The following is a 48271-nucleotide window of genomic DNA, read 5'->3' as shown; positions in this document are numbered from 1 at the left end:
TTGGAGACACCAAGGGCATTGGCAGCGGCTGTATAACCCATGCCTTGCTCAAATAGTTCAACCAACTGCTCGCGCTGATGCTCACTTAGCGAACTTCGTGCTCTCAATGAAAACTACTCCCCACTAGTCGGTAACTGATTTCTCAGTCCAACTAATGGGGAGCAGTTCACTGCCGCAGAACTCGCGGGTTTTCTTTGTGGCGCTGGTCACGGCCATGGCTGAAGAAGATTGCTTGCGACATTCGGTAGTATCTGCACCTATGACTACCCCCACCTCAGCCACCCCGAGCTCTCCTCGGGGGTCGCGTCTCCTGGCGCCCTGGCGGAGGTTCCAGGAGCAATTGCCCCAACTGGGGCTGGCGGGGTCGCGTTCGGCACAGTTGCACTCCGAGTCGGACGGCGACAACGTGCCGGAGAGCTCCCTGCAGCTACAGCCCCTGAGCCGCGCGCTTTCTATGCGGCTCTACGCTGCCGTCTTCCTGGGAGCCCTCGGCACCATGCTGATCACGGTCGGCGGCCTGGGTGCCGGCGCGTTCCCCGTGATTCACAATCCCTATTGGGACTTCCCCGGCGTGAACACGTTGGCGCGGATGCTGCACTCCACGACCGTCCTGGTTTTCGTGGGCATCGGCTTTCTGGTCTACGGCTGGTTACTATTGTTCACCTTCGCTGTCTCCGCCCCTGGCAGGCCTAATCACCCAATCCCGGTGCGGACCTACTGGCGCACATTCTTCGTGTGGGTCACCCCGCTCATGGTCACCCCGCCGCTGTTCACCCAGGATATTTACTCCTACTTGGCGCAGGGGGCGATTGCCGCGAAGGGCTGGGACCCTTACGGCGCCGGACCTGTAGACCTGCTGGGCATTGACGACCCCCTGGCCCGCTCTGTGCCGCTGATGTGGGCGCACTCCCCCGCGCCTTACGGGCCGGTGGCGCTGGGTTATGGCGAAGTTATTTCCATGCTGACCAATAACTCCATCATTCTCGGCATTGTGCTGCACCGATTAGTGGCCATTCTGGGGTTGGCCTTAAGTGGATGGGCTCTCGTCCGGTTGGCGCGGCGTTGTGGCGTGTCGAGTGGAGCTGCGTTGTGGCTTGGCGTGTTGAACCCGCTGGCGATCCTGCACCTGGTCGGTGGCATCCACAACGAAGCTGCTTTGATCGGACTGCTGCTCGCAGGCCTGGAGCTTGTGTTGCGCGGCGTGGATAACGAAGAACGCCCCCTCACCAGCCGCTGGATACTCATCATCGGCGGTTTTGGCCTGATTACAATGGCCGGCCTAGTCAAAGTCACGGCCTTCATCGGCCTGGGCTTTGCCGGTGCCGCACTCGCCCGCTGGTTTGGCGGGCGCCTGGTGGATCTCTTCAACGCAGCGGCCGTCGCCGTAGTGGTCGCAGCAGTAACCTCTGTCGCATTCTCCATCTTCACCGGGGTCGGCTTCGGCTGGATCACCTCCCAGGGTGGCGCTGCGGAGATCATCTCCTGGATGTCGATCACCACCTCCCTCGGCCTGTCCTCTGGAGCGCTCGGTGCCCTGCTGGGGCTGGGCGATCACACCGATTCGGCGCTCATTGTCTTTCGGACCCTCGGCCTGCTCGTGGGCGCGTTCTGGGTCGTCCGCATGCTGTGGGCCTCTTTCCGCGGCCGTATCCACCCCGTAGGCGGGCTGGGCGTGGCCACCCTCATCCTGGTGCTCTTTTTCCCCGTCGTTCACCCCTGGTACCTCCTGTGGGCGATTCTCCCCCTCGCGGCCTGGGCGAACCGGCGCGCGTTCCACCTCACCGCCGTGATCTACTCGGTGGTGTTCAGCTTTTTCATCCTCCCCCGCGGACTCTCCCTGCCAAATTCCACCGTGATCTACATCTATGCGATGAGCCTCGTGTTCTTCCTGGTGGCGTTGGTGGTCCTACGGGCTCTTGCGGCCCGCAACGCGGATCTGGCGGAGGCCCTGTCGTTTCGCTCCACCAAACTCCGGCGAGCAGCAGCCGCTACTACGTAAAACACTGCTAGGGGGCTAGACTTTCACATCATGACCACAAGACCTGAAACCCAGGCAACCCAAGCAGCCCAAGCACGGGCTGGCTCTCCCGTGCTTCAGCTCCGCGACGTAGTCAAGACCTACGGTGAACGTCGCGCCGTCGACGGACTGAGCCTTGAGCTGTCCGCCGGCCAGGTGCTCGCACTGCTAGGCCCGAATGGCGCGGGCAAGACCACGACCGTCGAAATGTGCGAGGGCTTCATCCGCCCCACCGAGGGCACCATCCGCGTGTTCGGCAAGGATCCGGCCGTCGAATCGGATGAGGTCCGCAGTCGCATCGGGGTAATGCTGCAAGGTGGCGGCGCGTACCCCGGAATCCGCGTGGGCGAGATGTTGCGGTTGGTGGCGTCATACTCGAAAAACCCCTTGGATCCCGACTGGCTGCTCGAGACCGTCGGGCTGACCGGCCACGAAAAGACTCCCTACCGGCGCCTATCCGGCGGTCAGCAACAGCGCCTGAGCCTGGCCTGCGCGCTGGTGGGGCGCCCCGAACTGGTGTTCCTGGACGAGCCGACCGCCGGCCTGGACGCTCAATCGCGTCTGGCGGTGTGGGATCTGGTGGCCTCGCTGAAGCGCGACGGCGTGGCGGTGGTGTTGACCACCCACCTGATGGACGAGGCTGAGGCTCTGGCCGACCAGGTGGTCATCATTGATTCCGGTCGCGTGGTTGCTTCGGGCACACCGGAGGAGATGATGTCGAGCCGTGACCCGAACTCCACCGGTGCGTGGCTGTCGGTGCAGGTTGATTCCGACGCCGCACTCCCCGCTGTCTCCGCGGCCATTGCCAAGCGTGCGGAGGAGCCGGTGACGGTGGACGAGCTGCGCCCCCGCCACTTCAGAATCGAGGCCGAGGGGCTGAGCCCGCAGTTGGTCGCAGCGGTGGCCGAGGCTTTCGCCGATGAATCCGTGATGATCAGCCAACTCGAGGTCAACAGGCAGTCGCTGGAGGACGTCTTCCTCTCTATCACCGGAAAGGACATCCGCTCATGAGTACCACCAGTCGCTTCGAGCCGGGTCTCTTTGCCCCTGCACCCCAGCAGGCGAAGTCTGGTGACATCGTCAAGGCCCAGGCCAAGATCGAATCGTTGTTGTTCTTGCGCCACGGGGAGCAGCAATTGCTCTCTATGGTCATTCCGCTGGGGCTGCTTATTGGTCTGACGCTGATTCCCAGCGATGACGCATCCCACGCAGTGACACGCATATTTCCCATGGCTTTGGCGATCGCGCTGATGGGCGCGGGCTTCACTGGACAAGCCATCGCAGTGGCCTTCGACCGGCGCTATGGGGCTCTAAAGCGCATCGGCGCGGCGGGCGTGCCCACCTGGGCGCTGATCGCGGGCAAGGTCGTCGCGGTGTGCATCGTGGTCTTGCTGCAGGTGCTGGTGCTTTCCATCGCCTCGTTTGCGTTGGGGTGGCGCCCGGACATCGTGGGGCTGCCCGCTGCCCTGGTGACGGCGGTGCTGGGAGTGGCGGCCTTCACCAGCCTGGGCCTGCTGCTGGGCGGCACCCTGAGCTCAGAATTGGTGCTGGCGCTGGGCAACACGATCTGGTTCGTTCTACTGGGCGCGGCTGTGTTCGCCACCATGGCAACCCCGGCCGGTGAAAACGTCAATGCTTTCCTCATGGCCGTGCCCTCTGTGGCGCTGATGGAAGGCTTCCACACCGCCGTAGTTGCCGGTGGATTCAACTGGTTGGCACTGCTGAGCCTAGCCGTGTGGGCCGTGATCGGCTCGGTCCTCGCACTGAAGCTTTTCCGCTTCACCATGGAGAGCGACTAGCGGAGGATCGGGAAGCGGCAATTAGCCCCTCCACGTGGGCTTCCGATAGTCTTAAGGGCGTGCTTGAGACAATGAAACAACGCGCCGCGGAGGAGAACAATCCCTTCGTCAGAGCGCTGCTGAAGCTGTACGCCTTTGCACATGCAGCCGACCGCAGGTTTGGCTTCCCTCGGCCCGTTACCGCGCCGACGATTCGGCGCCAGCGGCTCTTCGCCATCATCCTGTTGGCCTGCCAGACGGGAATTACCTTCACCGGCTCTTTGGTGCGCGTTACGGGCTCCGGCTTGGGTTGCGACACGTGGCCGCAGTGCCACCCGGGCTCTCTGTTTCCTGTTGCTGGTTCCGCGCCGTGGATTCATCAGTTGATTGAGTTTGGCAATCGGACGTTGACGTTTGTAGTGATCGTTGCCGCCCTGGTGTGCTTCATTGCGGTGGTGCGCGCGGCGCGGCGCTCCGCGATTCTCCACCTGGCCTTCGTCCAGGGCATCGGCATTATCGTCCAGGCCGTGCTGGGTGGCATCACTGTGCACATGGATCTGATGTGGTGGACCGTTGCCCTGCACTTCCTTCCCAGCATGCTGCTAGTCTTCCTGGCAGCGAAACTGGTGGTGCGCATCGGCGAGCCCGATGATGGCGAGATGCAGCCACTGATGCCGCGCCCGCTGCGCATCCTCACTGATGGATCTGCGCTGAGTCTGGCGGTCGTCCTGATCACCGGCACCCTGGTGACAGGTGCTGGCCCTCACGCGGGCGACGAGGCGATTCTTCCGGAGCACCGCCTGCAGGTGCCGCTCATCGACATGGCGCACATCCACGCCGGTTTCATGTACCTCTACCTGGGCCTAACCGTCGGCCTGTTGGCGGGCGTGTTCGCATTGAACCTGGAGCACCGCATCAAGACGGCTTCCTACTGGGTGATCGCCGCGATCATTCTGCAGGCCATCGTCGGCATCATGCAGTACTGGCTGGGTGTTCCTCGCTGGTCGGTGCCGATCCACGTTATTGGCTCGGGGCTTACCACCGCAGCCACCGGCTTCCTCTGGGCCCTGAAGTCCCGCTACAGCGGTGGCAATGCCACCTTCACGGGCACGACGACCGGTGACAGTCAGCGTCAAGAGACCGTCGGAGCCTAGTACGGCTAAGATTCGGAGCCAAAGAGTATCGTCTAGTTGTCAGCGACGAAGGGTGCCGAATCATGACTCAGCCGACGCGCATGCCGCGCACCACCCTGGAGTTCATTTCGGGGGTGGACACTCCACTGGCGCCCGGGCGGGGCGAACACTACTACTCCACCCCCCAATCCGATGCGGGATAGCAGCGGGAGCTTTCAAGCCGTGAGCGCGGCGGGTCCTCCGCCGTACTCACAGGATGTGCCATTACGTGTTTTTATCCTCGTGGCAGCTGGACTTTTCGGTGTTGTCTTTGCAGTCATCGCCCTCATGATGCCATTCGGTAGTGCTCGCGGCGCGGATTCCACGGGCGACAGTCTCCATTTCATGAACGCCTTCTTCTTTATCGGTGGGATCGCCTTCGTCATGGCCGTGGGCTTTTTGATCAACAGCACACTTTCTCGGCGCAGGAGAATAGCTACTGCCTGGAAGAATGACTGGATCGATTACTACCCGGCGCTAGTCGGGCAGATTTATCACACTCGCAGGGTTTTGCGAAAGGGCAATAATTTAGGCAAGACTTTTTTGTACTACTACCGGGCGCCTCTCCAAGTGCTCTATCCGGATGGCTCGTTCCGGCAGATGCAGTCTTTTGAATTCGAGATGAAGGCCCGGCCCGACTGGTATCGCACGCGTTGCAATATGGCCTCATCGGCGCAAACCGCTGTCGCGAATGGCTGGAACAATAACGGATGGGCGATCGTCGGTATAAGTCGCTTTCCCGGGCAGACACACGCCGAACTCGACCCCGGACTCACGCACCAACAGTGCGAAGCCATATTCAACCTCGCCGAACGCAACTGGCTCAGGACGGCTTGGTGATCTTCTTTGTCGTGATGCTAGCCGAGCACTGCCTGAGCGAGCGTCTGCCAACCCAGTACCGCGTCCACGGAGAGAGCGACGAAGAGGATAGACAGGTAATTGTTCGATAGGAAGAACAGCTGCATCGGCTTCACCGGCGTACCGTTCTTCACGCCCTGGTGCAGCAGGTGAGCCTTGATAATGAACCAGCCGCCGGAAATCAGTGCGGCAGCCAAGTAGATCCAGCTAGCAGCCGGGACAAGAAGAAGCGAAGTGATCACGGTCGCCCAGGTGTAAGCCAGGATCTGGCGCGTAACCTGCAGCGGAGGCTTGACCACGGGCATCATGGGCACGCCCGCGGCCTCGTAGTCCTCGCGGTAGCGCATTCCCAGAGCCCAGGTATGCGGTGGCGTCCAAAAGAAAATAACCATGAACAAAATGAGCGCCTGAACCCACGAAGACCACCCGGCGTGGAAAGCACCGCCGCTGTTATCGGTGATAACGGCCCAGCCAACAATCACCGGCATGCAGCCCGCAGCGCCGCCCCAAATGACGTTCTGCCAGGTGCGACGCTTCAGCCACTTGGTGTAGACGAAAACATAGAACCAGTTCGTCAGCACGATAAAGCCGGCGGCCAGCCACGAGTGGCACAAGAAACCCAGCCACAGCACAGAGGCAATCAGCAGCACCCAGGCGAAGATACGAGCCTCGCTGACCGAGACGGTCTGGCGGGCAGTGGGACGGCGGCGGGTGCGGCGCATCAGCTGGTCGATATCGTGATCCACCACGTTATTGAACGTGTTAGCCGCGCCGGCGCCCATCCAGCCACCGATGAGCGTGAGGAGGATAAGGCCGAAGTTCACTTCGCCGCGCGCTGCCTGCAACATCGCAGGGATCGTGGCCACCAGCAACAATTCAATGACCCTGGGTTTGGTCAGTGCTAGATACGCCTTGGCCGTCTCAGCGAATGTCTTCACCGGCTGCCTCGCCTCCACCTTCTCGAAAGTTTTCCGAATCGCGTCTAACGCTACCCGAGCGCGGGGTGCAGGCCGAAACAGAGCCTGCACTCGCCCATCTACATATGGTCGTACGGGAGCTCCAAATAGTTCCCGCAGGATGCAAAAAATTTTTGCCCCGAAATTCCGACCTGCAACTGCGCCCACTGGCCACGGCGAGCGACTACGACCATTAGTATGTATGGGGTATTCGGCTTGATGAAGAAAGGCAACTGACAGTGACTCTCTCCCCAGAACAGCAGGCACTCACGGTGCGCAACTACCCGGCGGACTGGACGGAGACCGACACGCGCGCGGTCGACCTTGCCCGCGTGCTGGCCGCAGACGCCGTAGAGAACTGCGGCTCGGGCCACCCCGGCACGGCAATGAGCCTGGCGCCGCTGGCGTACACCCTCTACCAGCGAGTGCTGCGCCACGATCCGCAGGACGTGCACTGGGTAGGTAGGGATCGCTTCGTGCTTTCTGCAGGCCACTCCTCCCTGACCCAATACATTCAGCTGTACCTGGGCGGCTTCGGCCTGGAGCTGGAGGATCTGCAGGCACTGCGCACCTGGAACTCCAAGACCCCGGGCCACCCGGAGGTTCACCACACCGATGGCGTGGAGATCACCACCGGCCCGCTGGGCCAGGGCCTGGCATCCGCGGTGGGCATGGCAATGGCCTCCCGCCGCGAACGCGCCCTGTTCGATCCGCAGACACCGGCCGGCGAGTCCCCCTTCGACCACTTCATCTACGTCATCGCCTCTGACGGCGACGTGCAGGAGGGCGTGACCTCCGAAGCTTCCTCCCTGGCGGGAACCCAGCAGCTGGGCAACCTCATCGTCTTCTGGGACGACAACGGAATCTCCATCGAGGACCAGACCGAGATCGCCTTCACCGAGGATGTCTCCGCGCGCTACGCCGCATACGGCTGGCAGACCCTCGAGGTCACCGGTGAGGATGTCGAGGGCATCCTGGACGCTGTCGAGCGCGCCAAGGCCGAGACTTCCCGCCCCACCTTCATCCGCCTGCGCAGCGTTATCGCCTACCCCGCCCCGACGAAGATGGATACCGGCGCTTCCCACGGCGCTGCCCTCGGCGCGGAGGAGATCACGGGCATCAAGCAGGCCCTGGACTTCCCGGACGAGCCGTTCCCGGTCGAGGACAACGTAATCGCCCACACCCGCGGTCTGATCGATCGTGGCGCGGAGGCACACAAGCAGTGGCAGGTTCTTTTTGACGCCTGGGCGGAGAACAACCCGGAGAACAAGGCTCTGTTCGACCGTCTGTACTCCCGCGAACTTCCGGAGGACTTCGACGCCGAGGTTCCCAGCTGGGAGGCCGGCGAGTCCCTGGCTACCCGCAAGGCTTCGGAGGCCACCCTGCAGGCTCTAGGTAAGACCCTGCCGGAGCTGTGGGGTGGTTCCGCCGACCTGGCTGGCTCCACCAACACCATCATCAAGGGCTCCCCGAGCTTCGGCCCGGAGGCCATCAGCACCCGTAACTTCACCGCGGAGCCGGGCGGCCGCAACCTGCACTTCGGTATCCGCGAACACGGCATGGTCGCCATCCTGAACGGCATCGCCCTGCACGGCCCGACCCGCCCGTACGGCGCAACGTTCCTGCAGTTCTCCGACTACGCCCGCGGTGCGGTGCGCCTGGGTGCACTGATGAAGTCGGATGTTTACCACGTGTGGACGCACGACTCCATCGGCCTGGGTGAGGACGGCCCCACCCACCAGCCGGTCGAGCACCTGGCCTCCCTGCGCGCCATCCCCCACCTGGCGGTTATCCGCCCGGCGGACGCCAACGAGACCGCTGCCGGCTGGGTGGCTGCCCTGCAGGCCGAGGAGTCCCCGAAGGCTCTGGTCTTGACCCGCCAGAACGTCCCCGTGCTGGAGGGAACCCAGGACAAGGCCGCCGAGGGCGTGGCCCGCGGCGGCTACGTGCTGGTCGAGGAATCGACGGACACTCCGGAGGTCATCCTGCTGGCCACTGGCTCCGAGGTACAGCTGGCCGTGGAGGCCGCCAAGGAGCTGGAGAGCCAGGGCGTGGGCACCCGCGTGGTTTCCATGCCGGTCATGGAGTGGTTCCTCGAGCAGGATGCCCAGTACCAGGAGCAGGTCCTGCCGAGCGACGTAACGGCTCGCGTCTCCGTCGAGGCCAGTGTCTCCATGCCGTGGCACCGCTTCGTCGGCCTGAACGGGCGCACCGTTTCCCTGGAGCACTACGGCGCTTCGGCTGACTACCAGACTCTCTACCGCGAGTTCGGCATCACTTCCGAGGCAGTCGTCGCCGCTGCGCACGACTCCATCGCGGCGAACAAGTAAGCCCCACCTGAGCTAACCCCAACCCCACCCCAAGGACTGATTCCTTACATGAGCACCCCCGCCAACATCGACGCACTTGCACAAGCCGGCACCTCCGTGTGGCTGGACGACCTGTCCCGCGACCGCCTGCGCACCGGCAACCTCGCTGAGGTCATTGAGAACAAGGGCGTGGTCGGCGTGACCACGAACCCGGCCATCTTCGCCAACGCGATGTCCCAGGGTACGGCTTACGACGAGCAGCTCCGCGAGCTCGCCGCCGCTGGCACTCCGGCTGGCAGCGCGGTGTTCGAGATGGCGGCGGACGACGTGGCGGACGCCTGCGACGTCTTCCTGCCCATTTACGAGAAGACCGATGGTGTGGACGGCCGAGTCTCCCTCGAGGTGGATCCGCGCCTGGCCAACGAGCGCGAGGCCACCGTCACACAGGCCAAGGAGCTGGCTGCGAAGGTGGGGCGCGAGAACCTGATGATCAAGATCCCCGCCACGCAGGAATGCCTGCCCGCCATCACCGACGTGCTGGCCGAGGGAATCAACGTGAACGTGACCCTGATCTTCTCCGTCAGCCGCTACATCCAGGTGATGGAGGCATTCATTGCCGGTATTTCCCGTGCCGCTGAGGCCGGCAAGGACCTCACCAAGATCCACTCCGTGGCCAGCTTCTTCGTCTCCCGCGTGGACACCGAAATCGACAAGCGCCTGGATGGCATCGGCACCGACGAGGCCAAGCAGCTCAAGGGCAAGGCCGGCGTGGCCAACGCGCAGCTGGCCTACGCCGCCTTCGAGGAGCGCCTGCTCAACAACCGCGACTGGACCGCACTTGCCGATAAGGGAGCGCACGTTCAGCGACCACTGTGGGCGTCCACCTCAGTAAAGAACCCCGAGTACCCAGACACTCTGTACGTGACCGAGCTGGCCGGACCGTACACCGTGAACACGATGCCGGAGAACACCCTGGACGCAACGATCGACCACGGCGAGATCCACGGCGATTCCCTCAGCGGCACCGCGGAGGACGCGCGCGAATTGTTCGCCCGGTTGGATACGGTCGGCGTGAACCTGGCCGAGGTATGGACCGTGCTGGAGGACGAGGGCGTGGAAAAGTTCGTGGACTCCTGGAACGAGCTGCTGGACACCCTTTCCGCGCAGCTAGAAGCCAAGTAGCTCAATCAGCTCGAGCGGCACTCACCCACCCACCAACCAAGGAAAATAGGACTTTAGACAAGTGCAACTTCCCTTTTCCGCCGAGGAATGGCGCAACCCGCTGCGCGACGAATTGGATAAGCGCCTGCCGCGCATTGCCGGTCCCTGCGGCCTGGTGATCTTCGGCGTAACCGGCGACCTGGCGCGCAAGAAGCTGCTACCCGCCGTGTACGACCTAGCTAACCGTGGACTGCTGCCGCCCGGCTTCAGCCTGATCGGCTACGGTCGCCGCGACTGGTCGAAGGAGCAGTTCGAGGAGCAGGTCCTGGAGTGCGTCAAGGAGCACGCGCGCACCCCGTGGCGCCAGAACGTGTGGGATCGCCTCGCCGAGGGTATCTTCTTCGTCACCGGCGACTTCACCACTGATTCTGCTTTTGACGCCCTCGCGGAGAAAACCCGGGAGATCGACAACGAGCGCGGTACCGCGGGCAACTGGGCTTATTACCTGTCCGTCCCGCCGGACCACTTCCCCAGCGTGTGCCACCAACTCGAGCGTTCCGGGCTGGCCAAGCCGGATCCGGAGCTGGGAGAGCTGCACAACGGCTGGCGCCGCGTGGTCATCGAGAAGCCCTTCGGCCACGACGAGCAGTCGGCCCACGAGCTCAACGAAATCGTGAACAGCGTGTTCCCGGAATCCAGCGTGTTCCGCATTGACCACTACCTGGGCAAGGAGACGGTGCAGAACATCCTGGCACTGCGCTTCGCCAACCAGCTGTTCGACCCAATGTTCAATGCGCACTTCGTGGACCACGTGCAGATCACCATGGCCGAGGACATCGGCCTGGGCGGACGCGCTGGCTACTACGATGGCATCGGCGCCGCCCGCGACGTGATCCAGAACCACCTGCTGCAGTTGCTGGCTTTGGTCGCTATGGAAGAGCCGGTGACGTTCAACCCGGAGGAGCTGCAGGCAGAAAAGGTGAAGGTGCTGCGCGCAACAACCCCGGTGGGGCCTTTCGCGCAGACTACGGCGCGCGGGCAGTACACCTCCGGCTGGCAGGGTTCGATTCCGGTGAAGGGGCTGCGCCAAGAGGACGGCTTCGACCCGGAGTCCACCACGGAAACCTACGCCGCGGCTACCTTCGAGATCTCCTCCCGCCGCTGGGCCGGGGTGCCGTTCTACCTGCGCACCGGCAAGCGCCTGGGGCGCCGTGTGACGGAGATCGCTATTGTGTTCAAGGAGGCTCCACACCTGCCGTTCGGTCCGGGACAGACCACTGCCCAGGGTAATAACATGCTGGTCATCCGCGTGCAGCCCGAGGAGGGCGTGCTGGTGCGCTTCGGCTCTAAGGTTCCGGGCTCGGCCATGGAGGTCCGCGACGTGAACATGGACTTCAGCTACTCCGAGTCCTTTACCGAGGAATCCCCCGAGGCCTACGAGCGCCTGATCCTGGATGCCCTGTTGGACGAGGCGAGCCTGTTCCCCACCAACGAGGAAGTGGAGCTGTCCTGGAAGATCCTGGATCCGATCCTGGATCACTGGGCCCTCCACGGGCGCCCGGAAGACTACCCCGCCGGCACGTGGGGGCCGAAGGGCGCCGAAGAGATCCTGTCCCGGTCCGGGCGGCAGTGGCGTCGCCCCTAAAGCCGCCGTTCGTTCCTTCCCCACCTACCCCTCCGACCGCGCGAGGAGCGCTCACTAAACGCCCATGATCATCGACTTACCGAACACCAAGACTAAAGACATCGAGCGGCGCATCCGCGCGCTGCGTGAAGAACGCGGCGACGTCACGAGCGGGCGCGTGCTTACCCTCATCGTCGTGACCAGCGAGGACGATGACCTCGACCGCATTATCACCTCCACCCACGACGCCTCCCGCGAGCACCCCGCTCGCGTGATTGTGCTGGTTATGCATCGCAACGAAGAGTCCTTGCTGGACGCACAGCTGCGCATTGGCGGCGATGCCGGCGCCTCCGAGATCATCATCATGCACCTGCACGGCGAGCTGTCCGCCAACCGCGCCTCCGTGGTGACTCCCCTGCTGCTGCCCGACACCCCGATCGTGGCCTGGTGGCCCGGCACTGGCCCGCGCAACCCGGCCGCTGATCCCATCGGCGCGCTGGCGACCCGCCGCATCACCGACTCGCTGACGGACGAGGACGAGGACGCCCTCTACCGCCGCCGCATGACGTACACCCGCGGAGATTCGGATATGGTGTGGAGCCGCATCACCCTGTGGCGTGGGCTCCTGGCCTCGGCGTTGGATCAGCCGCCGCACCACCCTATCGTGTCCGCTGAGGTGTGGGGGCCAAAGCACGACCCGTCCGTGGACATCGCCGCCGGCTGGTTGGCCGAGCGCCTGGATGTGCCGTTGACCAGGCACGTTACGGTCGATGGGCGCTATGACGAGGACGCGGAGGGCAATCGCCTGATCTCTATCGAAAAGGCTGTACTGTACCGCCAGGTGGGAGCCATTGAGGTTGAGGTTATTGACGCCAACACGGTATCGCTGACCGTCGGCGACCAGAAGTCCATGGTCACCCTCGGCAGGCGTGCACTGGCTGATTGCCTGGCCGAGGAGCTGCGCCACCTGGACCCGGACTACGCCTTCGGGCATGCCCTCCGCGGCCTGGTGCGGGTGAACCGGCCCGACCGCGGTCCCCGCACGTCACAGTATCGTGGTGTGCAAACCCCCGAGCCGCGAGAGGACAAGCTGGACCGCTGGACCTCCCGCGATGCCCGCGAAACCTATAACGCCTTCGATGGTCAGGAGTCTCTACGATGAAGCCCACGCAGAATAACCGCCGCACCGCTGTTGTCAGCGACAAGACAGGGGTGGAGCTGCGTCCCCGCGACAACAAGCAGGACCTGGCAACCGCCGCAGCCCGCGAGTTCATCAACACCGTGGCGGAACTGCAGCGCACCGGGGACACCGTGACGGGCGACGGCATCGTCCGCGTGGTGCTAACCGGCGGCGGGGCGGGCATCGCCACTCTGGCGGAGATCGCCGCCCTGGATCACGCTGCGCAGCAGACGGCGGAGGACTTCCCCGTCACCGCGATCGACTGGTCCCAGGTATATGTTTTCTTCGGTGACGAGCGCTTCCTGGCTGCGGGCGACGCGGAGCGTAACGACAAGCAGGCCTTCGATGCCCTGCTGCGCCACGTGAACATCCCCTCTCTGAACGTGTTCCGTGTTCCGGCCTTGGCCGCCGGTGAGGAGGCCGACGGCCCGGCGCTGGATGCCGCCGCGGAGTTCTACGGCAAGACGGTGGATCAGGTGGCTCCCGAGGGCTTCGACATCCACCTGCTGGGAATGGGGCCGGAGGGGCACATCAACTCGCTGTTCCCGCATACGGACGCGCTACTGCACGCCGAGGGTTCGGTGGTTGCGGTGCGCGAGTGCCCGAAGCCCCCGGCAGAGCGCATCAGCCTGACCATGCAGGCGGTCAACCGCTCCCGGCAGGTGTGGCTGCTAGTCAGCGGTGAGGAAAAGAAAGAAGCTGCGGGCCAGGTGTTTAACGGCGGCAATGGCGCCGAATGGCCCGCAGCTTTGGCCTCCGGTACGAAGGCGACGCTGCTGTGGGTTGACGAGGCCGCCAACCCACTGCTTTAAGTTGTTTAAACGGTCGTCTGGCCTTCTAGGCCAGGCCGTAGTGCAGAACCAGGTTCAGGCCGATTAGGGCCAGCAGCCAGATCACTGCGGTGCCCACGGTCAGGCGATCCAGGTTCTTCTCCGCCACGGTGGAACCGGACAGGTTGGACTGCATGCCGCCACCGAACAGGCTGGACAGGCCGCCGCCCTTACCCTTGTGCAGCAACACGGAAAGGCCCATCAGCAAGCTGGTAATAACCAGGATGATCTGCAGCGTTAGGATCAATGCCCTACCCTCAACTCTTCTTTTGAAATCGACTTACTAAAACGTTCAATTAACACCACGAATTTACCCGCTATAAGCCCCGCGTGACAACCTGCCACGCGGGATGCGGCGTTCTAGTCCCCTTGCCAGCTCGAGTTATCTAACCCGAGTTGCGCAGCGCGGTGGCCAAACCGTTCATCGTCAGCTGGATGCCCGAACGCACGCTATCGGAATCGTCGCCGGCGCGGAAGCGGCGCAGCAGCTCCACCTGCAGCAGGTTCAGCGGAACCAGGTACGGGAAGCGGTTGCGCACGGAGCTGACCAGCTCCGGGTTGTCCGCCAGCAGGGTTTCCCGCTCGGTGATCTGCAGGAACATCTCCACGGTCAGCTTGTATTCCTCGACGATCACGTCGAAGATGCGCTCCGCCGCCTCCCTATCGCCCACTAGCTCGGAGTACAGCTGCGCGATGGAAAGGTCCGCCTTAGACATCACCTGGGCCATATTAGAAAGCACCGAGTCGAAGAAGGGCCAGCGCCTGTGGAGCTCCCGCAGGTAGTTGAGGCGCGAGGTGGCGTCACCAGAAACAGAGGAACCATCCTCGATCCAACGCTTCAGGGCACTGCCCACGCCGAACCAACCGGGCAGCATCACGCGCGACTGTGACCAGCTGAGCACCCACGGGATGGCGCGCAGATCCGAGACCGCGGTGGTTTGCTTGCGCGAGGAGGGGCGGGAGCCGATGTTCAGGCTGCCGATCTCCGCCAGCGGCGTGGAGGTGGTGAAATACTCGATGAAGCCCGGGTCCTCGTGCATCAGCGCAGAGTAAGCCTTCCTAGACTCCTCCGCGATCTGCCGCATGGTCTCGAAGGCCACGTCGGGGTCGTCGAGGTCGTCGACGGGCAGCAGGCTGGCCTCCAAGGTCGCGGCAACGAGAGCCTCCAGGTTGCGGGAGGCGTTGGCGGGGTCGCCGTACTTGGCGGAGATGATCTCGCCCTGCTCGGTGATGCGCACCGCACCCTGCACCGCGCCCTTCGGCTGCGCCAGGATCGCGTCGTAGGAAGGACCGCCGCCGCGGCCGACGGTGCCGCCACGCCCGTGGAACAGGCGCAGGAACAGCCCGGCCTCGCGGGAGGCTTCGACCAGCGCCAACTCCGCGTCGTAGAGCGCCCAGTTGGCGGCGAAGTAGCCCCCGTCCTTGTTGGAATCGGAGTAGCCCAGCATGATCTCCTGGATATCTCCGCGCCCGGCTACGTAGTTGCGGTACAGCGGCAACTGCCAGAGCTGGCGCATGATGTCCGCACCACCGGCAAGGTCGTCGATGGTCTCGAACAGCGGAATGATGTCCACGGATCCTTGCGGGTGCTCGCCGTTCGCCTGGATAAGCCCGACTTCCTTGAGCAGGATCATCGGCTCGATCACGTCGGAGACGGACGAGGCCATAGAGATGATGCAGTGCGGCACCACCTCCGCGCCGAACTTCTTGGCAGCCTTCGCGGCGGCGCGGAAGATGCCGAGCTCGCGGGCGGTCTCTTCCGACCATTCGGCCTCCGGGTCGGCAAGGGGGCGCGGGCTGGCCAGCTCTGTCAGCAGCAGCTCCACCTTCGCGTCCTCGTCCAACTCGGCATAGCTCTCCGCCACTCCCGCGCGGGCGAAGACTTCCGTCAGCACGTTCTCGAAGCTCTCGGAGTTCTGGCGCAGATCCAGCGAGTACAGGTTGAAGCCGAAGGTCTCTACGGCCTCCCGCAGGTCCGCCAGGGTGTGGTCGGCCAGCAGGTCGTCCATGGAGTGACGCAGAGCCTCGTCGACCGTGTCGATGTCCGCCAACAACTCCGCCGGATTTGCATAGGGCTCGTGGCCCTTGTGGATGCCTCCGGAGACCACCGGCTCTCCCAGGGTGTGCTTGGCCGTGGCAGCCACGCGCCCACGCATACCGTGGAGGGCGCGGCGGAAGGGCTCGTCTACGCGGGAAGGCACGTCGTTGCGCCCACGGTCGGCCAGCTGCTCCAGCGCTTCGGTCGTGTCAATGAACTTGGAGGACAAGCTGAGCTCGTGCTCCAGCGCGTAGATAGTCTTCTGGTAGTGGTCGAAGATAGTGCGCGCGGCGAAGGTCGTGGCTATGCCCACCGTTTCCGCCGTCACGTACGGGTTGCCGTCGTGGTCACCGCCGATCCACGAACCGGGGCGCACTACCGCGGTGCGGGGCACCACGTCTCCGTACTGCTCCTTCATGTGCTCGTTCACGCGGCGGTTGATGGCCGGTATCTCGCTGAGCAGGCTGATGCCGTAGTAGCGCAGCCCCACCTTGATCTCGTCCTCGATGCGCGGACGCACGCTGCGGATCAGGGACGTCTGCCACAGCAGCGTCATCCGGCGGCGGATCACCAACTCGATCTCGGCCAGCTGACGGGCCGAACGCACCGAATCGGGGTTAAGCTTCAGCTCCTTGAGCACACGTGCGCGGCGGCGCATCATCTTCATGATGTCGGTCTGCACGTCGAACACGGTCCGCCGGCGAGTTTCCGTCGGGTGCGCCGTCAAAACGGGTGCTACCAGAGCGTTCGCCATGGTCTCCGCGACCTTCTCCTCCGGCACCTCACGGTTGTGCAGCTCCTGCCAGGTGTAGGCCAGTGTGGAGCGCGGCGCGGTGTTGCCGCGATCCTCCTCGAGGTCACGCACCCGCTCGACGTACAGGTCTTCCGCCAGGTTCGCCATCAACGCGAAGTGGGAGAACGCGCGGATGACCGGCAGTGCCTTTTCAGTCGGCAGCTTGTTGAACTGCTCGGCGAGCTCCTCGATAGGCATTTCGCCGTAACGCAGGTCGAAAGCCGCGCTGCGGGTGTTTTCGATCAGGTTGAAGGTGTAGTCACCCTCCTGCTCGCGGATCACCTCGCCCAAGATGCGACCCAGGTAGCGGGTATCGTCCCGCACCGTCGGGCTGATCTCAGGGTGGGCGATCTCTTCGGGAGCGACGGGAATTGCGGTGCCGCGGATCGTGTCTTTGCTCATCTCTATCGCTTCTTAGGCGGTTGCCTTAGCTGCTGCGGCAGCCAGGCGGGCGAAGTCTTCGCCGTCTAGTGACGCCCCGCCGACCAGACCACCGTCGACGTCAGGCTGGCTGACCAGCTCTCCGACGGAATCGGTCTTCACGGAACCGCCATAGAGGATGCGGATGCCACCTGCAACCTCCTCGCCCGCCAGCTCTGCGACGAGCTCGCGAATGGCGCGGCAGACCTCCTGCGCGTCCTCGGCGGAGGCAACCTTGCCGGTGCCGATGGCCCACACCGGCTCGTAGGCGATGACCGTCTTGGCGAGATCCTCTGCGGACAGGCCGGCCAGGGAGGCCTTGGTCTGCTCCTTGACGAAATCTACGTGCTCGCCCTTTTCGCGGACGTCCAGCTGCTCGCCGACGCACACGATGGGCTGCAGCTCGTTGTCTAGCGCGGCGCGTGCCTTGGCGGCCACTACCTCGTCGGTCTCTCCGTGGTACTGGCGGCGCTCCGAGTGGCCAACGATGGCCCAGGTGCAGCCGAGCTTCTGCAGCATCGCGCCGGAGACCTCACCGGTGTAGGCGCCGGAGGCGTGCTGGGAAACATCCTGGCCGCCGTAGGTGATGGCCAGCTTGTCTCCGTCGACCAGGGTCTGCACGGAGCGGATGTCGGTAAACGGCGGGATGAAGGCCACGTCAACGGACTCGTAGTATTCCTTCGGCAGGGCGAAGACGAACTTCTGGACAACCTGCATGGCCTCCAGGTGGTTCAGGTTCATCTTCCAGTTGCCGGCGATAAGGGGCTTGCGTGCGGTCATGAAAGTCTATGCCTCTCTAGTTCTTTCTAGATGGTTGCTGCGCGAGCAGCTGGTTCGTTTTGCAAACGTGGGGGGCTTGCTTAGCTCTCCAGGACGGAAACGCCCGGCAGCTCCTTGCCCTCCAGGAACTCCAGGGAGGCGCCGCCGCCGGTGGAGATGTGGGAGAAGCCCTCCTCATCCAGCCCCAGGGTGCGCACAGCTGCGGCCGAGTCGCCGCCGCCGACGACCGAGAATGCACCGGCAGCGGTGGCGTCAATAATTGCCTGAGCAACACCGCGCGTACCCTCAGCGAAGGCAGGGAACTCGAAGACGCCCATGGGGCCGTTCCAGAAGACGGTCTTGGACTTCGAGAGAACCTCGGCGAAAGTCTTAACGGACTCCGGGCCGATGTCCAGGCCCATCCAGCCCTCGGGGATGGAGTTCAGGTCGACGGTGCGGTGGTCAGCATCCTTGTCGAAGCGTTCTGCGACCACAACGTCGGTGGGCAGCGCGATGACGTCGCCGAAACGCTCCAGCAGGTCCTTGCAGGTATCGATCATGTCTTCCTGCAGCAGGGAGCCGCCGACCTCGTAGCCCTTGGCTGCGAGGAAAGTGAAGCACATGCCGCCGCCGATGATGAGGTTGTCCACGCGCGGAGCAAGTGCCTCGATGACGCCCAGCTTGTCGGAGACCTTGGAGCCACCCAGCACGACGGCGTAGGGCTTCTCCGGAGCTTCCGATACCTTGCGCAGCACGTTGAGCTCGGCCTCCACCAGGCCACCAGCGTAGTGCGGGAGCTTCTTGGCCACGTCGTAGACAGAAGCCTGCTTGCGGTGAACCACGCCGAAGCCGTCGGAGACAAAGGCGCCGTTGTCACCGGTCAGTGCAGCCAGCTCGCCGGCGAACTCGGTGCGCTCGGTTTCGTCTTTGGAGGTCTCGCGGGCGTCGAAGCGGACGTTTTCCAGAAGCAGAATGTCACCGTCGTCCAGGCCGTTGGCGCGCTCGTGGGCATCCTCGCCCGTGACGTCGGTGGCCAGCGGTACCCACTGGTCCAGGCGCTCGGCCAGAGCCTCGGCGACAGGGGCCAGGGAGAACTCGTCCTTGAACTCGCCCTTCGGGCGGCCCAGGTGTGCGGAGACGACTACGCGGGCGCCGGCTTCCAGCAAAGCCTTCAGCGTCGGGACGGAGGCATCGATGCGACCCGGGTCGGTGATGTTGCCGTCGGACAGCGGGACGTTCAGGTCAGCACGGACCAGGACATGGCGACCCTGTACGCCCTCGTTGATCAGATCTTGAACGGTCTTGATGGCCATGGGAAGCTCCTTAAATTTTCTGCTGGGGTTAAATCTTTTGGGTTAAAGCGGGTTTGTATGAATAAGAGAAAACGGGTCGACTCGATCGGCGCGACGCGCTAACGTGCGGCGATCGGAGCCGAACCCGTCATTGTCCTAAATCGTCCTAAACGGACTTTCGGCCGGTAAGCGACTTAGAGGCGCTCGCCGACGTAGGTGGCCAGGTCGACCAGGCGGCAGGAGTAGCCCCACTCGTTGTCGTACCAGGAGACAACCTTGACCTGGTTGTCGATGACCTTGGTCAGGCCGGAGTCGAAGACGGAGGAGTGCGGGTCGCCGACGATGTCGGTGGAGACCAGCGGAGCGTCGTCGGAGTACTTAGCGATGCCCTTCAGCTCGTTCTCGGCAGCCTTCTTCAGCGCAGCGTTAACGGCCTCGACGGTGACCGGCTTCTCAGCCTCGAAGGTCAGGTCGGTCAGGGAGCCGGTGATAACCGGAACGCGGACTGCGTAGCCGTCCAGCTTGCCCTTCAGCTGCGGCAGAACCAGGGAAACGGCCTTAGCTGCACCGGTGGAGGTCGGAACCAGGTTCACGGCTGCGGCGCGGGCGCGGCGCAGGTCCTTGTGCGGAGCGTCGTGCAGGCGCTGGTCGCCGGTGTAAGCGTGGACGGTGGTCATCAGGCCCTTGACGATGCCGAACTCCTCGTCCAGAGTCTTGGCCAGCGGAGCCAGGCAGTTGGTGGTGCAGGATGCGTTGGAGATGATGTGGTGGTTCTCCGGGTCGTAATCGGTGTGGTTAACACCGACGACGAAGGTTGCGTCCTCGTTCTTCGCCGGAGCGGAGATGATGACCTTCTTGGCGCCGGCCTCGATGTGAGCCTTGGCAGCCTCAGCGTCGGTGAAGAAGCCAGTGGACTCGATAACGATGTCCGCGCCCAGCTCGCCCCACTTCAGGTTCTTCGGCTCGCGCTCAGCGGAAACGGCGATGCGCTTGCCGTCGACGGTGATGGACTCGTCGTCGTACTCGACCTCTGCGTCCAAGCGACCCATCACGGAGTCATTCTTCAGCAGTACGGACAGGGTCTTGTTGTCGGTCAGGTCGTTGATACCGACGACCTCGATGTCAGCGCCCTGGGAACGGATAGCGCGGAAGAAGTTACGGCCGATGCGGCCAAAGCCGTTAATGCCAACACGGATAGTCATAAGTTGATCTCCTAAACAGAGCGTCTACATTTACCTCGATCTAGACGCCAAGGCCCACGGCTTTATAAACCAAGCCCTCGACCCTCACGCCGACACCTCCGAGAGTACCTGCGCCCCACCAGCTTCGCAGCGATTACTAACCCCCCTTTGGGACGGGGGGGGGTACTAGTCGACGTCGTTAAACAGCTCCGAGGTCACCGCGGAGTGCGTATCCGGCAGCCCCAGCTCCTCAGCGCGCTTGTCCGCCATAGAAAGCAGTCGGCGGATGCGACCCGCCACCGCGTCCTTCGTCATCGGCGGCTCCGCCAGGCGGCCGAGCTCCTCCAAGGAGGCCTCCTTGTGCTCAACACGCAGTTGGCCGGCCTGGGCCAGGTGCTGAGGAACGTCATTATCCAGGATCTTCAGGGCGCGCTCCACGCGGGCTGCAGCGGCGACGGCGGCACGCGCGCTGCGGCGCAGGTTAGCATCGTCGAAGTTGGCCAACCGGTTGGCCTTGGCTCGGTTCTCCCGGGTGCGGCGCTGCTTCTCCCACACCTCACGGGTGTCCTGGGCGCCCATCAGCATTAGCAACCGCCCGATAGAATCGCCGTCGCGAATCACCACGCGGTTGACTCCCCGGGCCTCCTTAGTCTTGGCTGTCACGTCGATGCGGCGGGCAGCGCCCACCAGCGCCAAGGCAGCTTCGTTGGAGGGCGTCTGCACCTCCAGTGCCGAGGATCGGCCCGGGTCGGTGATGTAGCCGTGGGCCAGGAAGGCGCCGCGCCAGGCCGCCACGCATTGGTCCTTGGTACCGCCGATGATGAACCGCGGCAGGCCGCGAACGGGCCGCCCCACGCGGTCAATCAGTTCGGTACGGCGGGCCAGCTCCATGCCGCCTTCAGTCCAGCGCAACACGTGACGTGGGCGGCGGCGCAGGTTACCCGCGCCGATGATCTGGTGCTCCGGCTCGATCTTGAACAGCTGCTCGACCATGTCGGTCAGCCGCCGGGCGGTTTCCACCGAGTCGACTTCGGACTCCACTACGATCTTCTTGCCCACCAGGTGCAGGGCGGCCGTGTAGCGCAGCAGGCTGGCGACCTCGGCGGTCATTACGTCGTGGCGGGCCACCAAAACTCGGTTTAGCTCTGCCTTCACATCAGCCGTCAGTGCCACGGGCTTCCCTTCTTTTTGTTTCTTTTGGCTCTTGTATCCCGATTGGTCGTACGCATCTAGTGCTCAAAGCATCTGATTATAGCTGGGAAAGCTATTCCCGCTCTGGCAGGTCCTTCACTCCTCCGGATACTTCCTGCAACACAGCGGCAAGCTTCGCCGGGTTGTGTCGGTCGGTCCAGCGTCCCCGGTTGTCGTCCTCCCGCACGTCGCGGTAGATGACCTTGGCGCCTAATGCTGCTGCGGCTCTATCGATATGACGCCGAGTGCTGGCCACTGGCATCGTTGACAGATCGACGATGACAACGTCAATCTGCAGGCTCGGGCAGTGCTGACGCACCATATGGATGTGATGTTCGAGGGACATGCCCGCGGTCTCCCCCGGTTCCGGAACTAGGTTCAGTACCAGGGCCTTGACGGCTTTTGTCTGATTCAGGGCGTCCACGATCTCCGGCACCAGCAGGTGTGGGATGACACTCGAGAACCAGGAGCCCGGCCCCATGGATACCAGGTCGGCATTGCGGATCGCCTCCACGGCTTCCTTCGATGCCGGCGGGTTCTCTGGGTACAGTTTTACGCGGCGCACTTCGCCGAGGGTGGAGGCAACCGCCACCTGGCCGCGGACGGCCACGACCTCGCGGGGGTCCTCTTCCAGCCCCAGCACCTCGGCCTCGAGGTCCAGCGGCTCGTTGCTCATGGGGATCACGCGCCCCTCGATGCCTAGCAGGCGGCCGATCTCGTCGAGGGCTTCCATCTCGCTGCCCATCACCTGGGCCAGGCCGGTGATGAGGAAGTTGCCGAGCGCGTGGCCCTTCAGCGCCCCGGAGCCTCCGAAGCGATGCTGAAGGACTTCCTCCCACATGCGCCCACGCTCATTGTCACGGGTCAATGCCGCCAGAGCCATACGCAGGTCTCCCGGCGGAAGCGATCCCAACTCGCGGCGGATCCGGCCGGACGAGCCGCCGTCGTCGGCAACCGTCACGATGGCGGAAACGTAGTCGGCAATGGTGCGCGCCGAACGCAGCGTGTTGAACAGCCCGTGCCCGCCGCCGAGGCAGGCGATGTTCGCAATGGGCTTGCCGGGCTTCTCGGAAGTACTCATGGTTAGTCTCCGATCCCCTTCCCTAACGTTCCAGATCCCGGTGGGACAGGTTTACCAGCACCCCGTCGTCGGCCAGGCTGCGGGTTAGTTCCTCGACGATTGCCACGCTGCGGTGGTGCCCACCCGTGCAGCCGATGGCCACGGAGACGAAGAATTTGCCCTCCTTGCGATAGCCCGGCAGCACCGAATGGATGAGCCCGACGATGTGGTCGAGGAACGCTTGCGCGCCTGGCTGCGACAGCACGAAGTCAGAGACGGGGGCGTCAATACCTTTAAAGGGCCGCAGCTCCGGATCCCAGTAAGGGTTCGGCAAAAAGCGAGCATCCAGCAACATGTCGATGTCCTTCGGCGGACCGTGCTTGAAGCCGAAGCTCTGCACGTTGATGCGGACGCTCGAGTGGTCGGCTGCGGCGAAGAACTTCTCCAGCTCCCGGCGCAGGTCGTGGATGCTGCGATTGGTGGTATCTAGCACAATGTCGGCGCGCTCACGGATGCTGGTCAGCATCTCGCGCTCTCGGTCGATGCCGTCCTGCAACGTGCCCTTCTGCTGCAGCGGGTGGGTGCGGCGAACCGCGTCGAAACGAGCGATCAGCGCCTCGTCGGTGGCATCCAGGTACAGCACCGTCGGGCGCCGGCCCCCGGTGTGCAAGTCGTGCAGCACGCTGGTGAGGTTGCCGGCGAATTCGCGGGAGCGCACGTCGGTGACGATCGCCAGCTTCTCGATCGGCGAATCATCAGAGAAACTGAGCTCGACCATACGCACAATGAGCTCGGGCGGGAGGTTGTCGGCGACGTACCACCCGAGCTCCTCCAGGGCTGCGGCGGTGGCTCGACGCCCCGCCCCGGACATGCCCGTAATCAGGATCAAACTGGGCTCTTGCTGCGTTGATGCGCTCATGTCCCCGATCCTACTCAGCATTCAGCGCGTCGTGAATGAGTTGCGCCAACTTGGGGCCAAAGCCCGGCAGGGCGGCGATGTCCTCCACGCTGGCTTCCTTGACCCTCGCCACGGAGCCGAACTCCTTGACCAGCTGCTTGCGGCGCTTAGGCCCCAGACCCGGAATGTCGTCCAGCTTGCTGCGGCGCATGCGGGCGCTGCGCTGCTGGCGGTGGAACGTGATGGCGAAGCGGTGCGCCTCGTCGCGCAGATTCTGCACAAGGTACAGCGCGGGAGAATTGCGGGGCACGATGATCGGGTACTCCTCCCCCGGCACCCAGATCTCCTCCAGGCGCTTGGCGATACCCACCAGAGTGACGTCGTTGACGCCCAACTCGTCGAGAACCTCCTGGGCGGCGTTTACCTGTGGCAGGCCGCCGTCGACGATGAAAAGCTGCGGTGGGTAGGCGAACTTGCGCTTCTCCGTGGCTGGGTCTGTGCCCTCCGCGGAGTTGTCTTCCAACTCGGTCTCGCCCTCCAGCAGATCGCCCGCATCGTCGCCCGCAGGCACTGCGGACTTGTCCTGCTGATAGCGCTTAAATCGTCTCCGCACGACCTCCGCGATGCTGGCGACGTCGTCGGAATGCCCGTCGCCCGCTGCGTCGCGGATCTTGTACCGGCGGTAGTCGGCCTTCTTCGGCAGGCCGTCCTCGAAGACCACCAGACTGGCCACCACGTCGGTGCCCTGGATATGGGAGATGTCGGTGCACTCGATGCGCAGCGGGGATTCGTCCATCCACAGTGCTTCCTGCAGTTCCTTGAGCGCCGCCGAGCGGGCCGTGATGTCGCCTGCCCGTTTCAGCTTGTGCTGCGCCAGCGCCTGCGTGGCATTCGTCTCCGCGGTGGTCATCAGCGCCTTCTTGTCGCCGCGCTGCGGCACGCGGATCTGCACATTGGAGCCGCGCAGGCTCGTCAACCACGCCGCCAGGTCGTCGGCATCGTCCGGCATCGCGTGAACCAGAATCTCGCGGGGCACGGGTGTTACCTGCACGTCACCCACCAGGTCGCCCAAGTCCTGTGCGGCGGCCGGGTTGATGGCGCGCGCCAGGTCCCGATTCACCTCTGGGCCGGATGCACCACCCACCTGAGTCTCCGTCGCCTTCGCCAGCTCCGCGGTCTCGCCGTAGAACTGGGTGATGAAGTCCGCGACCAGCTTCTCCTCGCTTAAGTCTTCGCGCTCGACCACCCAGCCGCGCTGGCCGTGGATGCGCCCGCCGCGGACGTGGAAGATCTGCACCGCGGCCTCCAGCTCGTCGGCCACGAAGGCGATGAGGTCTGCGTCCGTGTTGTCGGAGAACACCACCGCCTGCCGCTCCATGGATTTCTGCATGGCCTGCAGCTGGTCACGTAAGGATGCGGCGCGTTCAAAGTCCAGGTTCTCGCTGGCCTGCTCCATCTCCTTGCGCACCCTGCGCAGCACGGGCTCGGTGTTGCCCGCCAGGAAGCTGGAGAACTGATCCACCAGCGCGCGGTGATCCTCCGGGGTGATCTTGCCGACGCACGGGGCACTACAGCGATCGATGTAGCCCAGTAGGCAGGGTCTTCCCAATGCTTCGTGACGCCTATAGACCCCAGCCGAGCACGTTCTGATCGGAAACACGCGCGTCAGCGACTCGAGGGTCTCTCGGATCGCCCACGCCTTGGGGTATGGCCCGAAGTAACGCACGCCCTTGCGCCGGGGCCCGCGGTACATGAATGCGCGCGGGATCTGCTCCTTCACGCTGATCGCCAGCATGGGATAGGTCTTGTCGTCCCGATACATCACGTTGAACCGGGGGTTGAAGCGCTTGATCCAGGTGTATTCCAGGTTCAGCGCTTCCAGCTCGCTGGAAACAACCGTCCACTGCACGTGGTTGGCGGACTGCACCATCGCCCGGGTGCGCGGGTGCAACTGGTCGAGATCCTGGAAATAGTTGGACAGCCGGGCGCGTAGGTTCTTGGCCTTGCCGACGTAAATGACGCGCTCGTGGGCGTCCCGAAAGGTATATACCCCCGGGTCGGTGGGGATGCTGCCGGGCTCGGGGCGGTAGGAAACGCTAGTCATCGAAAGGCATGTAGCGATCCTCCAGCTGGCGGAAGTCCTCTACACGCTGGGCGATCAGCTGCTTGTCGTAGATGTTCAGCGCCATCATCGGCACGAACTCAAAGTCGGGCAGTTCCAGGCGCGCCCACTTGGCCTCTTGCGGGAAGGACAGCCCGTGGATGATCTCCCACGGGTAGAACTGTCCGTTCACGATGTTGCGCACCTCCACGCCCTCACTGTTCACCTTGACGTGCGGGCGCAGCAGGGATAGCGCTACGAAAGAGAAGACCAGGCCGATGCCGATGAACCCCCATTGATCGGCCTTCGTCACCGTCACGCCGGTATCGCCCACAGCCACGACGATGGCCATGAAGATGTGCACCGCCATGATCAGCACGACCAGAATCCACGCCAGCTTCTTTAGGAAGGGCGAGGATACTTCCAGCTCCCAATTCTCCTTATCGCTCACGGCAATCCACCCTACTCTGTCCGGGGTGGTAGCCCCTAAACGCCACGCTCGATCTGGCGTAGCACCAGAGCGGTGTGGATAGCGGCGACTGCCGCGTCGCGCCCCTTGTCCTCTTTCGCATCGACGCCACCCGCACGGTCCACCGCCTGCTCATGGGTATCGACGGTCAGCACGCCGTTGCCGACGGGTGTGCCCGAGTCCATGCCCGCGCGCGTCAGGCCGTAGGTAACGGCATCGCAGACCACGCGGAAGTGCTCGGTCTCCCCCTGGATTACGCAGCCGTTCGCCACTACGGCGTCAAAACGCTTACATGCTGCGGCGACGGCAACCGGCAGCTCCAGTGCCCCGGCGACCCGCCACTCCGAGACCTGCGCCCCGGCTTCCTTGGCGGCGGCGATCGAGTGCTCGTGCAGCTGGTCGGTGATATCGGCATTCCAGGATGCGCTGATGACGGCCACGGTCATGCCATAGGCAGAACCGGCCTTGAGCTGGACGTCGGCGACTCCGTTGTGTGCCACGGTGCGGGGCTCCTTCTATCTTCTAGCGTGTTCTAGTCCAGGGTATCGAGTTGGTGGCCCATGCGGTCGCGTTTCGTGCGCAGGTACACCACATTGTCCTCGTTGGCGTTGAGCTCCACCGGGATGCGCTTGGTCACGTCCACGCCGTGGCTGGCCAGGTCGTGGATCTTGTCCGGGTTGTTAGAGATCAGCGCGACCGAATGAACCTGCAGGTCCTTGAGGATCTGCGCGGCGGCGCTGTACTCGCGGGCGTCTACCGGAAGACCCTGCTCCAGGTTTGCGTCGACGGTGTCCAGGCCCTCGTCCTGCAGCACGTAGGCGCGCAGCTTCGGCAGTAGCCCGATGCCCCGCCCTTCGTGGCCGCGCAGGTAGATGACCACTCCCCGCCCCTTGGCCTCGATGTAGTCCAGGGCAGCGGAAAGCTGGTCCCCGCAGTCGCAGCGACGGGAACCGAAGACGTCGCCGGTCAGGCACTCGGAGTGCACGCGCACCGGAACTGGCTCCTCGCTGCCAGTGCTGACTGCGCTCACATCGCCCTTGACCAGAGCCACGTGCTCCGTGCCGTCGATGATGTTGACGTAGCCGATGGCCCGGAAGTTGCCGTGAACGGTCGGCAGGCGGGTTTCCACGGCGCGCTCGAGGGTCTGGGTGTGGTGGCGGCGCCAGTCCTGCAGCTGCTCGATGCTGATCAGCGCCAGGTCGTGCTCGTCTGCGAAGCGGCGCAGCTCCGGCAGGCGGGCCATGGTCGTGGGATCTTCCTTAGAGACGATCTCGCACAGCGCGCCGGCGGGCGCCAGGTTCGCCGCGCGGGCCAGATCCACCGCGGCCTCGGTGTGGCCCTGGCGCACGAGCACGCCTCCGCGCTTGGCGCGCAGCGGCACCACGTGGCCGGGACGGTTAAAGGTGGCGACGGTGGACGTAGGGTCGGCCAGCAGGCGCACGGTGCGGGCACGGTCGGTGGCGCTGATGCCGGTGTCCACGCCCTCGGCGGCGTCCACAGTGACGGTGTAGGCCGTACCGCGGACGTCCTCGTTGCGGGCCACCATCGGCGGCAGACCCAGGCGGTCGCAGTCGGCGCTATCCATTCCCACGCAGACATAGCCAGAGCTGTGGCGCACCATGAAGGCCATCAGCTCCGGGGTGGCCAGCTCCGCGGCGAAGATGAGGTCGCCCTCGTTTTCCCGGTCTTCGTCGTCGACGACCACCACGGCCTTGCCCGCCGCGATGTCGGCGATGGCGCGCTCCACGGAATCCAGTTTGATGTCTTGGGGTTCGCTATTTTCGCTCGTGCTCATTGGTGCCCTTTATGCCTTGTACTGATCTTCCTGCGCGCCGTGCTGTGCCAGCCGCTCGACGTACTTTGCCAGCACGTCGCATTCCACATTCACCGTATCGCCCGGGTTCAGATCCCCCAGCATCGTGTCCGCCAGGGTGGTCGGGATCAGGGAGACCTCGAACCACGCCTCACTTGAGCCAGACCCGCCTGCTTCGGCTACCTCCGCCACGGTCAGCGACGTGCCGTTGATCGCCACGGAACCCTTCTTCGCCACGTAGCGCGCCAGTTGGGGATCCTCCAGCTGGAAGCGGAACACCTCCCAGTGCTCCGAGGGGCGGCGCTCCTGCAAGGTCGCGGTGCCGTCCACGTGCCCCTGCACGATGTGCCCGCCGAAGCGCTGGCCGCTGGCCATGGCGCGCTCCACGTTCACCCGGTCGCCGACAGAAACGCTGCCCAGCGCGCTGTAGTCCAGAGTCACCTGCATCACGTCGGCGGTGAACTCCTCGGGCGAAAGCTCGGCCACGGTCAGGCACACGCCGTTGATTGCGATGGAATCGCCGCGCTTGGCGTCCTCCAGTACACCCGGAGCCGTGAAGCGCATCCTTAAAGCATCCCCGGCTTCTTCAATCGCGGCTACCCGCCCGACCTCCTCGATGATTCCGGTGAACATACGCGCTCCTTAAATTTTGTGTATGTGATTACATACACATTATCCCACTGTGGGTTGATCCCAGTATCAGGGGGTATGGCCGGGCGCGGTCAGCGTCCAGCGCAGGTCTTGGCCGAAAACCTGCAGCTCACGCGGGACGAAGCGCCGGATGTCCCCGATCGTTTGGCCGAGGCTGTTCTCGCTATCGCTTAGTGACGCCACCCCCGCTCCCAATACTGCCGGGGCAGCGTAGTACTGAACCTCGTCCACTACGCCGGCTTTCACGAAGGCTGCGGCTACCTGAGCTCCGCCTTCCACCAGTAGGGTGCGTACGTCGCGCTTCCGGAGCTCCGCCAGCACCGCGTGGACGTCGCGGGTATGCAGGTGGAGGGCACGCCCGGGCGTGGCGAACACCGCCGCGTCCGCGGGAATGTCGCTAATCCCCATGATCACCCGCAGCGGCTGCAGCTCCTCGGGGAAGGGTCGCCCGTCGGCATCGCGGGCGGTCAGCCGCGGGTTATCCGCCACAATGGTTCCGGTGCCCACCAGGATCGCGTCGCGGCGCGTCCTATCCTCGTGTACTGCCACTCGCGCCGGCTCGCCGGTGATCCACTGGCTGGTTCCATCCACGGCTGCCACCCGTCCATCCAGCGTGGAGGCCATCTTCAGGCACACGTGCGGGCGCTGCTGGGCCATGCATATCAACCAGGGCTCCACGCTGTACACCTCCGACCACGCGGGCAGTATCGCCGCGTCGCTGGTCGTGGGGTTCGGCAGGTAGGGGCCGTGAACCTCCACGCCCGCGGCGCGGAGCGTGGCGGCGCCGCCCTCGGCGGTGGGGTTTGGATCCGCGAAGAGGAAATCCACCCGCCGGATACCGGCGCGGATGAGCGCCTCGGCGCACGGGCCGGTGCGACCAGTGTGGTTGCAGGGCTCCAGGGTGACGATCGCCCGACCACCCCGGGCCTTCTCGCCGGCCTGCTCCAGGGCGACGACCTCCGCATGCGCGCCGCCGGGGGCCTGCGTGAACCCGCGTCCCACCACCTGCCCAGAGGGATCCTCGATCACCGCGCCCACCGGCGGGTTCGGGCTGGCTAGCTGGGCAGCTTGCCAGCCGAGACTGTGGGCGTCAGAAAAAAGAGAAAGATCCATAGAGCTACTTGGCGCTGGCGCGGATCTCATCGACCGCCGCGGCGGGGTCCGGCTTGCCAAACACACTGGAGCCAGCGACGAACACGTCCACGCCCGCGGCGGCGGACTCGGCGGCGGTCTCAGCCCCAATGCCACCGTCGATCTCGATGAGGGTATCCAGGCCGTCGGCATCGATTCGGCTGCGCAGCTTGCGGACCTTGTCCAGCACCTCGGGCATGAACTTCTGGCCGCCGAAGCCGGGTTCCACACTCATGACGAGCACGAGGTCGAAGCGATCCAGGTGGTCCAACAGCGGCTCCACCGGGGTGTTGGGCTTGATGGAGATGCCCGCCATCGTGCCGTGACCGCGCAGCTTATCGGCCAGGGCGATCGCGGTATCGACGTCCGCAACGGCCTCCAAGTGGAAGGTCACGGAGTGAAAATCGTCGGCGTAGTCCTCCGCCCACTTCTCGGGGTTCTCGATCATGAGGTGCACGTCTAGGTGCTTGTCCGTGTGCGGCAGCAGGGACTTGGCCACGGGCAGGCCGAAGGAAAGGTTCGGGACGAAGTGATTGTCCATCACGTCGATGTGCAGCCAGTCGGCGTTCGGCACGCGGGCAACCTCTTGGGCAAGGTTGGCGAAGTCGGCGGCGAGGATGGACGGGGCGATCAGCGGGGTGCGGGAATCGGACATGGGTTGGGCTTTCTTGTTGTCGGACTATCGGCTTGTGTTTGTGCTGTTGTTGGCGGGGCGCAGGGCGGCGAAGAACATCGCGTCCGTGCCGTGGATGTGCGGCCAGAGCTGCACAAACGGCGCGGTCTGGGCAATGTTCGTCTCTGCCAGTTCGGGCAGGAACTCGGTGACGTCCAGGATCTCCGCGCCCGTGCGGGCTGCGACGGAGCGGACGACCTCCGAGGTTTCCTTGGGGTGCGGCGAGCAGGTGGAGTAGATCACCACGCCGCCGGGGGCGGTGGCCGCAAGGCCGCTGACCAGCAGCTCGCGCTGCAAAGTGACCAGAGGGGCGACGTCCTGCGGATCCTTTGTCCAGCGAGCCTCCGGGCGGCGGCGCAGCGCGCCCAGGCCGGAGCAGGGCGCGTCAATAAGCACGCGCGCGAAGCCGCCCTCCGGGGCATCCAGGTCGCCGATAGATTCCAGCTTCCGGCCGTCGCCGACATGCACGCGCACGGGCAGGTCGCGGGTCGTCTGCTCAATCAGCTTGGCGCGGTGATCTGCGATCTCGATTGCATCCACGGTGGCCTGCTCCGACATGGCCACTGAGGCGATGAAGGCGGTCTTGCCGCCGGGGCCGGCGCACAGGTCCAGCCAGCGGGCGGGCAGATTGTCGGCCACGGGAACGCGGGTGGTGGCCAGGCCGATCAGCTGGGAGCCTTCGTCCTGCACGCTGGCCATCCCCTCGCGCACAGGGGCGATTTCGCCTGGGGCGCCCTCGTCCAGGTACACCGCATAGGGAGAGAACTTGCCCTCCGTGCCGCCGGTGATCAGCGCCAGTTCCTCGCCGCTGATCTGCCCGGGGCGGGCGGCCAGGTGCACGATCGGGCGGGCGTCATCGGCAGCCAGGGTGCGCTCTAGATCGGCGCGGCCGGCATCAGTCGCGAGCTCCACGCCCAGCGCGTCGGCGAAGACCTCGGCGATCCACTCGGGGTGCGCATTGCGCAGGGCTAGGTCGGCCAGGCTGTCGCCGGGCGCCACGCGCTCAATCCATGTCTCTGGCTTCTTGCGGGTCAGCGCGCGCAGCACGCCATTGACGAACCCGGAGGCCTGGCCTGCTCCGAAGGCCTTCACCAACTCCACCGAGGTGTTCACCGCGGCGTGGTTTTCCACCCGCGTGCGCAGGATCTGATACGCGCCCAGTCGCAGGGCGTCCAGCGCCACCGAGTCGATCTTCTCGATCTTGCGGCCGGCCGCGTCTTCGATGATCGCGTCCAGCAACCCCCGCGCCCGCAGTGTGCCATAGGTTAGCTCGGTCGCAAATGCGGCGTCACGACCCTTGATGCCCGCCTCCCGCAGCGCCTTGGGCAGTGCGAGGTTGCCGAAGGCACCGTCGACCGTGACATCGCGCAGCACGCCGAAGACCACGTCGCGCACCTTGTCGCCGGAGCCCCGCGACCTGCTCTTTCGCTGCTTGTGCTCGGGCCGGCGCTGCTGGTAGCCCGTCGCCCTTTTGCGCTGTCCCTCGCCACTGCGAGCAGATTCGGAACGAGACCTGAAGCCTCCCATGGCCTTACTCCCCCGTCTCCCGCGCGCTGAACGTCGGGCGGCCCGCCAGCAGCTCCTGCTGCCCGCGCGCCCACGCCGCAGCTTCCATCATCTTCTTGCCCGGCGGTTGGATGCGGGTGATCTCTAGCGGGCCGGTGCCGGTGCCAACGAAAACCTTTTTTGGTGACGCCACCACTTCGCCAGGGCCAAGCTCAGCTACGTCCGCAGGATCGCTGGGCAGCAGCATGCCGATCTTGTATCGCTGGCCGTCCAGCAGGGTCCACGCACCCGGAGCCGGGGTGTGGGCGCGGGCAACCCGCTGGATCACCTCGGCAGGTTGGGACCAATCGATCTGCGCGTCAGCGGGATGAATCTTTGGCGCGTGGGTGGCCTGCGCGTCGTCCTGCCCAGAGAGCTCGGCCTTGCCCTCGTCCATGGCGACGAGCGTATCGGCCAACAGTTCCCGGCCGGCGTAGGTCAAGCTGGCCAGCAGATCGTCTGCTGTGTCCTCAAGGCCGATCTTCTGGGTCAGTTGGGCGGCAACTGGCCCGGTGTCCAGGCCTTCCTCGATGCGGAAGATGGAGGCGCCAGTGGTCTCGTCGCCCGCCGCCAAGGCGGCCTGCACGGGCGCGGCACCGCGCCAGCGTGGAAGCAGCGAGTAGTGCAGGTTCACCCAGCCGTGCTCAAAAACGTCGAGGATGTCCTTGGGGATCAGGTTGCCGTAGGCCACGACCGCGGCTGCGGTTACCCCCTGCGCTGCGAGGTCCCCCAGTACGGCGCGGGCCTCGTCACCCGACTCGGTTCCGGCCTTGAGGCTCGGCCACTTGTAGGTCGGGATGGCAGCCTCCTCGGCGACCTCCGCGACCTTCGATGGGCGTAGGCTACGGCCGCGCCCCCTCTTGGCGTCCGGCTGGGTAACCACCGCAACGACCTCGATGCCCTCATCGGCGATGAGGTGCTCGAGGGCAACGGCGGCCGGCTCCGGGGTTCCGGCAAAGACGATTTTCACTGCTTAAACCACTCCGATTCGCGGATCTGCTTCATTGCCTCGCGGCGCTGTTCGGTTGAGAGATGCTGAATGAACAGCACCCCGTCCAGGTGGTCGGTTTCGTGCTGCACGCAACGGGCCATAAGGTCCGTGACCTCCCGATCCACCTGCTCGCCGTCCACGGTCACCCCGCGCAGGCGCACGCGCTGGGCGCGGGTGACGTCTCCGTGGACGTCGGGGATGGAAAGGCAACCCTCGCCGCCGGTCTGGGTCTCCTCGCCCACCGCCTCCCAGGTGGGGTTGATCACGTGGCCGCGGTCGCCGTCGCAGTCGAAAACGAAGATACGGCGGGTAATGCCGATTTGGTTGGCGGCCAGGCCCACTCCCCCGTAGTGATCCATGGTTTCTAGCATGTCCTCGACCAGTCGCCGGGTTCCGGCATCCTGAATCTGTTCTGGCTTGACGGGGTCTGCCACGGTCTTGAGTACCGGGTCCCCGAAGTAGCGCATGTTAAGCACGGTCATGGTTATTAACCCTAACCGATGCGCACGGGATCCATGACAACCCGCAAGGCCTCCGGTTGGGCAGCTCGAGAGCCCCGGTGGATGGTCCGCACCGACTGGGCGCTGCGCAAGGCCTGGCCGAGGGCTATCCGCTGGTCGGCGGGCACGCGCACCAGCAGCCTGCGTGCGGACCTTCTGGCCTGCGGGTCGTGGGGGTCGATCCCCGCGGGCAGGCGCACGCCGGGTGGCAGCTCCACCGGCCCCAGCGTTTCCGCGCCTTCGGGCAAGTCCCACGCCGCCTCGAGCGCTTCGATGGCAGAGGTGGTGCCGTCGATCGCGGCCACGCTAAAGGCGGGCGGGAAGGCGGCCTCGGCCCGGTGCGCCAGCTCCGCGCGCGCGGATCCGACGGGATCCCAGCGGATCAGCTGCTGAGCCGTCGGCAGGTTCGCTGGCCCGGCGAAGACCACTTTGCCGCCTTGGCTCCGTGGCGCGACGAGGGCGGCGGCCTCCATCCAGTGCCGCAGCGCAGTCTCTGCGGCGCGGAGATCCTGCCTGCCCAGCAGGATCCACGGGTCCACCAGGATCGCGGCGCCATACAGGCCACCCTCCACGGTGGGTTCTGCGCCAGGCGTGGCCACCACGATGCTTTTGCGCAGCCGCACGCTATCCACCACGTGCTTGCCGCCGCTGGCGATGATCGGCACCCCGGGGAATGCCCGCCCCAACTCCTCCACCGTCCGGTCGTGGCCAATAACGGACAGCCGCACGCTGTGGTTGCCGCAGGCGGAACACGTGAACAGCCCGGCAGTCTGGCCACACCAGCGACAGCGCGGCGGGGCGGCCTCGGCGCTCGTGGACAACTCCAAAGGCCCGTTGCAGTGCCGGCAGCGGGCGGGCGTGCGGCACTTTGCACACGCCAGCGCGGGCGCGTATCCCCGCCTCGGAACCTGCACCAACGCGGGCACGCCGTTATCCACGCACTCGCGCAGAGCCTCGAAGCCCATGGAGGGAATGCGCGCCCCGGGCGCGTGGAGCTCCCGCTCTGTCGCGCTGTCGGTCTCCCCCATACCCCGGATCCACGGCATCGCCTCGCGCAGTACCTCCCGCGTGGGCAGCAGCGGACACACCAGCCCGCTATCCACCCACTGCTGCACCTCGGCCGAGCGATGCACCCCGGCGATCAGTAGCCCCGCCCCGGTGCGCTGCGCGTGCAACGCCAGCGCCTCCCGCGCGTGAATGTACGGGGCGCGAGGATCCACCAGGTTGTCGTCAGCCTCGCCCACCAGAACCATCAGTCGGGGCGCGACGACGGGCAGCAACGCCGCAGAGCGCGTGCCCACCACCACGCGCGCCTGTCCCGCGAGAACTGAGAGGTAGCGGCGATAGCGCGCATTCGGCCCCACCTGCGCGGTTAGCTCCATCACCTGTGCGGGGTTCATGTGCTCCTTCAGCCCCGCCACCAGTCGATCCACCAGGCGTTGATTGGGAGCCACCACCAGCACACTTCCCTGCGTATTCCAGGCCACGGCGGCGGTGATGGCCGCGATGAGGGTGGGGATGTCGCGGCCTGGGGGCGTCAATAAACAAGCACGCGCGGCCTTGCCCTCGACAAGCGCGGACAGGTACGCCGCGCCGTGAGTGTAGGGCGCCAAAGCCTCCACGGCGGCGGCGTAGGAATCGGCGGCGGCCTGCTCGACAGATTGCAGCTTGGCCCCGAGATCTACCCAGGCCGCGCCGTCGGCGAACAACCCCGCTTTTTCGGCCGAAGCATGGCGGGAGGGCACGACGGAGCGCAAGATATCCGAACGCACGCCCGCGTAGCGCTCGGCCAGGGTGTTCACGAGCTCCCACAGGGGCTTCGGCAGAACCTGGATGGGGCTGATTACGCGCTCCAGCTGGCGCAGCTCGCCAGGGTGGTCACTTCGGCGGCGGCGCTCAATGACGAACGCGTCGACCAAACGGCCGGAGAAACGAACGCGGACGCGCACTCCCGGCTGGGCATGCGCGTCCATGTCCGCGGGCACCGCGTAGTCGAAAAGCCGGTCAAGGTGCGGCACACCGAGCATCGGCAGTACGCGGGCGACGGGCTGGTCCACGGTGCTTATAACCTGCTCAACCTACTTTGCTGCGTTGACGGCCTTCTGCAGTGCATCCACCTTGTCGGTGCGCTCCCACGGCAAGTCCAGGTCGGTGCGGCCGAAGTGGCCATAGGCGCTGGTCTGGGCGTAGATCGGGCGCTTCAGGTCCAGCTCCTGCAGGATCGCGGCCGGACGCAGGTCGAACACCTGGCGAACGGCATCCTGGATCGCCTCGACCGGTGCCTTCTCGGTGCCGAAGGTCTCCACGTACAGGCCCACCGGGGTCGCGCGTCCGATTGCGTAGGCCACCTGAACCTCGGCGCGGTCGGCCAGGCCGGCGGCGACGATGTTCTTGGCAACCCAGCGCATCGCGTAGGCGCCGGAGCGATCCACCTTGCTCGGGTCCTTGCCGGAGAAGGCACCGCCGCCGTGGCGGGCCATGCCGCCGTAGGTGTCGACGATGATCTTGCGGCCGGTCAGACCTGCGTCGCCCATCGGGCCGCCCAGCACGAAGGAGCCGGAGGGGTTCACCAGCAGGGTGTAGTCAGTATCCGCCAGGTTGCCGCTTAAGCCCGCCTCGTCCAGCACGTGCTGTACGACGTGAGTGCGGATCTGCTCGTGCAGCCACTCCTGCTCGATGCCTGCGTCGTGCTGCGTGGAGACAACGACGGTATCCAGGCGCACCGGGGCGCCTTCCGCGTCGTAGGCGAAGGTCACCTGGGTCTTGCCGTCGGGGCGTAGGTGCGGGACGATTCCCTTCTTGCGCACCTCCGTCAGGCGGCGGGACAAGCGGTGTGCCAGCGCGATCGGCAGCGGCATGTACTCCGGGGTTTCGTTGGTGGCGTAGCCGAACATCAGCCCCTGGTCGCCGGCGCCGAGGCGGTCGATCTCGTCCAGCTCCGTGCCGCCTTCCGCGTCGTGCGAGCGGTGCTCGAGGGCGGTATCAACACCCTGGGCAATCTCCTGGGACTGCTCGCCGATGGCCACGCTGACGCCACAGGTGGAGCCGTCGAAGCCCATGTCGGAGCTGTTGAAGCCGATCTCCAGCAGCGTCTTGCGCACCAGCGCGGGGATCTCTACGTAGGTGGTGGTGCGGATCTCGCCGACGACGTGCACCAGGCCGGTGGTCACGACGGTCTCAACGGCCACGCGCGCCTCGGGGTCCTTAGCAATCAGTGCGTCGAGGATCTTGTCGGAGATCGCATCGCAGATCTTGTCGGGGTGCCCTTCGGTGACGGACTCGCTACTAAACAGGCGCAAAGACACGTGGATTTTCCTTTAATACGTTTGAATTACTGAAGACTTTTAAGTCGATGGACACATACTAGACCAAGCTGTCTGTATTTGTCACGTAGCTGCCTAGAGAGTCTCGCACACGGCCTTCCAGATAGCGGCAGCGACCCCGGTCTTGGGCCCTTGCGGCACCTCGGTGACCTTACCGTCCGGCCGCAGAATCCAGCCCGAACTATCCGGCTGTCCGAAGACCTTGCCGTCGCCCACTGCGTTGCACATCAGCATGTCGCAGCCCTTCTTCTCGAGCTTCTTGCGGGCGAAGTCGAGCGGGGTACTGTTTTCGTCGCCGGTTTCTGCCGCGAAGCCCACGATCTTTGTTGTGGACGCCACGTCTCCCCGCCTGCGCGCTTCAACCACGCCCGCGAGAATGTCCGGGTTCTCGGTCAGCTGGATGGTCGACAGGTCAGCTTCCGAGCCCTTCTTCATCTTCGACCCCGCCACCTCTGCCGGGCGGTAGTCGGCAACCGCCGCGGCCATGACTACAACGTCGGCATTGGGTGCGTGCTCCATGACGGCCCGCTGCATCTCGCAGGCGGTCTTCACACGCACGACATCGGCGCCGATGGGAGTGGGCAGGTTCTCGGTGACACCGGCCACCAGGGTGACCTCGGCGCCGCGCTGGGCGGCAACTTCGGCCAATGCGTAGCCTTGGCGGCCCGAGGATGCGTTGCCGAGGTAGCGTACGGGATCAAGTGGCTCGTGCGTGCCACCCGCACTGATGACGACCTTCTTGCCGTCGAGGTCGCGGGTAAAGGCCTCCCGGTCTGCCAGGACGGTGAGCGCCAGCTCGCCGATCTGCTCCGGCTCTGGCAGCCGCCCGGCGCCGGTATCCTTACCCGTGAGCCGCCCGTGGGCGGGATCCAGCACCGTCAGGCCGTGGCGGCGCAGTGTTGCAACGTTGTCCACGGTCGCCGGGTTCAGCCACATCTCGGTGTGCATCGCCGGAGCCAGCACCACGGGGCACGTGGCAACCAGGCAGCTGGCTGTAAGCAGATCGTCGGCACGCCCGTGGGCGATCCGGGCCATCAGGTCTGCGGTGGCCGGAGCCACGACAATCAGGTCGGCCTCCTGCCCCAGACGGACGTGCTGTACCTCGTCCACTGCGTCAAAAACATCGGTCGCCACAGGCTGGCCCGAAAGAGCCTCGAAGGTGGCGGCACCCACAAAGTTCAGTGCCGAGCGAGTGGGAATCACCCGCACCTGGTGGCCGCGTTCGGTGAAGTAGCGAACCAGGTGGGCGGCCTTATACGCAGCAATGCCGCCCCCTACGCCGATAACGACGCGGAGCGGCTTGGTGTTCAATTCAGCTGATGCAACGTTCACAACGAATCAGCCTAGCTGGTTTAACCCTCGGTGTGTTCCAACAGATCGCGGTTAATCTCGCGCAGGGCGATGGACAGCGGCTTCTCGTGAACATCCGGGGTCACCAGAGGTCCGACGAACTCGAAGACGCCCTCGTCGACCGTCTGGAAGTAGTCGTTGATCTGACGTGCGCGCTTAGCGGCAAAGATGACCAAAGCGTACTTGGAGGAAACCTTCGTCAGCAGCTCGTCGATCGGTGGATTGGTGATGCCTACAGGAGGATCGAATACGCTGTCGTTCGCATTCACGTCCTGGTTTTCCACGGTATTCACCTTTTCTTTGGTGGGTTGTTTGATTATGTATTCAGTTCTTTAAAGCGCGGGACTGGCGTGTTTGCCACGGCCCCTTCTGCGTCTCGACTAGCGGAGGATGTCGCTGATGGCCGCCACGGCCTCATCCACGTCGTCGTTCACAACCACGTGGTCAAACTCGGACTGCGAAGCCATCTCGACCTTCGCAGTCTGCAGTCGGCGCTCGATGACGTCCTGAGTCTCGGTGCCACGGCCGGTCAGGCGGTCAACCAGCTCCTCCCACGACGGCGGAGCCAGGAAGACGGTCTGCACCTCGGGCAGCATCTTCTTGACGTTACGTGCACCCTCGAGATCTACCTCGACAAGCACAGGACGGGAATCAGCCAGCGCCTTTTCGATAGGCTCGCGCGGCGTGCCGGAAAGCTGTAGGCCTCCGTGGATCTCCGCCCATTCCAGCATCTTGTCTGCCGCAATGTTCTGTTCGAACTGTTCGCGGGTGACGTAGATGTAATCCTCGCCGTCGATCTCGCCGGGACGCGGGTCGCGGGTGGTCATGGACACACTGAAAAACAGGTCCGGAACGTCGGTGCGCAGGCGCCGCACGACGGTGGACTTCCCCACCGCAGATGGGCCCGCCAGTACGACGATCCGTCCGCTATTCAGGTCCGGGTTCAAGACTATTCCTCGAAACCGAAGTGCTCCAGCAGCGCACGGCGCTGACGGTCACCCAGGCCGCGGATACGACGGGTCTCGGCGATCTCCAGCTGCTCCATGATCTCCTTGGCCTTCACCTTGCCAACCTTCGGCAGGGAAACCAGCAGGGCGGAAACCTTCATCTTGCCCAGGGTCTCGTCGGTCTCGGCGTCCTTCAGGACCTGCTTCAGGTCGGTGCCGCCACGCTTCAGCTTCTCGCGCAGTTCTGCGCGTGCCTTGCGTGCCTCGGCTGCCTTCTTCAGCGCTGCTGCGCGCTGCTCATCGGTCAACTGGGGAAGTGCCACGGGTGCCTCCGTTAAATTTTTCTCGTCTTAAAGGATGGAAAGTTTTTCTGGTCTATAACCAGCATGCTGTAGAGACCAAACGGTATTCCAAGCAACGCTGGATATTAAATCCTCTCGGTTAAAAATGCCAAGCTGACACACCGAGATTCATTTTTCGGACTCATGTTCTCGGCTACTGTACACGCTTCACCCGAACCGCCTATATGTGCAGGCGGGGCGCTACGCGAGCAGCTTTCAAACAATGAGTATCAGTGTAACACCTGAATCCATGAAGAACAGCAAAAGCCCCTGCTAATGGCCGATTATGGCCATCAGAACACGGGGCCGAAAGCCACAGCGCTAGAGCCGTAGCGTTGCCGCCTGCTCGGCCACGGCGTTTCGCAGGTCCGCAACCTTAGGCCCTGCGCGCAGTACGCCGCGGGAAACGTTGGGCGATACTAGTGACGCCGTCTGGTCTCCCCCGGCGATACGTCGCACATCGTCCATGGTACCTCCTTGGGCGCCGACTCCCGGCATCAGAACCATGCCACCCACCTCGTCCAAGCGCGGCGGCTCTGCCAGAGTCGCGCCGACGACCACGCCGAGGTTGCCAGCCCCAGGATGCTGGGAGTTTTCCGCGGCCACGCGGTCCACAATGTACTGGGCCAAGTTCGTGTCTGTGCCGTCGAAGTGGGAGCGTTGCAGGCCCCGCGCCTCCGGGTTGGAGGTGGCGGCCAAGACGATCACTCCCCTGCCGTGCTGCTCTCCGAGGTCGATGACGGGGCGGAGGGAGTCGAAGCCCAACCACGGGGATACGGTCACAGCGTCACTGCATAGCGGGGAGTCTGGATCCAACCACGCCCGTGCGTACCCGGCCATGGTCGAACCGATGTCGCCGCGCTTGGCGTCGGCAATAACCAACACCCCGGCCTTGCGCAGTTCCGCGATCGAGCGTTCCAGCACGGCCAAACCAGCCGAGCCGAATTGCTCATAGAAGGCCACCTGGGGCTTGACCACACAGGCAACGTCCGCGAAGGCCTCCACGCAGGTCTTGCTGAAGGCCTCCAGTCCGGCCACGTCGGCCTTCAACCCCCAGTCCTCCAGGATGCCCACGTGCGGATCCATGCCCACACAGAGCTGTCCGTGGTTCTGGGAACGCTCCAGGAAGCGCTCGCCGAAGGTTGGGCGGCCTACCGAACTCGCACTCGCGGTCACGAGTGATCGACCTCCTGGATGGCGCGCACGGTCGGCTCGGCGCCCTGCAGGGCCTCGATGCCCTGGACGGCTGCCACGGCTCCCTGGACGGTAGTCACGCACGGCACGCCCATGTTCACCGCAGCGGAGCGGATGTCGTAACCATCGTGACGCGCCCCGGCGGATCCGGCCGGCGTATTCAGAATCAGGTCGACGTCGCCGTCCTTGATCCAGTCGCCCACGGTGCGGAGCGGCTCGCCGTTGGCATCGACCAGCGGGGTATTCTCCGCGGCGGCGCGGCGCTCGTCAGAAATCTTGGCTACGACCTCGCACTCCACGCCATTGCGGCGCAGCATGGCGGCGGTGCCCTGGGTGGCCAGGATCTTGAAGCCCAGAGAGTACAGGCGCTGGATCGGCAGGAGGACCGTGCGCTTGTCGCGGTTGGCCACCGAGACGAAGACGGTGCCCTCGGTCGGCAGGTCGCCGGTAGCCTCCTGGGACTTGGCGAAGGCGGTGCCGAAGTCGTCGTCCAGGCCCATGACCTCACCGGTGGACTTCATCTCCGGGCTCAGCAGGGAGTCCAGCACGTGGCCTTCCGGGCTGCGGAAGCGGTTGAAGGGCATCACGGCCTCCTTCACGGCGATCGGGTGGCCCTGCGGCAGGGAGCCACCGTCGCGGTCGTGCGGCAGGATGCCCTCCTCGATCAGGTCCGGGATGCTGGTGCCCAGCATGATGCGCGCGGCGGCCTTGGACAGCTGCACGCCCGTGGCCTTCGAGACGAAGGGCACGGTGCGGGAGGCGCGTGGGTTGGCCTCGATGACGTAGAGGATGTCGTCCTTCAAAGCGAACTGGACGTTCATCAGACCCTTCACGCCGATGCCGTGAGCCAGCTTGGCGGTGGCCTTGCGCACCTTGTCGATGTCCTCCGCGCCCAGGGTCATCGGCGGGATCGCACAGGCGGAGTCGCCGGAGTGGATGCCGGCCTCCTCGATGTGCTCCATCACGCCGGCCAGGTACACGTGCTCGCCGTCGCACAGGGCATCCACGTCGATCTCGATTGCCGAGTCCAGGAAGCGGTCCACCAGAACCGGGTGGTCGTTAGTGATCTCGGTGGCGCGCTGGATGTAATTGGACAGGCTCTCGTCGTCGTAGACGATCTCCATGCCACGTCCTCCCAGCACGTAGGACGGGCGAACCAGTACCGGGAAACCGATGCGGGCGGCCACTGCGTGGGCCTCCTCCACACTGGTGGCGGTGCCGAACTCCGGTGCGGGCAGGGCGGCCTGCTCCAGCACCTTGCCGAACTCGCCGCGGTCCTCGGCCAGGTTGATGGCCTCCGGGGAGGTGCCAACGACCGGAACGCCAGCGTCCGCCAGGCGCTGCGCCAGGCCCAGCGGAGTCTGGCCGCCCAGCTGCACGATCACGCCTGCGATCTCGCCGGACTCGGCTTCAGCGTGGTAGACCTCCATGACGTCCTCGAAGGTCAGCGGCTCGAAGTACAGGCGGTCGGCGGTGTCGTAATCCGTGGAGACGGTCTCCGGGTTGCAGTTCACCATGACGGTTTCATAGCCCACCCGGGACAGCTCCAGGGCGGCGTGCACGCAGGAGTAGTCGAACTCGATGCCCTGGCCAATGCGGTTCGGGCCGGAGCCCAGGATCAGCACCTTCTTCTTGTCCGGCTGCGGGGCAACCTCGGACTCGGCGGCCGGATCCAGCTCGTAGGAGCTGTAGTGGTACGGGGTCTTCGCCTCGAACTCGGCGGCGCAGGTGTCCACGGTCTTGAATACCGGGCGGATGCCCTGGGCCCAGCGCAGGGCGCGCACGCCGTCCTCGCCCGCCAGCTCCGGGCGCAGCGCTGCAATCTGCTTATCCGACAGACCCATGTACTTCGCTTCGCGGAGAAGATCGACGTCCAAGACTGGGGCGTCAATAAGACGGCTGCGGAACTCCACCAGACCGGCGAGCTCGTGCAGGAACCAGGGGTCAATGCCGGAGGCCGCGTAGACCTCCTCGACGGTGGCGCCCAGGCGCAGGGCCAGCTCCACGTCGTACATTCGGCCCTCGGTCGGACGCTTCAGATCCTCCAGCACAGCTTCCTTGTCGGTAGCTCGCTCGCCGGCGAACTCCTCGTCCGGCACAGTCCAGAATCCGGCCTGCTTGGTCTCCAGGGAACGCATGACCTTGTTCAGGCCCGTGATGTAGTTGCGGCCGACGGCCATGGCCTCACCGACGGACTTCATGGTGGTGGTCAGAGTGTCGTCGGCGCCGGGGAACTTCTCGAAGGCAAAGCGCGGGGCCTTGACGATCACGTAGTCCAGGGTCGGTTCGAAGGCTGCCGGGGTGACCTCGGTGATGTCGTTGCGGACCTCGTCCAGGGTGTAGCCGATGGCCAGCTTGGCAGCCAGCTTGGCGATCGGGAAGCCGGTGGCCTTGGAGGCCAGGGCGGAGGAGCGGGACACGCGCGGGTTCATCTCGATGGTGATGATGCGCCCGTCCTTCGGATTCACGGCGAACTGGATGTTGCAGCCGCCGGTATCCACGCCGACCTCGCGCAGGATGGCGATGCCTTGGTCGCGCATCACCTGGTACTCGCGGTCGGTCAAGGTCATGCTCGGGGCGACGGTCATGGAGTCGCCGGTGTGCACGCCCAGCGCATCCACATTCTCAATGGAGCAGACGATCACGACGTTGTCCTTGCCGTCGCGCATCAGCTCCAGCTCGAATTCCTTCCAGCCGAGGATGGACTCCTCAATCAGAACATTGGCCTCCGGCGAGGCAGCCAGGCCGCCGCCGGCGATGCGCTCCAGGTCCTTTTCGTTGAAGGCCAGGCCGGAACCCAGGCCACCCATGGTGAACGACGGGCGCACGACGACCGGCAGGCCCAGCTCGGCGACCGTCTCGTGAACCTCGTCCATGTTGTGGCACACGCGGGAACGGGCGGAATCGCCGCCAATCTTCGCCACGATGTCCTTGAACTTCTGGCGGTCCTCGCCGCGCTCGATGGCGTCGATGTCCGCACCGATCAGCTCCACGCCGTACTTGTCGAGGATGCCCAGGCGGTCCAGCTGGATCGCAGCGTTCAGCGCGGTCTGGCCACCCAGGGTCGCCAGGACTGCGTCTACCTTGTGGCCGGCGGCCTGCTGCTCCTGGAAGATCTTCTCAATGTACTTCGGGGCGATCGGCTCGATGTAGGTGTTATCGGCGAACTCCGGGTCGGTCATGATGGTCGCCGGGTTGGAGTTGATCAGCGTAACGCGCAGGCCCTCTTCCTTGAGCACGCGGCAGGCCTGGGTGCCGGAGTAGTCGAACTCGCAGGCCTGGCCGATGACGATCGGGCCGGATCCGATGACGAGTACGTGGTTGATGTCTTCGCGACGTGGCATTGGTTTTCCCTTTAGTTCAGTGTTGCTAGCTGTTGCTGGCTGTTGCTTAACTTGGTTCTGTTAATTTGCTCTGCTGCGTTAGCTGTTCTTCTCGAGGTTCGCGAAGAACTTATCGAACAGCGGGTTTGCGTCGTGCGGGCCGGCTGCCGATTCCGGGTGGTATTGGACGGAGAATGCGCTGCCATCCAGCAGTGCCACGCCCTCGACAACGTCGTCGTTCAGACAGGTGTGCGTCACCTGCGCCTCGCCGAACGGGGTGTCGAACTTCTCCAACGCCTTACCCTTCAGGGCGAAGCCGTGGTTCTGCGCGGTGATGTCGATCCGGCCGGTCTGGTGATCCAGCACCGGCACGTTGGTGCCGCGGTGGCCGAACTTCAGCTTGTAGGTCTCCATGCCCAGCGCGCGGCCGAGCAGCTGGTTGCCGAAGCAGATGCCGAAGAAAGGAATCTTAGCCTCCAGGATCTTCTTCAGCTCCTCCACCGTTGCGTCGGCGGTTGCCGGGTCACCTGGGCCATTGGAGATGAACACGCCGGTAGCGTTGTACTCTTCCATCAGCTTCTGCACCTCTTCGAAGCTGGTGTTTGAAGGCACGACCACGCTGCGCACGCCGCGCTTGGAGAATTCACGCGGGGTGTTCGTCTTAATGCCCATGTCGTAAGCGATGACGGTGTACTTGGTCTCCCCTTCCGGCTCCACCACGTACAGCTCGTCGGTGCTGACGTCGGCGGAGAGATCCGCACCCGCCATAGACGGCTGGGCCTGCACCTGGCTGAGCATGTCCTCGTCGGAGGTGAGGGCGTCACCGCTAAAGATGCCCGCCGCGACGGAACCCTTGTCGCGCAGGTGGCGCACGATCGCGCGGGTGTCGACGTTCTGGATGCCGATGATGCCCTGGGCTTCCATCTCGTCGGTCAGGCTACGGTCGGCGCGCCAGTTGCTCACGGAGCGGGACAGGTCACGGATAGCCAGGCCGGCGACCCAGATCTTGTCTCCGCGGGACTCGGAATCTTCGTCGTTCCAGCCCGTGTTGCCGATCTGCGGGGCAGTCGCCACCACGATCTGACGGTGGTAGGACGGGTCGGTCATGGTCTCCTGGTAGCCGGTCATGGCTGTGGTGAACACCGCCTCGCCCAGGGTGCGACCCGTCGCGCCAAATGCGCGGCCGCGGAAAATCTTCCCGTCGGCGAGAACCAGTGCTGCTGGCGTGTAGCTCATTGTGCTTGTTTCCTTAACTCTTAGCTGTTGTGTTTGGTTCTTTTGTATTGACGCCCACTCGTGGGTACTTAGTTCACTGCTGAGCCGTTCTTGCAGGTCACCTTGCCTCGCAACAGCGTGGTGGTCACCTTGACCGGCATCTCCATGCCCTCGTACGGGGTGTTGGCGGCCTTGGAGGCCATGTCCTTTCCGTGCGCCGTCCACTTCTGGTTCACGTCCACCGCGCACAGGTTCGCCGGCTCCCCTACCGCGATCGGGCGGCCGTGGCCGGGCAGTTTGGTGATCTCCGCCGGGCGCTCGGACATAACCTTGGCGACGAAGTGCCAGTCCTCGTCGCCATCGATGACGAAGATCTTGGCGATCAGCGCCAGCGAGGTTTCAATTCCCAGCATGCCGGGACGGGCCTGGTCGAATTCGCAGCACTTGTCCTCGGAGCCGTGCGGGGCGTGGTCGGTGGCCACGCAGTCGACGGTGCCGTCAATCAGGGCAGCTCGCAGGGCCTCCACGTCGCGCTGCTCGCGCAAAGGCGGGTTCACGCGGTTCACGCCATCGTAGGTCTCCAGCCGCGCGTCGGTGAGCAGCAGGTGGTGCGGGGTGACTTCCGCGGTAAGCGGGATGTCCTGGGCTTTAGCCCAGCGCAGCAGCTCCACGGTGCCTTCCGTGGAGGCGTGGCAGATGTGCAGGCGGCCGCCGTAGTCTCGAGCCATGATGGCATCGCGGGCGACGATGGATTCCTCAGCCACGCGCGGCCAGCCACCCAGGCCCAACCGGGCGGCGGTCTCACCCTCGTGAGCCACGGCGCCTTCGGTCAGGCGGGGCTCCTCGCAGTGCTGGGCCAGCAGCACGTCCATGCCCTTGGAGTACTCGATGGCACGGCGCATCAGGCGGGGGTCGTCGACACACTTGCCGTCGTCGGAGAACATGCGCACCTTCGCGTCGGAATCGGCCATCATGCCGAACTCCGTGAGCTCCTTGCCCTCCAGCCCCTTCGAGATCGAGCCGACCGGGTGCACGTCGCACAGGTTCGTGTTCTGCCCCTTGAACCACACCATCTCCGCGATGGCGGGGTTGTCCGTGACGGGCGCGGTGTTCGCCATAGTGAACACGGCCGTGAAACCGCCCTGGGCGGCAGCCGCCGAGCCGGTGGCGATAGTCTCGGTATCCTCGCGGCCCGGCTCGCGCAGGTGAACGTGCATGTCCACCAGGCCAGGCAGCAGCACCTGGCCGTCCAGGTCCAGCACCTCCGCGCCCTGTGGGGCGGAACCGGCGAGGTCAGCGCCGATCTCGGCGATCACGCCGTCCTGGATCAGCACGTCCTGCTTCTCCCCCTCGCCGTACAGCAACACGCCGCGCAGCAGCACTGCATGCTCCGCGCCAGTGGGGTGAGCCGCCAGCTCGCCGGTGGCCGGGTACTCGGAGGTCATGGTCAAAGCTCCTTCGTCGAAAGTCTTCTTATCTGTCTGGGCCATGTGCGCCTAGCCCTCTTCCCCAACTAGTAGGGTGAACAGCACCGCCATGCGCACGTGCACGCCCGCGGTTACCTGGTTCAACACCACGGTCTGCGGGGCATCGGCAACGTCGTAATTGATCTCCATGCCACGCAGCATCGGGCCCGGGTGCATGATGATCGCGCCTTCCTTCATACGCTCCGCGCGTGCCTGGGAAAGGCCGTAGCGGGTGGCGTACTCGCGGTGCGAGGGGAAGAAGCCGCCGTGCATGCGCTCAGCCTGGACACGCAGCATCATCACAACGTCTGCGTCGGCGATCTCCCTGTCGAAGTCGTAGCTGACGCGCACGCTATCCGGCTCTGCGCCCCAGTGCTCAATGCCCAGCGGCACCAGCGTCGGGGGTGCCACGAACACCACCTCCGCGCCGAGGGTCGTGAGCAGCTGCGCATTTGAGCGAGCCACGCGGGAGTGCAGGATATCCCCGACGATCACTACCTTCTTGCCGCTAATCTCCCCGATGCGGTTGCGCATCGTGGTGGCGTCCAAAAGAGCCTGGGTGGGGTGCTGGTTGGAACCGTCACCTGCGTTGATGATGGCCGTATCGTCCAGCCAACCGGCCACCTGCCGAGCCGCGCCGGAGGACGGATGGCGCATGATGATCGCGTCGGCTCCCACGGCCTTCAGAGTCAGCGCGGTATCGCGCAGGGACTCGCCCTTCTTTACGGACGAACTGGATGCGGAGATGTTGATGACGTCCGCGCTCATCCACTTGCCCGCGGTCTCGAAGGAAGATCGCGTGCGGGTGGAGTTCTCGTAGAACAGGGTGAAGATCGTGCGGCCACGCAGAGTAGGCAGCTTCTTCATCTCGCGCCCCTCGAGTGCCTCGGCGAAGCGGTCAGCCTCGTCCATCAGGCCTAAGATCTCAGACTTGTTCAGGTCGGCAATGCTAATCAGGTGCTTCATGGCTTAGTTGCTCCCTTCCCCAGTGCCTGGCCTGCGGGTCAGCACCACGTTGTCTACCCCGTCCAGCTCCGCGAGGTTCACCGCCACGTCCTCGTCCGCAGCAGTCGGAATGTTCTTACCCACGTAGTCCGCGCGGATCGGCAGCTTGCGGTGCCCGCGGTCGATCAGTACTGCGACCTGCACGGCATACGGCCGGCCAATGTCCGTCAGCGCATCGAGTGCCGCGCGGATGGAACGGCCACTGTAAAGGACGTCGTCGACCAGGACGACGATGACGTCATCAATCCCCTCCGCGGGAACCTTGGTGGGCTTAAGCGCCCGGTGCGTGGTGTTGCGCAGGTCGTCGCGGTACAGGGTGATGTCCAGGGAACCCTGGAACACCTCAACCCCCGTGAAGTGTTGAATCTTTTCGGCCAGGCGGGCCGCAAGCGGCACTCCCCCCGATGGAATGCCGAGTAGAACTACGCGCCGGGAGTCTTCCCCATCCAGCGCCGTCTTTTCAATAATCTGGTGCGCGATGCGCGCGACAGTACGGGAAACTTGATCTGCGTCGAGTAGGGTGACGCCAGCTTCCCCAGCCGTCGAGTTCATCGTGACCTCCTTTCCCGCCTCTCTGTGCGGTCCGTTAAAGGATGTCTACTTTTTGACGACTAGAAGTCTATCACGCTTCGCCGGACTCTTTGACGACCTCGTCGAGCAGCCCGTCCAACTCGGCGGACTCGGCTTGCTCGGCCCTCTGAGCGGCCGCCGCATCG

General features: G+C 64.7%; 42 protein-coding genes (1 of these 42 cut by a window edge). 10 read left to right on the top strand and 32 right to left on the bottom strand.

Annotated features, from left to right (window positions below):
- Window positions 1–259 precede the first annotated feature (259 nt).
- The 5 genes from mptB (at window position 260) to JQ46_RS10270 (ending at window position 5807) form a co-directional block, all read left to right on the top strand.
- On the top strand, window positions 260–1999 hold the full coding sequence (mptB, locus tag JQ46_RS10290; protein ID WP_034988006.1) for a polyprenol phosphomannose-dependent alpha 1,6 mannosyltransferase MptB: 1740 nt from the start codon (window positions 260–262) through the stop codon (window positions 1997–1999).
- Window positions 2000–2029: 30 nt separating this feature from the next.
- Window positions 2030–3028 (top strand): ABC transporter ATP-binding protein, encoded by a 999-nt coding sequence (locus JQ46_RS10285; protein ID WP_034988004.1) that lies wholly within the window; start codon window positions 2030–2032, stop codon window positions 3026–3028.
- The gene (locus JQ46_RS10280; RefSeq protein WP_034988001.1) at window positions 3025–3816 is read left to right on the top strand and encodes an ABC transporter permease; all 792 of its coding nucleotides are present in this window, start codon (window positions 3025–3027) and stop codon (window positions 3814–3816) included. The genes JQ46_RS10285 and JQ46_RS10280 overlap by 4 nt, the downstream gene beginning before the upstream one ends.
- A gap of 71 nt (window positions 3817–3887) precedes the next feature.
- On the top strand, window positions 3888–4949 hold the full coding sequence (locus JQ46_RS10275) for a COX15/CtaA family protein (RefSeq protein ID WP_034987996.1): 1062 nt from the start codon (window positions 3888–3890) through the stop codon (window positions 4947–4949).
- A gap of 261 nt (window positions 4950–5210) precedes the next feature.
- On the top strand, window positions 5211–5807 hold the full coding sequence (locus JQ46_RS10270; protein ID WP_237744803.1) for a hypothetical protein: 597 nt from the start codon (window positions 5211–5213) through the stop codon (window positions 5805–5807).
- Between the two features lie 17 nt (window positions 5808–5824).
- On the opposite strand, the gene JQ46_RS10265 is transcribed toward JQ46_RS10270, so the two are convergent.
- A complete protein-coding gene (locus tag JQ46_RS10265; RefSeq protein ID WP_272944697.1) occupies window positions 5825–6781 on the bottom strand; it encodes a heme o synthase in 957 nt (318 codons plus the stop codon).
- A 239-nt stretch (window positions 6782–7020) separates the two neighbouring features.
- On the opposite strand from JQ46_RS10265, the gene tkt reads away from it, so the two are divergent.
- From tkt to pgl, 5 genes are all read left to right on the top strand, one after another.
- A complete protein-coding gene (gene tkt, locus JQ46_RS10260; protein WP_034987990.1) occupies window positions 7021–9111 on the top strand; it encodes a transketolase in 2091 nt (696 codons plus the stop codon).
- Between the two features lie 48 nt (window positions 9112–9159).
- A complete protein-coding gene (gene tal / locus JQ46_RS10255) occupies window positions 9160–10272 on the top strand; it encodes a transaldolase (protein ID WP_034987988.1) in 1113 nt (370 codons plus the stop codon).
- Between the two features lie 61 nt (window positions 10273–10333).
- Window positions 10334–11896, top strand: coding sequence for a glucose-6-phosphate dehydrogenase (gene zwf / locus JQ46_RS10250; protein WP_034987986.1), 1563 nt, complete (start codon window positions 10334–10336; stop codon window positions 11894–11896).
- A 64-nt stretch (window positions 11897–11960) separates the two neighbouring features.
- The gene (locus JQ46_RS10245) at window positions 11961–13037 is read left to right on the top strand and encodes a glucose-6-phosphate dehydrogenase assembly protein OpcA (protein ID WP_034987985.1); all 1077 of its coding nucleotides are present in this window, start codon (window positions 11961–11963) and stop codon (window positions 13035–13037) included.
- On the top strand, window positions 13034–13867 hold the full coding sequence (pgl, locus tag JQ46_RS10240) for a 6-phosphogluconolactonase (RefSeq protein WP_011273573.1): 834 nt from the start codon (window positions 13034–13036) through the stop codon (window positions 13865–13867). Before JQ46_RS10245 ends, pgl begins: the two co-directional genes overlap by 4 nt.
- 25 nt (window positions 13868–13892) lie before the next feature.
- Here the strand turns inward: pgl and secG are convergent, their stop codons facing one another.
- The 31 genes from secG to nusB form a co-directional block, all read right to left on the bottom strand.
- Window positions 13893–14132, bottom strand: coding sequence for a preprotein translocase subunit SecG (gene secG / locus JQ46_RS10235; RefSeq protein ID WP_034987982.1), 240 nt, complete (start codon window positions 14130–14132; stop codon window positions 13893–13895).
- Between the two features lie 139 nt (window positions 14133–14271).
- Window positions 14272–17118: a phosphoenolpyruvate carboxylase gene (ppc, locus tag JQ46_RS10230; RefSeq protein WP_034987979.1), complete on the bottom strand. Its 2847-nt coding sequence runs from the start codon at window positions 17116–17118 to the stop codon at window positions 14272–14274.
- A gap of 12 nt (window positions 17119–17130) precedes the next feature.
- Window positions 17131–17916, bottom strand: coding sequence for a triose-phosphate isomerase (gene tpiA, locus JQ46_RS10225; protein ID WP_034987976.1), 786 nt, complete (start codon window positions 17914–17916; stop codon window positions 17131–17133).
- Window positions 17917–17996: 80 nt separating this feature from the next.
- Window positions 17997–19208, bottom strand: a complete 1212-nt coding sequence (locus JQ46_RS10220; protein WP_034987974.1) for a phosphoglycerate kinase — start codon at window positions 19206–19208, stop codon at window positions 17997–17999.
- A gap of 173 nt (window positions 19209–19381) precedes the next feature.
- The gene (gene gap / locus JQ46_RS10215) at window positions 19382–20389 is read right to left on the bottom strand and encodes a type I glyceraldehyde-3-phosphate dehydrogenase (protein WP_005294824.1); all 1008 of its coding nucleotides are present in this window, start codon (window positions 20387–20389) and stop codon (window positions 19382–19384) included.
- A 165-nt stretch (window positions 20390–20554) separates the two neighbouring features.
- Entirely contained in the window at window positions 20555–21541 is a 987-nt protein-coding gene (gene whiA / locus JQ46_RS10210) for a DNA-binding protein WhiA (protein WP_034987972.1), read from the bottom strand.
- Between the two features lie 91 nt (window positions 21542–21632).
- Window positions 21633–22640, bottom strand: a complete 1008-nt coding sequence (locus tag JQ46_RS10205; RefSeq protein WP_005294829.1) for a gluconeogenesis factor YvcK family protein — start codon at window positions 22638–22640, stop codon at window positions 21633–21635.
- Window positions 22641–22662: 22 nt separating this feature from the next.
- Entirely contained in the window at window positions 22663–23538 is an 876-nt protein-coding gene (gene rapZ, locus JQ46_RS10200) for an RNase adapter RapZ (protein ID WP_034987970.1), read from the bottom strand.
- Window positions 23539–23548: 10 nt separating this feature from the next.
- A complete protein-coding gene (gene uvrC, locus JQ46_RS10195) occupies window positions 23549–25621 on the bottom strand; it encodes an excinuclease ABC subunit UvrC (protein WP_034987967.1) in 2073 nt (690 codons plus the stop codon).
- Window positions 25614–26069, bottom strand: coding sequence for a PH domain-containing protein (locus JQ46_RS10190; protein ID WP_011273578.1), 456 nt, complete (start codon window positions 26067–26069; stop codon window positions 25614–25616). The genes uvrC and JQ46_RS10190 overlap by 8 nt, the downstream gene beginning before the upstream one ends.
- 35 nt (window positions 26070–26104) lie before the next feature.
- The gene (gene ribH, locus JQ46_RS10185; RefSeq protein WP_080561529.1) at window positions 26105–26533 is read right to left on the bottom strand and encodes a 6,7-dimethyl-8-ribityllumazine synthase; all 429 of its coding nucleotides are present in this window, start codon (window positions 26531–26533) and stop codon (window positions 26105–26107) included.
- Between the two features lie 86 nt (window positions 26534–26619).
- Window positions 26620–27882, bottom strand: a complete 1263-nt coding sequence (locus tag JQ46_RS10180) for a bifunctional 3,4-dihydroxy-2-butanone-4-phosphate synthase/GTP cyclohydrolase II (RefSeq protein WP_011273580.1) — start codon at window positions 27880–27882, stop codon at window positions 26620–26622.
- Between the two features lie 9 nt (window positions 27883–27891).
- Entirely contained in the window at window positions 27892–28533 is a 642-nt protein-coding gene (locus JQ46_RS10175; RefSeq protein WP_011273581.1) for a riboflavin synthase, read from the bottom strand.
- 66 nt (window positions 28534–28599) lie between these two features.
- On the bottom strand, window positions 28600–29664 hold the full coding sequence (ribD, locus tag JQ46_RS10170) for a bifunctional diaminohydroxyphosphoribosylaminopyrimidine deaminase/5-amino-6-(5-phosphoribosylamino)uracil reductase RibD (protein WP_034987966.1): 1065 nt from the start codon (window positions 29662–29664) through the stop codon (window positions 28600–28602).
- Between the two features lie 4 nt (window positions 29665–29668).
- Complete coding sequence (gene rpe / locus JQ46_RS10165) at window positions 29669–30337, bottom strand: ribulose-phosphate 3-epimerase (protein WP_011273583.1); 669 nt, start codon at window positions 30335–30337, stop codon at window positions 29669–29671.
- Between the two features lie 24 nt (window positions 30338–30361).
- A complete protein-coding gene (locus JQ46_RS10160) occupies window positions 30362–31882 on the bottom strand; it encodes an RsmB/NOP family class I SAM-dependent RNA methyltransferase (protein ID WP_034987963.1) in 1521 nt (506 codons plus the stop codon).
- Window positions 31883–31886: 4 nt separating this feature from the next.
- Window positions 31887–32870, bottom strand: coding sequence for a methionyl-tRNA formyltransferase (gene fmt / locus JQ46_RS10155; protein ID WP_034987960.1), 984 nt, complete (start codon window positions 32868–32870; stop codon window positions 31887–31889).
- Window positions 32867–33373 carry a peptide deformylase gene (def, locus tag JQ46_RS10150; protein WP_011273586.1) on the bottom strand — a complete coding sequence of 169 codons (507 nt, stop codon included), beginning with the start codon at window positions 33371–33373 and terminating at the stop codon, window positions 32867–32869. The genes fmt and def overlap by 4 nt, the downstream gene beginning before the upstream one ends.
- An 11-nt stretch (window positions 33374–33384) precedes the next feature.
- Entirely contained in the window at window positions 33385–35448 is a 2064-nt protein-coding gene (locus JQ46_RS10145; protein ID WP_051876329.1) for a primosomal protein N', read from the bottom strand.
- Window positions 35449–35469: 21 nt separating this feature from the next.
- Window positions 35470–36696: a methionine adenosyltransferase gene (metK, locus tag JQ46_RS10140; RefSeq protein ID WP_034987955.1), complete on the bottom strand. Its 1227-nt coding sequence runs from the start codon at window positions 36694–36696 to the stop codon at window positions 35470–35472.
- A gap of 93 nt (window positions 36697–36789) precedes the next feature.
- On the bottom strand, window positions 36790–38046 hold the full coding sequence (gene coaBC / locus JQ46_RS10135) for a bifunctional phosphopantothenoylcysteine decarboxylase/phosphopantothenate--cysteine ligase CoaBC (protein WP_034987952.1): 1257 nt from the start codon (window positions 38044–38046) through the stop codon (window positions 36790–36792).
- A gap of 20 nt (window positions 38047–38066) precedes the next feature.
- The gene (gene rpoZ / locus JQ46_RS10130; RefSeq protein ID WP_034988049.1) at window positions 38067–38348 is read right to left on the bottom strand and encodes a DNA-directed RNA polymerase subunit omega; all 282 of its coding nucleotides are present in this window, start codon (window positions 38346–38348) and stop codon (window positions 38067–38069) included.
- A 96-nt stretch (window positions 38349–38444) separates the two neighbouring features.
- The gene (gene gmk / locus JQ46_RS10125; protein ID WP_034987948.1) at window positions 38445–39011 is read right to left on the bottom strand and encodes a guanylate kinase; all 567 of its coding nucleotides are present in this window, start codon (window positions 39009–39011) and stop codon (window positions 38445–38447) included.
- 2 nt (window positions 39012–39013) lie between these two features.
- Window positions 39014–39334, bottom strand: coding sequence for an integration host factor, actinobacterial type (gene mihF / locus JQ46_RS10120; protein ID WP_005294871.1), 321 nt, complete (start codon window positions 39332–39334; stop codon window positions 39014–39016).
- 339 nt (window positions 39335–39673) lie between these two features.
- Window positions 39674–40528, bottom strand: a complete 855-nt coding sequence (pyrF, locus tag JQ46_RS10115) for an orotidine-5'-phosphate decarboxylase (protein WP_034987945.1) — start codon at window positions 40526–40528, stop codon at window positions 39674–39676.
- Window positions 40525–43890 carry a carbamoyl-phosphate synthase large subunit gene (gene carB, locus JQ46_RS10110; protein WP_034987942.1) on the bottom strand — a complete coding sequence of 1122 codons (3366 nt, stop codon included), beginning with the start codon at window positions 43888–43890 and terminating at the stop codon, window positions 40525–40527. The genes pyrF and carB overlap by 4 nt, the downstream gene beginning before the upstream one ends.
- Window positions 43891–43968: 78 nt before the next feature.
- Window positions 43969–45105, bottom strand: coding sequence for a glutamine-hydrolyzing carbamoyl-phosphate synthase small subunit (gene carA / locus JQ46_RS10105; RefSeq protein WP_034987939.1), 1137 nt, complete (start codon window positions 45103–45105; stop codon window positions 43969–43971).
- A 68-nt stretch (window positions 45106–45173) separates the two neighbouring features.
- Window positions 45174–46574 (bottom strand): dihydroorotase, encoded by a 1401-nt coding sequence (locus JQ46_RS10100; protein ID WP_424648008.1) that lies wholly within the window; start codon window positions 46572–46574, stop codon window positions 45174–45176.
- Between the two features lie 6 nt (window positions 46575–46580).
- Window positions 46581–47516 (bottom strand): aspartate carbamoyltransferase catalytic subunit, encoded by a 936-nt coding sequence (locus tag JQ46_RS10095; protein WP_034987936.1) that lies wholly within the window; start codon window positions 47514–47516, stop codon window positions 46581–46583.
- A gap of 3 nt (window positions 47517–47519) precedes the next feature.
- Window positions 47520–48107: a bifunctional pyr operon transcriptional regulator/uracil phosphoribosyltransferase PyrR gene (gene pyrR, locus JQ46_RS10090; protein WP_034987933.1), complete on the bottom strand. Its 588-nt coding sequence runs from the start codon at window positions 48105–48107 to the stop codon at window positions 47520–47522.
- A gap of 70 nt (window positions 48108–48177) precedes the next feature.
- A protein-coding gene (gene nusB, locus JQ46_RS10085) for a transcription antitermination factor NusB (protein ID WP_034987930.1) crosses the window boundary here: on the bottom strand, window positions 48178–48271 show its end. Its footprint extends 515 nt past the window's final position; the window shows 94 of its 609 coding nt (coding positions 516–609); the start codon falls outside the window, past its right edge — the gene reads right to left on this strand; the stop codon is at window positions 48178–48180.

Origin of the sequence: Corynebacterium jeikeium (assembly GCF_000738175.1) — a bacterium.
Lineage (GTDB): Bacteria > Actinomycetota > Actinomycetes > Mycobacteriales > Mycobacteriaceae > Corynebacterium > Corynebacterium jeikeium_C.
The sequence above is the reverse complement of the archived record's forward strand: the minus strand, read 5'-3'. Positions and strand labels throughout refer to the sequence as shown.

What these genes read in the sequence shown, in the direction of transcription:
- JQ46_RS10160 (WP_034987963.1), bottom strand. Translation starts at nt 31,882, where the DNA reads ATGGGAGGCTTCAGGTCTCGTTCCGAATCTGCTCGCAGTGGCGAGGGA.
- JQ46_RS10180 (WP_011273580.1), bottom strand. Translation starts at nt 27,882, where the DNA reads ATGAGCACGAGCGAAAATAGCGAACCCCAAGACATCAAACTGGATTCC.
- mptB (WP_034988006.1), top strand. Translation starts at nt 260, where the DNA reads ATGACTACCCCCACCTCAGCCACCCCGAGCTCTCCTCGGGGGTCGCGT.
- pyrR (WP_034987933.1), bottom strand. Translation starts at nt 48,107, where the DNA reads ATGAACTCGACGGCTGGGGAAGCTGGCGTCACCCTACTCGACGCAGAT.
- JQ46_RS10100 (WP_424648008.1), bottom strand. Translation starts at nt 46,574, where the DNA reads ATGGCCCAGACAGATAAGAAGACTTTCGACGAAGGAGCTTTGACCATG.
- carA (WP_034987939.1), bottom strand. Translation starts at nt 45,105, where the DNA reads ATGAGCTACACGCCAGCAGCACTGGTTCTCGCCGACGGGAAGATTTTC.
- tal (WP_034987988.1), top strand. Translation starts at nt 9,160, where the DNA reads ATGAGCACCCCCGCCAACATCGACGCACTTGCACAAGCCGGCACCTCC.
- pgl (WP_011273573.1), top strand. Translation starts at nt 13,034, where the DNA reads ATGAAGCCCACGCAGAATAACCGCCGCACCGCTGTTGTCAGCGACAAG.
- def (WP_011273586.1), bottom strand. Translation starts at nt 33,373, where the DNA reads ATGACCGTGCTTAACATGCGCTACTTCGGGGACCCGGTACTCAAGACC.
- JQ46_RS10245 (WP_034987985.1), top strand. Translation starts at nt 11,961, where the DNA reads ATGATCATCGACTTACCGAACACCAAGACTAAAGACATCGAGCGGCGC.
- carB (WP_034987942.1), bottom strand. Translation starts at nt 43,890, where the DNA reads ATGCCACGTCGCGAAGACATCAACCACGTACTCGTCATCGGATCCGGC.
- JQ46_RS10220 (WP_034987974.1), bottom strand. Translation starts at nt 19,208, where the DNA reads ATGGCCATCAAGACCGTTCAAGATCTGATCAACGAGGGCGTACAGGGT.
- uvrC (WP_034987967.1), bottom strand. Translation starts at nt 25,621, where the DNA reads ATGACTAGCGTTTCCTACCGCCCCGAGCCCGGCAGCATCCCCACCGAC.
- rpe (WP_011273583.1), bottom strand. Translation starts at nt 30,337, where the DNA reads ATGTCCGATTCCCGCACCCCGCTGATCGCCCCGTCCATCCTCGCCGCC.
- tpiA (WP_034987976.1), bottom strand. Translation starts at nt 17,916, where the DNA reads ATGACCGCACGCAAGCCCCTTATCGCCGGCAACTGGAAGATGAACCTG.
- rapZ (WP_034987970.1), bottom strand. Translation starts at nt 23,538, where the DNA reads ATGAGCGCATCAACGCAGCAAGAGCCCAGTTTGATCCTGATTACGGGC.
- JQ46_RS10280 (WP_034988001.1), top strand. Translation starts at nt 3,025, where the DNA reads ATGAGTACCACCAGTCGCTTCGAGCCGGGTCTCTTTGCCCCTGCACCC.
- ribD (WP_034987966.1), bottom strand. Translation starts at nt 29,664, where the DNA reads ATGGATCTTTCTCTTTTTTCTGACGCCCACAGTCTCGGCTGGCAAGCT.
- JQ46_RS10175 (WP_011273581.1), bottom strand. Translation starts at nt 28,533, where the DNA reads ATGTTCACCGGAATCATCGAGGAGGTCGGGCGGGTAGCCGCGATTGAA.
- JQ46_RS10205 (WP_005294829.1), bottom strand. Translation starts at nt 22,640, where the DNA reads ATGAGTACTTCCGAGAAGCCCGGCAAGCCCATTGCGAACATCGCCTGC.
- gap (WP_005294824.1), bottom strand. Translation starts at nt 20,389, where the DNA reads ATGACTATCCGTGTTGGCATTAACGGCTTTGGCCGCATCGGCCGTAAC.
- JQ46_RS10275 (WP_034987996.1), top strand. Translation starts at nt 3,888, where the DNA reads ATGAAACAACGCGCCGCGGAGGAGAACAATCCCTTCGTCAGAGCGCTG.
- JQ46_RS10095 (WP_034987936.1), bottom strand. Translation starts at nt 47,516, where the DNA reads ATGAAGCACCTGATTAGCATTGCCGACCTGAACAAGTCTGAGATCTTA.
- JQ46_RS10285 (WP_034988004.1), top strand. Translation starts at nt 2,030, where the DNA reads ATGACCACAAGACCTGAAACCCAGGCAACCCAAGCAGCCCAAGCACGG.
- ppc (WP_034987979.1), bottom strand. Translation starts at nt 17,118, where the DNA reads ATGAGCAAAGACACGATCCGCGGCACCGCAATTCCCGTCGCTCCCGAA.
- ribH (WP_080561529.1), bottom strand. Translation starts at nt 26,533, where the DNA reads ATGACCGTGGCCGTCATCAGCGCATCCTGGAATGCCGATATCACCGAC.